This window comes from Streptomyces sp. NPDC088746, from assembly GCF_044751065.1.
GTDB lineage: Bacteria > Actinomycetota > Actinomycetes > Streptomycetales > Streptomycetaceae > Streptomyces.
Map to the genome: position 1 here is coordinate 785,050 of NZ_JBIVLA010000001.1, position 57,671 is coordinate 842,720.

Annotated in this window: 48 protein-coding genes, 3 tRNA genes and 2 pseudogenes (1 of these 53 running past the window's edge); 36 read left to right on the forward strand and 17 right to left on the reverse strand. The window is 70.4% G+C overall.

Annotated elements, in window-relative coordinates; genetic code table 11:
- The 5 genes from ACIP63_RS03835 to ACIP63_RS03855 all read left to right on the forward strand — a co-directional run.
- Nucleotides 1–471: the 3' portion of an ACP S-malonyltransferase gene (locus ACIP63_RS03835; protein ID WP_401511149.1), read on the forward strand. Its footprint begins 444 nt before the window's first position; 471 of the gene's 915 nt are visible here — the last part of the coding sequence; its start codon lies off the left edge, out of view; it ends in the stop codon at nt 469–471.
- Between the two features lie 13 nt (nt 472–484).
- The gene (locus tag ACIP63_RS03840) at nt 485–1,516 is read left to right on the forward strand and encodes a ketoacyl-ACP synthase III (RefSeq protein ID WP_401511150.1); all 1,032 of its coding nucleotides are present in this window, start codon (nt 485–487) and stop codon (nt 1,514–1,516) included.
- Nucleotides 1,517–1,579: 63 nt separating this feature from the next.
- Nucleotides 1,580–1,828, forward strand: coding sequence for an acyl carrier protein (locus ACIP63_RS03845; RefSeq protein ID WP_028439857.1), 249 nt, complete (start codon nt 1,580–1,582; stop codon nt 1,826–1,828).
- Nucleotides 1,829–1,902: 74 nt separating this feature from the next.
- Nucleotides 1,903–3,165, forward strand: coding sequence for a beta-ketoacyl-ACP synthase II (gene fabF, locus ACIP63_RS03850; RefSeq protein WP_401511153.1), 1,263 nt, complete (start codon nt 1,903–1,905; stop codon nt 3,163–3,165).
- A 119-nt stretch (nt 3,166–3,284) separates the two neighbouring features.
- A complete protein-coding gene (locus tag ACIP63_RS03855) occupies nt 3,285–3,896 on the forward strand; it encodes a hypothetical protein (RefSeq protein ID WP_401511155.1) in 612 nt (203 codons plus the stop codon).
- 85 nt (nt 3,897–3,981) lie between these two features.
- On the opposite strand, the gene ACIP63_RS03860 is transcribed toward ACIP63_RS03855, so the two are convergent.
- Nucleotides 3,982–4,476 (reverse strand): DUF3145 domain-containing protein, encoded by a 495-nt coding sequence (locus ACIP63_RS03860; protein WP_401511158.1) that lies wholly within the window; start codon nt 4,474–4,476, stop codon nt 3,982–3,984.
- A gap of 363 nt (nt 4,477–4,839) precedes the next feature.
- Here ACIP63_RS03860 and ACIP63_RS03865 point away from each other — a divergent pair, with 363 nt between their 5' ends.
- The 3 genes from ACIP63_RS03865 (at nt 4,840) to ACIP63_RS03875 (ending at nt 8,809) form a co-directional block, all read left to right on the forward strand.
- A complete protein-coding gene (locus ACIP63_RS03865; protein ID WP_401511160.1) occupies nt 4,840–5,745 on the forward strand; it encodes an SGNH/GDSL hydrolase family protein in 906 nt (301 codons plus the stop codon).
- 11 nt (nt 5,746–5,756) lie between these two features.
- The gene (locus ACIP63_RS03870) at nt 5,757–6,749 is read left to right on the forward strand and encodes an aldose epimerase family protein (RefSeq protein ID WP_401511162.1); all 993 of its coding nucleotides are present in this window, start codon (nt 5,757–5,759) and stop codon (nt 6,747–6,749) included.
- Between the two features lie 125 nt (nt 6,750–6,874).
- Entirely contained in the window at nt 6,875–8,809 is a 1,935-nt protein-coding gene (locus tag ACIP63_RS03875; protein WP_401511165.1) for a flavin monoamine oxidase family protein, read from the forward strand.
- Between the two features lie 40 nt (nt 8,810–8,849).
- Here the strand turns inward: ACIP63_RS03875 and ACIP63_RS03880 are convergent, their stop codons facing one another.
- On the reverse strand, nt 8,850–9,641 hold the full coding sequence (locus ACIP63_RS03880) for an EI24 domain-containing protein (RefSeq protein WP_401511167.1): 792 nt from the start codon (nt 9,639–9,641) through the stop codon (nt 8,850–8,852).
- Between the two features lie 111 nt (nt 9,642–9,752).
- Here ACIP63_RS03880 and ACIP63_RS03885 point away from each other — a divergent pair, with 111 nt between their 5' ends.
- From ACIP63_RS03885 to ACIP63_RS03915, 7 genes are all read left to right on the forward strand, one after another.
- The gene (locus tag ACIP63_RS03885; protein ID WP_401511169.1) at nt 9,753–10,907 is read left to right on the forward strand and encodes a mandelate racemase/muconate lactonizing enzyme family protein; all 1,155 of its coding nucleotides are present in this window, start codon (nt 9,753–9,755) and stop codon (nt 10,905–10,907) included.
- A complete protein-coding gene (locus tag ACIP63_RS03890; RefSeq protein WP_401511172.1) occupies nt 10,904–11,923 on the forward strand; it encodes a zinc-binding dehydrogenase in 1,020 nt (339 codons plus the stop codon). The genes ACIP63_RS03885 and ACIP63_RS03890 overlap by 4 nt, the downstream gene beginning before the upstream one ends.
- A gap of 111 nt (nt 11,924–12,034) precedes the next feature.
- On the forward strand, nt 12,035–13,018 hold the full coding sequence (locus ACIP63_RS03895) for a hypothetical protein (RefSeq protein WP_401511174.1): 984 nt from the start codon (nt 12,035–12,037) through the stop codon (nt 13,016–13,018).
- 130 nt (nt 13,019–13,148) lie between these two features.
- On the forward strand, nt 13,149–14,258 hold the full coding sequence (gene chvE / locus ACIP63_RS03900; RefSeq protein WP_401511176.1) for a multiple monosaccharide ABC transporter substrate-binding protein: 1,110 nt from the start codon (nt 13,149–13,151) through the stop codon (nt 14,256–14,258).
- A gap of 32 nt (nt 14,259–14,290) precedes the next feature.
- Nucleotides 14,291–15,841, forward strand: coding sequence for a multiple monosaccharide ABC transporter ATP-binding protein (gene mmsA, locus ACIP63_RS03905; protein ID WP_401511179.1), 1,551 nt, complete (start codon nt 14,291–14,293; stop codon nt 15,839–15,841).
- Nucleotides 15,838–17,082 carry a multiple monosaccharide ABC transporter permease gene (mmsB, locus tag ACIP63_RS03910; RefSeq protein ID WP_401511182.1) on the forward strand — a complete coding sequence of 415 codons (1,245 nt, stop codon included), beginning with the start codon at nt 15,838–15,840 and terminating at the stop codon, nt 17,080–17,082. The genes mmsA and mmsB overlap by 4 nt, the downstream gene beginning before the upstream one ends.
- 28 nt (nt 17,083–17,110) lie before the next feature.
- Nucleotides 17,111–18,277 (forward strand): aldose epimerase family protein, encoded by a 1,167-nt coding sequence (locus tag ACIP63_RS03915; protein ID WP_401511185.1) that lies wholly within the window; start codon nt 17,111–17,113, stop codon nt 18,275–18,277.
- 55 nt (nt 18,278–18,332) lie between these two features.
- Here the strand turns inward: ACIP63_RS03915 and ACIP63_RS03920 are convergent, their stop codons facing one another.
- Nucleotides 18,333–19,850: an alpha-N-arabinofuranosidase gene (locus ACIP63_RS03920; protein ID WP_401511187.1), complete on the reverse strand. Its 1,518-nt coding sequence runs from the start codon at nt 19,848–19,850 to the stop codon at nt 18,333–18,335.
- A 189-nt stretch (nt 19,851–20,039) separates the two neighbouring features.
- Nucleotides 20,040–20,468, reverse strand: coding sequence for an organic hydroperoxide resistance protein (locus tag ACIP63_RS03925; RefSeq protein ID WP_401511190.1), 429 nt, complete (start codon nt 20,466–20,468; stop codon nt 20,040–20,042).
- Nucleotides 20,469–20,594: 126 nt separating this feature from the next.
- Between ACIP63_RS03925 and ACIP63_RS03930 the strand changes: the two genes are divergently transcribed.
- Entirely contained in the window at nt 20,595–21,065 is a 471-nt protein-coding gene (locus ACIP63_RS03930) for an MSMEG_6728 family protein (protein WP_401511192.1), read from the forward strand.
- A gap of 51 nt (nt 21,066–21,116) precedes the next feature.
- Here ACIP63_RS03930 and ACIP63_RS03935 read toward each other — a convergent pair whose 3' ends face one another.
- Nucleotides 21,117–22,136 (reverse strand): NADP-dependent oxidoreductase, encoded by a 1,020-nt coding sequence (locus ACIP63_RS03935; RefSeq protein ID WP_401511195.1) that lies wholly within the window; start codon nt 22,134–22,136, stop codon nt 21,117–21,119.
- Between the two features lie 114 nt (nt 22,137–22,250).
- On the opposite strand from ACIP63_RS03935, the gene ACIP63_RS03940 reads away from it, so the two are divergent.
- A complete protein-coding gene (locus ACIP63_RS03940; RefSeq protein WP_401511198.1) occupies nt 22,251–22,688 on the forward strand; it encodes a MarR family winged helix-turn-helix transcriptional regulator in 438 nt (145 codons plus the stop codon).
- 14 nt (nt 22,689–22,702) lie between these two features.
- Here the strand turns inward: ACIP63_RS03940 and ACIP63_RS03945 are convergent, their stop codons facing one another.
- Nucleotides 22,703–23,425, reverse strand: a complete 723-nt coding sequence (locus ACIP63_RS03945; RefSeq protein WP_401511201.1) for a hypothetical protein — start codon at nt 23,423–23,425, stop codon at nt 22,703–22,705.
- 99 nt (nt 23,426–23,524) lie between these two features.
- Between ACIP63_RS03945 and ACIP63_RS03950 the strand changes: the two genes are divergently transcribed.
- The 3 genes from ACIP63_RS03950 to ACIP63_RS03960 all read left to right on the forward strand — a co-directional run bounded on the left by ACIP63_RS03950 (nt 23,525) and on the right by ACIP63_RS03960 (nt 26,797).
- Nucleotides 23,525–24,103 carry a hypothetical protein gene (locus ACIP63_RS03950; RefSeq protein ID WP_401511204.1) on the forward strand — a complete coding sequence of 193 codons (579 nt, stop codon included), beginning with the start codon at nt 23,525–23,527 and terminating at the stop codon, nt 24,101–24,103.
- Nucleotides 24,104–24,235: 132 nt separating this feature from the next.
- Entirely contained in the window at nt 24,236–25,273 is a 1,038-nt protein-coding gene (locus ACIP63_RS03955; RefSeq protein ID WP_401511207.1) for a rod shape-determining protein, read from the forward strand.
- An 18-nt stretch (nt 25,274–25,291) separates the two neighbouring features.
- On the forward strand, nt 25,292–26,797 hold the full coding sequence (locus tag ACIP63_RS03960; protein WP_401511209.1) for a GAF domain-containing protein: 1,506 nt from the start codon (nt 25,292–25,294) through the stop codon (nt 26,795–26,797).
- On the opposite strand, the gene ACIP63_RS03965 is transcribed toward ACIP63_RS03960, so the two are convergent.
- A complete protein-coding gene (locus ACIP63_RS03965; protein ID WP_401511212.1) occupies nt 26,775–27,206 on the reverse strand; it encodes an Lrp/AsnC family transcriptional regulator in 432 nt (143 codons plus the stop codon). The genes ACIP63_RS03960 and ACIP63_RS03965 overlap by 23 nt on opposite strands.
- A 161-nt stretch (nt 27,207–27,367) precedes the next feature.
- On the opposite strand from ACIP63_RS03965, the gene ACIP63_RS03970 reads away from it, so the two are divergent.
- Nucleotides 27,368–28,579, forward strand: coding sequence for a nitrate/nitrite transporter (locus tag ACIP63_RS03970; RefSeq protein ID WP_401511215.1), 1,212 nt, complete (start codon nt 27,368–27,370; stop codon nt 28,577–28,579).
- Between the two features lie 89 nt (nt 28,580–28,668).
- Here ACIP63_RS03970 and ACIP63_RS03975 read toward each other — a convergent pair whose 3' ends face one another.
- Nucleotides 28,669–29,439 (reverse strand): transposase, encoded by a 771-nt coding sequence (locus ACIP63_RS03975; protein WP_401511217.1) that lies wholly within the window; start codon nt 29,437–29,439, stop codon nt 28,669–28,671.
- A gap of 218 nt (nt 29,440–29,657) precedes the next feature.
- Between ACIP63_RS03975 and ACIP63_RS03980 the strand changes: the two genes are divergently transcribed.
- The 3 genes from ACIP63_RS03980 (at nt 29,658) to ACIP63_RS03990 (ending at nt 33,343) form a co-directional block, all read left to right on the forward strand.
- Nucleotides 29,658–31,115 carry an acyl-CoA synthetase gene (locus ACIP63_RS03980; protein WP_401511220.1) on the forward strand — a complete coding sequence of 486 codons (1,458 nt, stop codon included), beginning with the start codon at nt 29,658–29,660 and terminating at the stop codon, nt 31,113–31,115.
- Nucleotides 31,108–32,466: a carboxyl transferase domain-containing protein gene (locus tag ACIP63_RS03985; protein WP_401511223.1), complete on the forward strand. Its 1,359-nt coding sequence runs from the start codon at nt 31,108–31,110 to the stop codon at nt 32,464–32,466. The genes ACIP63_RS03980 and ACIP63_RS03985 overlap by 8 nt, the downstream gene beginning before the upstream one ends.
- Nucleotides 32,467–32,548: 82 nt before the next feature.
- On the forward strand, nt 32,549–33,343 hold the full coding sequence (locus ACIP63_RS03990) for a VOC family protein (RefSeq protein ID WP_401511225.1): 795 nt from the start codon (nt 32,549–32,551) through the stop codon (nt 33,341–33,343).
- A gap of 15 nt (nt 33,344–33,358) precedes the next feature.
- Here ACIP63_RS03990 and ACIP63_RS03995 read toward each other — a convergent pair whose 3' ends face one another.
- Nucleotides 33,359–34,627 carry an MFS transporter gene (locus ACIP63_RS03995; protein WP_401511227.1) on the reverse strand — a complete coding sequence of 423 codons (1,269 nt, stop codon included), beginning with the start codon at nt 34,625–34,627 and terminating at the stop codon, nt 33,359–33,361.
- A gap of 364 nt (nt 34,628–34,991) precedes the next feature.
- Between ACIP63_RS03995 and ACIP63_RS04000 the strand changes: the two genes are divergently transcribed.
- Both ACIP63_RS04000 and ACIP63_RS04005 read left to right on the forward strand, forming a co-directional pair.
- Nucleotides 34,992–37,355, forward strand: a complete 2,364-nt coding sequence (locus tag ACIP63_RS04000) for a GH92 family glycosyl hydrolase (protein ID WP_401511230.1) — start codon at nt 34,992–34,994, stop codon at nt 37,353–37,355.
- A 276-nt stretch (nt 37,356–37,631) separates the two neighbouring features.
- Nucleotides 37,632–39,164 (forward strand): PQQ-dependent sugar dehydrogenase, encoded by a 1,533-nt coding sequence (locus ACIP63_RS04005; RefSeq protein ID WP_401511233.1) that lies wholly within the window; start codon nt 37,632–37,634, stop codon nt 39,162–39,164.
- A gap of 87 nt (nt 39,165–39,251) precedes the next feature.
- Here ACIP63_RS04005 and ACIP63_RS04010 read toward each other — a convergent pair.
- Nucleotides 39,252–39,362, reverse strand: a pseudogene (locus ACIP63_RS04010) (TetR family transcriptional regulator); the annotation flags it as partial.
- A gap of 4 nt (nt 39,363–39,366) precedes the next feature.
- Between ACIP63_RS04010 and ACIP63_RS04015 the strand changes: the two are divergent.
- Nucleotides 39,367–39,789: pseudogene (locus tag ACIP63_RS04015) on the forward strand (MBL fold metallo-hydrolase); the annotation flags it as partial.
- A gap of 482 nt (nt 39,790–40,271) precedes the next feature.
- On the opposite strand, the gene ACIP63_RS04020 reads toward ACIP63_RS04015, so the two are convergent.
- Entirely contained in the window at nt 40,272–41,264 is a 993-nt protein-coding gene (locus tag ACIP63_RS04020; RefSeq protein WP_401511235.1) for a LacI family DNA-binding transcriptional regulator, read from the reverse strand.
- A 328-nt stretch (nt 41,265–41,592) separates the two neighbouring features.
- On the opposite strand from ACIP63_RS04020, the gene ACIP63_RS04025 reads away from it, so the two are divergent.
- Both ACIP63_RS04025 and ACIP63_RS04030 read left to right on the forward strand, forming a co-directional pair.
- Entirely contained in the window at nt 41,593–43,317 is a 1,725-nt protein-coding gene (locus tag ACIP63_RS04025; protein WP_401511238.1) for a discoidin domain-containing protein, read from the forward strand.
- A gap of 175 nt (nt 43,318–43,492) precedes the next feature.
- Entirely contained in the window at nt 43,493–44,863 is a 1,371-nt protein-coding gene (locus ACIP63_RS04030) for a DUF1996 domain-containing protein (protein ID WP_401511239.1), read from the forward strand.
- A gap of 253 nt (nt 44,864–45,116) precedes the next feature.
- Here ACIP63_RS04030 and ACIP63_RS04035 read toward each other — a convergent pair whose 3' ends face one another.
- Nucleotides 45,117–46,028, reverse strand: coding sequence for a LysR family transcriptional regulator (locus ACIP63_RS04035; RefSeq protein WP_401511242.1), 912 nt, complete (start codon nt 46,026–46,028; stop codon nt 45,117–45,119).
- Between the two features lie 290 nt (nt 46,029–46,318).
- Between ACIP63_RS04035 and ACIP63_RS04040 the strand changes: the two genes are divergently transcribed.
- From ACIP63_RS04040 to ACIP63_RS04050, 3 genes are all read left to right on the forward strand, one after another.
- Nucleotides 46,319–46,939, forward strand: a complete 621-nt coding sequence (locus tag ACIP63_RS04040; protein WP_401511245.1) for an NADPH-dependent F420 reductase — start codon at nt 46,319–46,321, stop codon at nt 46,937–46,939.
- 52 nt (nt 46,940–46,991) lie between these two features.
- Entirely contained in the window at nt 46,992–47,924 is a 933-nt protein-coding gene (locus ACIP63_RS04045; RefSeq protein ID WP_401511248.1) for an SDR family oxidoreductase, read from the forward strand.
- Between the two features lie 72 nt (nt 47,925–47,996).
- On the forward strand, nt 47,997–48,665 hold the full coding sequence (locus ACIP63_RS04050; protein ID WP_401511251.1) for an NADPH-dependent F420 reductase: 669 nt from the start codon (nt 47,997–47,999) through the stop codon (nt 48,663–48,665).
- 432 nt (nt 48,666–49,097) lie between these two features.
- Here the strand turns inward: ACIP63_RS04050 and ACIP63_RS04055 are convergent, their stop codons facing one another.
- From ACIP63_RS04055 to ACIP63_RS04070, 4 genes are all read right to left on the reverse strand, one after another.
- Nucleotides 49,098–49,910, reverse strand: a complete 813-nt coding sequence (locus tag ACIP63_RS04055) for a DUF1963 domain-containing protein (RefSeq protein WP_401511253.1) — start codon at nt 49,908–49,910, stop codon at nt 49,098–49,100.
- A 225-nt stretch (nt 49,911–50,135) separates the two neighbouring features.
- Nucleotides 50,136–50,209: transfer RNA gene (locus ACIP63_RS04060), tRNA-Ile, on the reverse strand.
- A 223-nt stretch (nt 50,210–50,432) separates the two neighbouring features.
- Nucleotides 50,433–50,505, reverse strand: a tRNA-Asn gene (locus ACIP63_RS04065).
- 5 nt (nt 50,506–50,510) lie between these two features.
- Nucleotides 50,511–50,583 (reverse strand) — tRNA-Asn (locus ACIP63_RS04070).
- Between the two features lie 171 nt (nt 50,584–50,754).
- Here ACIP63_RS04070 and ACIP63_RS04075 point away from each other — a divergent pair.
- From ACIP63_RS04075 to ACIP63_RS04090, 4 genes are all read left to right on the forward strand, one after another.
- A complete protein-coding gene (locus ACIP63_RS04075; RefSeq protein WP_362933124.1) occupies nt 50,755–51,066 on the forward strand; it encodes a YtxH domain-containing protein in 312 nt (103 codons plus the stop codon).
- Nucleotides 51,067–51,147: 81 nt separating this feature from the next.
- A complete protein-coding gene (locus ACIP63_RS04080) occupies nt 51,148–52,593 on the forward strand; it encodes an FGGY family carbohydrate kinase (protein ID WP_401511256.1) in 1,446 nt (481 codons plus the stop codon).
- 111 nt (nt 52,594–52,704) lie between these two features.
- Entirely contained in the window at nt 52,705–54,438 is a 1,734-nt protein-coding gene (locus ACIP63_RS04085; protein ID WP_401511259.1) for an ABC transporter ATP-binding protein, read from the forward strand.
- Nucleotides 54,438–56,360 (forward strand): ABC transporter ATP-binding protein, encoded by a 1,923-nt coding sequence (locus ACIP63_RS04090; protein WP_401511261.1) that lies wholly within the window; start codon nt 54,438–54,440, stop codon nt 56,358–56,360. The genes ACIP63_RS04085 and ACIP63_RS04090 overlap by 1 nt, the downstream gene beginning before the upstream one ends.
- A gap of 39 nt (nt 56,361–56,399) precedes the next feature.
- Here the strand turns inward: ACIP63_RS04090 and ACIP63_RS04095 are convergent, their stop codons facing one another.
- Nucleotides 56,400–57,476 carry an RNA polymerase sigma factor gene (locus ACIP63_RS04095; protein ID WP_401511264.1) on the reverse strand — a complete coding sequence of 359 codons (1,077 nt, stop codon included), beginning with the start codon at nt 57,474–57,476 and terminating at the stop codon, nt 56,400–56,402.
- Between the last annotated feature and the right edge of the window lie 195 nt (nt 57,477–57,671).

Sequence of the window (57,671 nt, forward strand, 5' to 3'; positions counted from 1 at the left end):
AACGTCAACGGCGGCGGGCAGATCGTCGCCGCCGGCACAGCGGCGCAGATCGCCGCGCTGGTCGAGGACAAGCCCGAGGGCGTGCGCCGCGTGGTGCCGCTCCAGGTGGCCGGCGCGTTCCACACGCACCACATGGCTCCGGCCGTGGACAAGCTGCGTGAGGCCGCCACCGCCCTGACGGTCACCGACCCGAAGATCACATACGTGTCGAACGCCGACGGGAGGACGGTCGCCGCCGGCGACGAGGTCATCTCGCGGCTCGTCGGCCAGGTCGCCAACCCGGTCCGCTGGGACCTGTGCATGGAGACCTTCGCCGAGCTCGGTGTCACCGCCCTCATCGAGGCAGCCCCGGGTGGGACCCTGGTCGGGCTCGCCAAGCGCGCTCTGCCCGGTGTGAAGACCCTCGCGCTCAAGACCCCCGACGACCTCGACGCGGCCCGCGCGCTCATCTCCGAGCACGCAGGCGCCTAAGGAGCCCGAGAGCATGTCGAAGATCAAGCCCAGCAAGGGCGCCCCGTACGCACGGATCATGGGTGTGGGCGGCTACCGCCCGACCCGTGTCGTGCCCAACGAGGTGATCCTCGAGACGATCGACTCGTCCGACGAGTGGATCCGCTCCCGCTCCGGTATCGCCACCCGGCACTGGGCCTCCGACGAGGAGACCGTGTCCATGATGTCCGTGGAGGCCTCCGGCAAGGCGATCGCGGACGCCGGCATCGATCCCGGGCAGATCGGCGGAGTCATCGTCTCCACCGTCTCGCACTTCAAGCAGACCCCCGCCGTCGCCACCGACATCGCGCACAAGATCGGCGCGGGCAAGCCCGCCGCGTTCGACATCTCGGCCGGCTGCGCGGGCTTCGGCTACGGCCTCACGCTCGCCAAGGGCATGATCGTCGAGGGCTCGGCGGAGTACGTACTCGTCATCGGCGTCGAGCGGCTCAGTGACCTCACCGACCTGGAGGACCGCGCGACGGCCTTCCTGTTCGGCGACGGCGCCGGCGCGGTCGTGGTCGGCCCCTCCCAGGAGCCGGCCATCGGCCCCACGGTCTGGGGTTCCGAGGGCGACAAGTCCGAGACGATCAAGCAGACGGTCTCGTGGAACGACCTCCACATCGGCGACGTCTCCAAGCTGCCGCTCGACAAGAACGGCGAGGTCAAGTTCCCGGCCATCACGCAGGAGGGCCAGGCGGTCTTCCGCTGGGCCGTCTTCGAGATGGCGAAGGTCGCCCAGCAGGCGCTGGAAGCCGCCGGGATCTCCCCGGAGGACCTGGATGTCTTCATTCCGCACCAGGCGAACATGCGGATCATCGACTCGATGGTGAAGACGCTCAAGCTGCCGGAGCACGTCACGGTCGCCCGTGACGTGGAAACCACCGGCAACACGTCGGCCGCCTCGATTCCGCTCGCAATGGAGCGGCTTCTGGCGACCGGTCAGGCCAAGAGCGGCGACACGGCGCTCATCATCGGCTTCGGGGCGGGTCTCGTCTACGCCGCGACGGTCGTTACCCTCCCCTAGGCACACCGGACCTTTCGGTCCGCACGCCCGAACCCTGCAGAAACACATCGAAGGAGCGCCAACATGGCCGCCACTCAGGAAGAGATCGTCACCGGTCTCGCCGAGATCGTCAACGAGATCGCCGGTATCCCGGTCGAGGACGTCCAGCTGGACAAGTCCTTCACCGACGACCTGGACGTCGACTCGCTGTCCATGGTCGAGGTCGTCGTCGCCGCCGAAGAGCGCTTCGACGTCAAGATCCCCGACGAGGACGTCAAGAACCTCAAGACGGTCGGCGACGCCGCCGAGTACATCCTGAAGCACCAGGGCTGATCCCAGCCCGTCCCGTGTGTCGCCACCCGGCGGTGGCGCCGCTGATTCCCTCTACACGTGGAGAAGATTTTCCAGTGAGCCCGACCAATCGCACCGTGGTCGTCACCGGTATCGGCGCAACCACTCCGCTGGGTGGCGACTCCGCATCGACCTGGGAAGGTCTGATGGCCGGCCGTTCCGGCGTCAAGCCTCTCGAGGGCGAACGTTTCGCCGAACTGCCCGTCCGGATCGCCGCCCTCGCGGCCGTCGATCCCGGCGAGGTACTGCCCCGACCGCTCGCCCGCAAGCTGGACCGCTCGGCGCAGTTCGCGCTGATCGCCGCCCGCGAGGCGTGGGCGGACGCCGGCTTCACCGGCAAGGCCGGTGAGGACGAGAAGATCCAGCCCGAGCGCCTGGGTTCGGTCATCGCCTCCGGCATCGGCGGCGTGATCACCCTGCTCGACCAGTACGACGTGCTCAAGGAGAAGGGCGTACGCCGCGTCTCCCCGCACACCGTTCCCATGCTCATGCCCAACGGCCCGGCCGCCAACGTCGGCCTGGAGGTCAACGCCCAGGCGGGTGTCCACACCCCGGTCTCCGCCTGCGCGTCGGGCGCCGAGGCCATCGGGTACGCCGTCGAGATGATCCGCACCGGCCGTGCCGACGTGGTCGTCGCCGGTGGCACCGAGGCGGCCATCCACCCGCTGCCGATCGCGGCCTTCGCCAACATGATGGCGATGTCCAAGAGCAACGACGAGCCGGAGAAGGCCTCGCGTCCGTACGACACGGCGCGTGACGGCTTCGTCCTCGGCGAGGGCGCCGGCGTCGTGATCCTGGAGTCCGCGGAGCACGCCGCCGCGCGTGGCGCCAAGGTCTACTGCGAGGTGCTCGGCCAGGGGCTGTCCGCGGACGCCCACCACATCGCGCAGCCCGAGCCCACCGGGCGCGGGATCGCCGCAGCGATGCAGAACCTGCTGGACTCGACGGACCTGAAGCCGTCGGAGGTCGTGCACCTGAACGCGCACGCCACGTCCACGCCGCAGGGCGACATCGCGGAGATCAAGGCGCTGCGTGCGGTGCTGGGCGACGAGCTGGACCATGTCGCGATCTCCGCCACGAAGTCCATGACGGGTCACCTGCTGGGTGGCGCGGGCGGCATCGAGACCGTGGCGACGGTCCTGGCGCTGCACCACCGGATGGCGCCGCCCACCATCAATGTCGACGACCTCGACGAGGCGGTCGACGCGGACGTCGTGCGCGGTGAGCCGCGTGCGCTGCCGGAGGGGTCGATCGCCGCGATCAACAACTCGTTCGGCTTCGGTGGCCACAACGTGGTGCTGGCGTTCCGTTCGGTCTGACCGGCTGATCCTGCCGCGAGGCCCGCTTCCCCCTCGGGAGGCGGGCCTCGCGCGTGTACGTACGTACGTGCGCCGTCGCGGGGCGGCGCCGTCGAACCGTCCGACCGGCGAGGGAAGAGATGCACACGACGATCGCCCCGTTCACGCTCGCGCACTTCAAGGAGAAGCAACCGGTCGGGCTCAGGAAGTTCGGCTGGCAGGGCACCTCCCCCGAGTTCGGCGACATCCGCGTGGTGTACCCGGCGGGGCGGGACATGCCTCACGCGATGGCCACGGAGGCGCGCGGTGGCCTGATACCGACGGCCGTGTTCGAGACGCGTGGTGTGCACGCGGAGGTCCTGTCGATGCCGACCCTCAACCGCTCGACGCTCCGCGTGGGGGACGGCCTCGTGCGGATGAGCCGGAACCGGTGGGCGCCCACACACCGGGGGCGCGCCCTGCACATGACGTACCTGGGTGACGTGTACGAGCTCAGAGCGATCAACCGCCGGGCGTACGAGCTGTCCCGGCGTGCCGATTCCGAGGACCCCGGCTGCGTCATCACCGTACGGCGGTCGGGCCTCGGAAGCGGCCGGAGGATGGCCGTGCGGGCGACCGGCCGCGTCCTGCCCGCCGACGTCACCCTCGCGGTCCTCTTCACCGGGGTCGACCGGTCCGTGCTCACCCGGCGCGGCGCCGTACGGGCAGGCTTCTCCAGGGCCTTGGGCTTCTGGGCGGAGTCCCAGGCCTGAGCCCGCGGCTCGGCGACGTCAGGGGCGCCCAGGGGTAACGTTTCTGCCCGGTCGGCGACCGGGACTCGGACAGAGGCAGGCCCCGTCACACCACCTGGTGCAGCCATCGCACCGGCGCGCCCTCACCGGCGTGGCGGAAGGACTCCAGTTCGTCGTCCCACGGCTTGCCCAGGAGCTTGGCGACCTCGGCCTCCAGGTCCGTCTCGCCGTTCAGGGACCGCGCCAGGGCGGCCCGCAGGCGGTCCTCCGGGACCAGGATGTCGCCGTGCATGCCGGTGACGGCGTGGAAGATGCCGAGACCCGGCGTGGAGCTGTAGCGCTCGCCCTCCGCCGTGGGGCACGGCTCCGCCGTCACCTCGAAGCGCAGCAGGTCCCAGCCGCGGAGGGCCGAGGCCAGCTCCGACGCCGTGCCCGCCCGGCCCTTCCAGGAGAATTCGGACCGCCAGGTGTTGGGCGCGGCCGGCTGTCTGGTCCAGTCCAGCTGGACCCTCACACCGAGTACGCCCGCCACCGCCCATTCGACATGCGGGCACAGCGCGCGCGGTGCGGAGTGAACGTAAAGGACTCCACGTGTCGTCACCGGGACCTCCAGTGTGGGACGAGGTTCGCCTTCCCCAACGGCCTCGCGCCCGTACGGTCTCTTCCCGGCCGGCTCCCGAGGTTGTCATCAGTAAACAGCATCGGGAGTGAATCTCCAGAAAAGGGACAGTATGTGACGTGAGATAACTTACCGGACCCGCCGATCTCGTCCGCGGGCCGGTCGGGCGCCACTGGTTCGACGGGGAAAAGCTACCGTGCGCCGGTGTCGGGTGTGTGACGTACCGTCGGTCCCGGGCCCATGATTCGCTCAGCATTCACCCGCGAGGGCGCGAGGGCCCGCCACCTGGGGCTGTCCGGGTGTGCCAGGGGCACAATCACCCGTGTGACCGAAGGGGAAACAGGGATGCCTGAGCGTTCGCCACGCCGCCGTGACCGCGGCGCCGCGGTCACTCTGGCGGCGGTCGCGCTCGTCGCCGCGGCCGCGCTCACGGGCTGCACCTCCGACGGGGACACGGAGTCGCGGAGCACCCCGGGCGCCCGGAGCCCCTCGCCCACGCCGGCGTGGGACGCGAGCCCCGCCTCCATCGCGGCCGTCGGGGACTCCATCACCCGGGGCTTCGACGCCTGCTCGGTGCTGGCCGACTGCCCCGAGGTGTCCTGGGCTACCGGGACCGACGGCGGGGTGCGCAGCCTCGCCGTACGCCTCCTGGGGGCGTCGAAGGCGGCCTCGCACAGCTGGAACCACGCCGTGTCGGGTGCCAGGATCGCGCAGCTGCCGGAGCAGATGGCGCTGGCCGCGAAGGACCGGCCGGGGCTGGTCACGGTGATGATCGGCGCGAACGACGCCTGCCGGGACTCGGTGCGGCTGATGACTCCGGTGGCCGACTTCCGGGCCTCCTTCGAGGCGTCGATGCGGCAGTTGCGGGCCTCGGCCCCGAAGGCGCAGGTGTACGTGTCGAGCGTGCCGGATCTCAAGCGGCTCTGGTCCACCGGGCGGGAGAACCCGCTGGGCAAGCAGATCTGGAAGCTGGGGATCTGCCGGTCGATGCTGGGCGACGCCGACGACATGGGGGCTGCGGCCGTCGCGCGGCGCGACGCGGTGCTGGCGCGGGTCGTCGCGTACAACGAGGCGCTGCGGGACGTCTGCGCGCGGGACGAGCTCTGCCGCTACGACGGCGGGGCGGTCTTCGACTACCGGTTCACGGGTGCGCAGCTCAGCGAGTGGGACTGGTTCCACCCGGGCCGCAACGGCCAGGCCAGGCTGGCAGAGATCGCTTACCGCGAGGTCACGGCGGCCGGCCGGCCTTAAGGTTGTCGATCATGACTACGGGTGCGGCGGTACACAGCGAAGACTTCTCCACGCTCGACGACGGGACACCCGTCCGGCGCTGGACCCTGGAACGCGGGGGCGCGCGGGTGCGGGTGCTGACGTACGGCGCCGTGGTGCAGTCCGTCGTGGTGCCCGGGCGGGACGGCGTCCGCGCCGAGGTGGCCCTGGGGCTGCCGGACGTCAAGGGGTACGAGACGCACACGGGCCCCTATTTCGGCGCCGTCGTCGGGCGGTACGCGAACCGGATCGCGGGCGGTTCCTTCGTCCTCGACGGGCGTACGCACCGGGTGACGCCGAACGAGGGCCGCAACACCCTGCACGGCGGCGAGCGCGGTTTCGACAAGCGGGTGTGGGACGCCGAGGAGGTGCCGGACGGTGTGCGGCTCTCCCTGGTCTCCGAGGACGGCGAGGAGGGCTTCCCGGGGCGGCTGGCGGTCTCGGTGACGTACACCCTGGACCAGGACGGCGCGCTGCGGATCGCCTACCGGGCGACGACGGACGCGCCCACCGTGGTGAACCTGACGAACCACACGTACTGGAACCTCGCCGGGGCGGACAGCGGGAGCGCGCTCGGGCACGAACTACGGCTCGCGGCAGGGCGGATCACGCCGGTGGACGAGGAGTCGATCCCCACGGGCGAGCTCCTGCCGGTGGACGGGACCCGGTTCGACTTCCGGGAGCCGAAGCCTGTGGGGCCCGGCTACGACACCAACTACGTGCTGGAGGAGACCGGCGGCGAACCGGTCGCCGAGCTGTACGACCCGGCGTCCGGACGCCTGCTGACGGTGCGTACGACGGAGCCGGGGCTCCAGCTGTACACCGCCGACCACATGGACGACGGTCCGTTCGGGGCGTGCGCGGGGATCGCGCTGGAGACGCAGCACTTCCCCGACTCGCCGAACCGCCCGGAGTTCCCGGGCACGGTGCTGCGGCCCGGTGAGGAGTTCGTCTCCACGACGGTGTACGGCTTCTCCGTGCGCTGAGCCTCAACTCCCGCTGGTCCGGCGCGTGTCAACACCGGTCGACCAAGATCACCACCGGGTGAATCAGAGCGCTGGGCGCGCGTCCGCGACGGTCCCGGGCGGTCGCGCACAGCAGGGTGATCAACATGACCTCACCCGTTGATGAATCGTCGTCCGCCCTGCCTTCCCGCCGTGCCGTGATCGCGGGCGCCACCGCCGGTGCCGCGGCCCTCGCCGTGACCGGCGCGGCCCCGTACGCGGGGGCCACGGCGCCCCGGGCGGCTGCCGCCGCGCCGGGAGCGGCGCCCGGGTCCGACCGGGACGCCGCTCTCCTCGTCGCCCGCGCCATCCTCGTGCGCGACGAGAACGACAAGGACCTGATCCCCGGTTACCGCGAGGTCCTGCTGGGCAAGGGCCTGCCCCGCACCCGCGCCGCTCGCAAGAAGGTGCTGGTCGTCGGCGCGGGACCGGCCGGACTCACGGCGGCGCGGCTGCTCCACGAGGCCGGTCACGACGTCACCGTGATCGAGGCCAACGGCAACCGCGTCGGCGGCCGCATCAAGACCTTCCGGGCCGGCGGCCACGAGCAGTCGGAGCCGCCCTTCGCCGATCCGAAGCAGTACGCGGAAGCCGGCGCCATGCGCATCCCGGACAGCCACCCGCTGGTCACCGGACTGATGGCCCATCTCGGGCTGAAGACCCGGCGCTTCCACCTGACCGACGTGGACACCGAGGGGCGTCCCGCCAACCGCACCTGGATCCATGTCAACGGCGTCCGCGTCCGCCGCGCCGACTACGCCGCGAAGCCGCAGGCGGTCAACCGCTCCTTCGGCGTCCCCGCGGCCTACGAGAACACCCCCGCCTCGCAGATCGTGCGGGACGCGTTCGCTCCCGTACGCGCGGAGATCGAGGGCAAGGAGGGCAGCGCCCTGGTCCAGGGCTGGGCGACCGTCCTCCAGCGTTACGGGCACTGGTCGATGTACCGGTACATGACCGAGGTGGCCAAGCTCGACGAGCGCACCATCGACCTCATCGGCACCGTCGAGAACATGACCTCGCGGCTCCATCTCGCCTTCCTGCACAGCTTCATCGGCGCTTCGCTGATCAGCCCCGCGACCTCCTTCTTCGAGCTGCCCGACGGCACGGCGACCCTGGCCGACGCGATGTACGCGCAGGTGAAGGACCTGGTGCACCTGGACCGCCGGGCCACCCGGATCAGCCACTCCGAGGACGGGGTGAGCGTGGAGACGGTCTCCGAGGGCCGGGGCGGCCCCGTCGTCCGGGAGACCTTCACCGGCGACCGGGCCATCGTCACGGTGCCCTTCTCAGGGTTGCGGCACATCCCGGTGGCACCCGCGCTCTCGTACGGCAAGCGGCGCGCGATCACCGAGGTCCACTACGACGCGGCGACCAAGGTGCTGCTCGAATTCAGCCGCCGCTGGTGGGAGTTCGACGAGGCGGACTGGAAGCGCGAGCTGGGAGCGGTGCGGCCGGGGCTGTACGAGGAGTACCGGGCGGGGAAGGCCCCTGCCGACGGTTCGCTGCTGGGGGCGCACCCCTCCGTGCCGCGCGGTCACATCCCGCCCAACCAGCGGGTGCACTACGCGGCGTGCCGGTCCACCGCCCGTGACCAGCCCGAGGCGGCCCACGTCATCGGCGGCGGCTCGGTGACCGACAACGCCAACCGGTTCATGTACCAGCCCTCGCACCGGGTCGAGGGCAGCGAGGGCGGGGTCCTGCTCGCCTCCTACAGCTGGGCCGACGACGCCCTGAAGTGGGACTCGCTGGAGGACGACGAGCGCTATCCGCACACCCTGGGCGGCGTCCAGGACGTGTACGGGCAGCGGATCGAGGTGTTCTACACGGGCGTCGGCCGCACCCAGTCCTGGATGCGTGACCCGTACGCGTACGGCGAGGCGTCCGTGCTGCTGCCCGGGCAGCACACCGAGCTGTTCCCGGATGTGCGGACGCCCGAGGGCCCGCTGCACTTCGCCGGCTGCCACACGTCCATCAAGCCGGCCTGGATCGAGGGCGCCCTGGAGTCCGCGGTCCGGACGGCGCTGGAGGTCCACGGCGCCTGACCCGGAGCGGGCCCCCGGACCGGCCGGTCCGGGGGCCTCCTCAGTCCTTGCGGAGGGTGTACGGCGACGAGGGGACCGGCTCCGGAGCGGGCGAGGGCGGCGCCGTGAGCTCGCGGGCCAGCAGCGTGGCTCCGGCGACGGCGCCCGGCATGAGGAGCACGGCCACGAAGGGGACGAGGAAGGCGAGCACGAGCGGGACCCCGAAGCCCAGGACCATCATGCGGCGGCCCCGCAGCAGCGCGAGCCGGTCCTTCAGGACCATGCCGCGGCGCTGGAGGGCGACGCCGGTGAGCTCCTCGGACAGGAAGTAGCCGGAGACGCAGAAGCCGAGGACGGGGATCACGGTCTGTCCGACGACGGGGATGAACCCGAGGGCGAAGAGCAGCACCCCGTAGAACGCGACGCGCAGCAGGATGCGGACGGAGTCACGGGCGGAGATCCACAGCTCGCGCCAGAGCGGCAGACCCGACTCGGGCACCTCGCCGCCCTCGCTGCGGTCGACCTCCTCGGAGAGCGACTCGTAGAACGGCTGGCCGACCAGCAGGGTCACCGCGGTGAAGGTGATGACCGCGAGGAAGGCCCCGAAGACGAAGACCAGGACGACCAGGGTGTTGCGCAGGAGCCCCAGCCAGGGCGAGGACCAGTCGTCGGCGAACGGTGTGGCCCAGGCGACGAAGTCGTCGGCGCCGTAACCGAGTCCGACCAGCGCGCCCACGTAGACGACGAGGGTGACCAGCGCGGGCAGCAGGCCGAAGCCGAACCACTTGCCGTGTCCGAGGACCCAGCGCTGGCCCTTGATCAAGTACCCGAAACCCGCCCCGAGATCACTCATGGCGCCAGCCTACGTGTGCAAACCATTGACACGTGCCCTGGCCCGTCATTACCGTCACGCCAGCATTTCGAACGAGTGACGAAATACCGAACACGTTGAGAGGCATTCCTCGTGCGCATCACCGGAATCAGTACGCATGTCGTCGGCACGCCGTGGCGCAACCTCACCTACGTCCAGGTGCACACCGACGAGGGTCTCACCGGGGTCGGCGAGACCCGGATGCTGGGCCGCACCGACGCACTGCTCGGCTATCTGCGCGAGGCCTCGGCCAACCACATCGTCGGGAGTGACCCGTTCGCGGTCGAGGACCTCGTCAAGCGCATGAAGTACGGCGACTACGGGCGCGCCGGGGAGATCGTGATGTCCGGCATCGCGGTCATCGAGATGGCCTGCTGGGACATCAAGGGCAAGGCGCTCGGCGTCCCCGTGTGGCAGCTGCTCGGCGGGAAGTTCACCGACCGGGTCAAGGCGTACGCCAACGGCTGGTACACCACCGAGCGCACCCCGGAGGCGTACCACAAGGCCGCGCAGGGAGTCGTCGAGCGCGGTTACCGGGCGCTGAAGATCGACCCCTTCGGGACGGGACACTTCGAGCTCGGCCAGGAGGAGACGCGTTACGCCGTGTCCCTCATCGAGGCCGTGCGGGACGCCATCGGGCCCGACACCGAGCTGATGCTGGAGATGCACGGGCGGTTCAGCCCGTCGACGGCGGTGCGGATCGCCCGCGAGATGGCGCCGTTCACCCCGGCCTGGCTGGAGGAGCCGGTGCCGCCGGAGAACCTCAAGGCGCTGAGCAAGGTCGCGGACAAGGTCGACATGCCGATCGCGACCGGGGAACGCATCCACGACCGGATCGAGTTCCGCGAGCTCTTCGAGTCGGGGGCCGTCGACATCATCCAGCCGGACGTCGGCCACATCGGCGGCATCCTGGAGACCCGCAAGCTCGCGGCGACGGCGGAGACCCACTACACGCTGATCGCCCCGCACAACGTGGGCGGTTCGGTACTGACCGCGGCGAGCCTCCAGGTGGCCGGCTGCACCCCCAACTTCAAGATCCTCGAACACTTCAACGACTTCGCGGACGCCGACATCAAGAAGGTCGTCAAGGGCGCCCCGACCGTCGACCCGGCCACCGGCTGCTTCGAGCTCTCCCACGCGCCCGGCCTCGGCGTGGAGCTGGACGTGGACGCGGCGGCGGAATTCCCGCAGCAGCAGGCGCGGTTCGACCTGTGGGCGGACGGCTGGGAGAAGAGGCAGCCCAAGTGACGTCCCTCTCCCGCTCGTTGACCGTCGAGCGGCCCGGCAGCCACACGCTGGCCGAGGGGCCGATCCCGGAACCGGGCCCCGGTGAGGTCAGGGTGCGGGTCGCGGCGGCCGGGATCTGCATGAGCGACCGCGAGGTGTACGACGGCCACCGCGACCCCGCCTATGTGCGCTACCCGGTGGTGCCGGGACACGAGTGGTCGGGCACCGTCGACGCGGTGGGCGAGGGCGTCGATCCCGCGCTGACCGGACGGCGCACGGTCGCCGAGGGCTTCCGGGCCTGCGGGCGCTGCGAGCGGTGCCGTTACGGGGAGACCTCCCTGTGCACGGCGGGGTACGACGAGACGGGGTTCACCCGGCCCGGTGCGTTCGCCGACCACCTGGTGGTCCCGGCGCGGCTGCTGCACCCGCTGGCCGACGACGCCGATCTGCGCGCGGCGGCGCTGCTGGAGCCCGCCGCGGTGATCGCGGCGGCGGTACGCGCCGGGGCGCCGGAGCCGGGCGAGCGGATCGCCGTCCTGGGCGCGGGCACGCTCGGCCTGCTCGCGGTGCAGCTGCTGGCGGCGGTCTCGCCCGCGGAGCTCACGGTGATCGACCCGAGAGAGGGACGGGCCGCGCAGGCCCTGGACTTCGGGGCGAGCGAGGCCCGGGTCCCCAAGGAGGCCGAGGAGGTGCGGGGCCGCTACGACCTGGTCGTGGAGACGGCCGGAGCGCCGTCCACCGCGGCCGACGCGTGCCTGCTGGCGCGGCGCGGCGGGCGGGTGGTGCTGACCGGGATGTTCACCCCGGGCGCCGTGGGCATCGACCCGGTGCACCTGTCGCTGAGCCAGCTCACCGTGCGCAGCGTCTTCGGCGCGCCCTCGGCGGCCTGGTCCTACGCGGTGCGGGCGTTCACGGCCGGGCTGCTCGATCCGGCGCCGCTGATCACCCACGAGTTCCCGCTGGAGCGGTTCGCCGAGGCGGTCGCGCTGGTGGGGTCCGGGGATCCGGAGACCGGGAAGGTGCTGCTGCGGCCGTGACGGGCCCGCCCTGATCCGTGCGCCGGTACGGCGGCGACCTGACCGCCTCCGTACCGGCGCACTCCCAAAGATCCGAATGTCGTCCGAAATACCGAACATGAAGGACCAGTCGTGAACGACGCCCCTGTCTCTTCCCCCGGTGCCGCCGGCGCCCGCCGTCCCGGTGACGCCGCGCTCACCGCGCTCGGTCTCGGCCCGGCGCCGCTGTCCCCGGCCGACGCCTCCCCGCACTCCTTCCCCGACGGCGGGAGCTGGCGCACCGAGGTGCCGTCCGTGGAGGGCCCGGAGGCCCTCGGCGTCGTACTCAAGGAGTCCGCGAGGCTCGACGTCCCGGTCCACCGCATCAGCCAGGGCAGCGGGATCTGGATGCTGACCGACGCGGAGATCACCGAGATGGTGGAGGGCTGCGCCGAACGGGACATCGAGCTCTGCCTGTTCACCGGCCCGCGCGGCACCTGGGACACCGGCGCGTCCGTCCGTACGGACTCCGGCGGCGCCGGGCTGCGGTCCCGGGGGCACGACGCCCTGGCGGGCTGCGTGGAGGACGCCCTGCGGGCCACCGGGCTGGGCGTGAAGTGCCTGCTCGTGGCCGACGAGGGCGTGCTGTGGACCCTCCACCGGCTGCGTGAGCGGGGCGCCCTGCCCGCCGACACCACCTTCAAGGTGTCGGCGCTCATCGGGCCGGTGAACCCGGCCTCGTACGCCGTGTTCGAGCAGCTCGGCGCGGACTCCATCAACATCCCCTCGGACCTGACTCTGGCCCAGTTCACGGAGATCCGCCGGGTCTCCCGGGCCCCGATGGACCTCTACATCGAGGCTCCGGACGACCTGGGCGGTTATGTACGGATGTACGAGGTCGCCGAACTGATCCGGCGCGGCGCGCCGCTCTACCTGAAGTTCGGCCTCTCCAAGGCCCCCGGGATCTACCCGTACGGCCAGCACCTGCGGGAGCTGGCGCTGGCCACCGCGAAGGAGCGGGTGCGGCGCGGCCGGCTCGCGCTGGACCTGCTGGCGCGGCACGGGGCGGACGGGGACATGGCCGCGCTCGGCAGCCGGCTGCCGGGTCCGCTCAACCGCTTCGAGATCTCGTCATAACGCTTCGGAAACACCCTCCCCAAAAAAAGACACAGCCGCGCACAATCCCACAACACCTGTTCTCGGTCGATCGCCCCCAGCCTTCCGGCACCACCGGACCGAGTCCTGACCCACATCAAGGATGATGACTATGCGCAACCGCAGAGCCGCACTTGCCGCCATAGCCTCCGCCGCCTCCCTCGCGCTCACTCTGACCGCCTGCGGCCAGAGTGGTGAGGGCGGCAGCGAGGAGAAGAAGGGCGGGGCCGACGGCGCCACCATCGGCATCGCGATGCCGACCAAGTCCTCCGAGCGCTGGATCTCCGACGGCGCCAACGTCGAGAAGGAACTGAAGGGCAAGGGCTACAAGACCAAGCTCGTCTACGGCGAGGACGACCCGGACCAGCAGGTCTCACAGATCGAGAACATGATCACGCAGGGTGTGGACGCCCTGATCGTCGCCGCGATCGACAACAAGTCCCTCAACAACGTGCTGCAGCAGGCCAAGGACGCCGACATCCCGGTGATCTCCTACGACCGGCTGATCCTCGGCACGGAGAACGTCGACTACTACGCCTCGTTCGACAACGAGAAGGTCGGCGAGCTTCAGGGCACGTACATCGTGGACAAGCTCGGCCTGGAGGACGGCAAGAAGGGCCCCTTCAACATCGAGCTGTTCGCCGGTTCCAACGACGACAACAACACCAAGTACTTCTTCCAGGGCGCGATGAACGTCCTCAAGCCGTACGTGGACAAGGGCGAGCTCGTCGTCAGGTCGAAGCAGACCGCGCTCAACCAGGTCACCACCCTCCGCTGGGACGGCGGCACCGCGCAGAAGCGCATGGACGACCTGCTGACGTCCAGCTACCGCTCCACCCGGGTCGACGCCGTGCTCTCGCCGTACGACGGCATCTCCATCGGCATCCTCTCCGCCCTGAAGTCGGACGGCTACGGCTCCAAGGCCAAGCCGATGCCGGTCGTCACGGGTCAGGACGCGGAGCTCGCCTCCGTGAAGTCGATCATCGCGGGTGAGCAGACCCAGACCGTCTACAAGGACCTGCGCAAGCTCGCCAAGGTCGCCTCGAGCATGGTCGACGCCGCGCTGAACGACAAGAAGCCCGAGACCAACGACACCAAGTCGTACGACAACGGCGTCAAGGTCGTGCCCGCCTACCTGCTGCAGCCGGTCAGCGTCGACAAGGCCAACTACAAGGAAGCCCTCATCGACGACGGCTACTACAGCGAGAACGACCTCAAGTAACCGGGCCCCCTCAAGGATTGGAAGGCAAGACCATGGCGGGACCCGTCCTGGAAATGCGCTCGATCGTCAAGACCTTTCCCGGTGTCAAAGCGCTTTCGGACGTCACACTGACCGTCCGTCAGGGCGAGGTCCACGCCATCTGCGGTGAGAACGGCGCCGGCAAGTCGACCCTGATGAAGGTGCTCTCAGGAGTCCATCCGCACGGCAGCTACGAGGGGGACATCCTCTTCGACGGTGAGGCCTGCCGGTTCAAGGACATCCGGGCGAGCGGAGAGCACGGCATCGTGATCATCCACCAGGAGCTGGCGCTGGTGCCGTACCTCTCCATCGCTGAGAACATCTTCCTCGGCAACGAGCACGCCAAGCGCGGACTGATCAACTGGAACGACACCCTCAGGCACGCCGGCGAACTCCTGCGCCGGGTCGGCCTCGACGAGCACCCCGAGACCCGCGTCGCCGACATCGGCGTGGGCAAGCAGCAGCTGGTGGAGATCGCCAAGGCGCTGTCGAAGAAGGTGAAGCTGCTCATCCTCGACGAGCCGACGGCGGCGCTCAACGACGAGGACAGCGGCAAGCTCCTCGGCCTGATCCTCTCGCTGAAGGAACAGGGCATGACCTCGATCATCATCTCGCACAAGCTGAACGAGATCCGCCGGGTCGCCGACTCGGTCACGATCATCCGCGACGGGCGCTCCATCGAGACGCTCGACGTGAAGGCGGCGGAGACGACCGAGGACCGGATCATCAGCGGGATGGTCGGCCGCGACCTGGAGAACCGCTTCCCTGAGCGCACCCCGCACCACCCGGAGGAGGGGAGCGCTCCCGCCCTGGAGATCCGCAACTGGACCGTGCACCACCCCATCGACCAGCAGCGCAAGGTCGTCGACGACGTCTCGATCGAGGTGCGGCGCGGCGAGATCGTCGGTATCGCCGGGCTCATGGGCGCCGGCCGCACCGAGCTGGCGATGAGCGTCTTCGGCCGCTCCTACGGCCGGTACGCGGGCGGAACCGTCCTCAGGGACGGCACCGAGATCCGTACGAAGACCGTCCCGGAGGCGGTCGGGCACGGCATCGCGTACGCCACCGAGGACCGCAAGCACTACGGCCTCAACCTCATCGACACCATCAACCGGAACATCTCGCTGACCGCGCTGGGCAAGGTCGCGAAGCGGGGTGTGGTCGACGAGCACGCGGAGCGCCAGGTCGCCGAGGACTTCCGCACGTCCATGAACATCAAGGCACCGACCGTCTTCGAGCCGGTGGGCAAGCTCTCCGGCGGCAACCAGCAGAAGGTCGTCCTCAGCAAGTGGATCTTCGCGGGTCCCGAGGTGCTGATCCTGGACGAGCCCACGCGCGGCATCGACGTGGGCGCCAAGTACGAGATCTACACGGTCATCGACCAGCTGGCCGCCCAGGGCAAGGCGGTCGTCTTCATTTCCTCCGAACTGCCGGAGCTGCTCGGCATGTGCGACCGCATCTACACGATGGCCGCGGGACGGCTGACGGGTGAGTTCTCGCGGGCCGAGGCCTCGCAGGAAGCGCTGATGCGTCAGATGACGAAGGACAAAGAGGTAACGCGATGAGCACGGACCTGACCGCCAAGACCCCGGCCCCCGGGCCGTCCGGCGGAGGCGGCTCGGCCTCCGGCCAGGGCCTGCTGCAGCTGATGATCGGCGGCATGCGCCGCAACATGCGCCAGTACGGCATGCTGATGGCCCTCGGCCTGATCGTGGTGCTGTTCGCGGTGTGGTCGGGCGGCGACCTGCTGCTGCCGCGCAACGTCTCCAACCTGGTGCTGCAGAACAGCTACATCCTGATCCTCGCGATCGGCATGATGCTCGTCATCATCGCGGGCCACATCGACCTCTCGGTCGGCTCACTCACCGCGTTCATCGGCGCGATGTCCGCCGTGCTGATGGTCGAGAACGATCTCGCCTGGCCGCTGGCGGTGGTGCTCTGCCTGGCCATCGGCGCGGTCGCCGGATCGGTCCAGGGGTTCTTCATCGCCTATCTCGGCATACCGTCGTTCATCGTGACCCTCGCGGGCATGCTGCTCTTCCGCGGTCTGACGGAGATCTTCCTGAAGGGCCAGACGCTCGGCCCCTTCCCGAAGGACCTGCAGAAGATAGCCAACGGCTTCCTGCCGGAGGTCGGCCCCGACACCAACTACCACAACCTCACCCTGCTCCTGGGCTTCGCCCTGATCGCCTTCGTGGTCTTCCAGGAGGTCCGCGACCGCAAGCGGCAGCAGGAGTTCGCCCTCGACGTGCCGCCGGTCAAGCTGTTCCTGCTGAAGCTGGTCGCCCTGGTCGCCGCCGTCCTGGTCGTCACGCTGCTGCTCGCCAGCTACAAGGGCGCCCCGGTCGTGCTGCTCATCCTGGGCGTGCTGGTCGTCGGGTTCGGCTACCTGATGCGCAACGCGATCATCGGCCGCCACATCTACGCGATCGGCGGCAACCTGCCCGCGGCGAAGCTGTCGGGCGTGAAGGACAAGAAGGTCACCTTCCTGGTCTTCCTGAACATGGGCATGCTCGCTGCCCTGGCGGGCCTGGTCTTCGCCGCCCGCTTCAACGCGGCCTCGCCCAAGGCCGGCCTCAACTTCGAACTGGAGGCCATCGCCGCCTCGTTCATCGGCGGCGCGTCGATGAGCGGCGGCGTCGGCACGGTCCTCGGCGCGATCATCGGTGGTCTGGTCCTGGGCGTGCTGAACAACGGCATGAACCTCGTCGGCATCGGCACCGACTGGCAGCAGGTGATCAAGGGCGCGGTGCTGCTGGCCGCCGTCGGCTTCGACGTCTGGAACAAGCGCAAGGTCGGCTCGTAACACACCTTCCTACAAGAGGAGTTGTTTCATGACCTTCAGTACCGGAACCAGCAGACGCACCGTCCTGGCGGCCACGGCCGCCGCCGGGGTGGCCGTGGCGGCGGGCGCCCCGTCGGCGCACGCCGCGGCCTCGGGCCGCACCCCGTCCAGGGAGCTCTTCGGCACGCTCGCCGACGGGACCGAGGTGCACCGCTGGACCCTCGCCAACGGCGGGACCCGGCTGAAGGTCCTGTCCTGGGGCGGTGTCGTCCACTCCCTGGAGACCCCCGACCGCAGGGGCCGCACGGAGAACGTCGCCCTCGGCTTCGGCGGCCTTCCGGACTACGTGGCGAAGTCCCCGTACTTCGGCGGGCTGATCGGACGGTACGGCAACCGCATCGCCGAGGGGCGTTTCACCCTCGACGGTGTCACGCACCAACTGCCCGTCAACGACGGCCCCAACAGCCTCCACGGGGGCGACCAGGGCTTCGACAAGCGGGTCTGGGACGTGGAGCCGTTCACCGGACGCGGTGACGTGGGGCTGGTCCTGACCCGGACCAGCCCGGACGGCGAGGCCGGCTACCCGGGCACGCTCGCCGTCCGTGTCGTCTACACCCTCACCTCCCGGGGCGAGTGGCGGATCGACTACACGGCGACGACGGACCGCGCCACGGTCCTCAACCTGACCAGCCACACGTACTTCAACCTGGCGGGCGAGGGCAGCGGCAGCGTCGACGGGCATCTGCTGGAGCTGGCGGCGGCACGCTACACGCCGGTCGGGTCCACGCTGATCCCGACGGGCGAGCTCGCGCCGGTGGCGCGTACGCCGTTCGACTTCCGGCGGTCCCGGGCCGTCGGGGAGGCCGTCCGCACCCCGCACGAGCAGATCGGCTACGGCCAGGGGATCGACCACAACTACGTGCTGGACAAGGGGATCACGGCCCGCCCGGAGTACGCGCTGACCGTGACGGACCCCGGCTCCGGCCGGGTGATGAAGATGTACACGACGGAGCCCGGCATGCAGGTCTACACGGGCAACTTCCTCGACGGCACGCTGACGGGCACCTCGGGGCGGGTCTACCGCCAGGGCGACGCGTTCTGCCTGGAGTCCCAGCACTTCCCGGACTCCCCCAACCAGCCGTCGTTCCCCTCGACGGTGCTGCGGCCCGGCGAGACGTACCGCTCGACGACGGTGCACGCCTTCTCGGCCCGCTGACCCGGTCACGCGTACGGCGCCCTCCCCCGAGCGGGGAGGGCGCCGTACGGCGTTGTCACACCAGCCGGATCATGTTCCAGGAGAGCGGCTCCAGCACGGCCTTCAGCGTGCCGCCGGCCAGCTCGGTGCCCTCGGCGGCGTGCGGGACGACCCGCTCGGGCTCGGCGAGCGTGTTCCGGGCCTCCGGGTCGGCGTCCGCGACGACCTGGTGCTCGGCGACCTCGGCCAGATCCAGTCCCGCCAGGGCGACTTCGAGCGGCAGCGCGGCGTCCTGGCTGCGGTTGACGGCGAACACCGTGACGGCGCCCGTCTCCGGGTCGCGTACGGCGGTGGCGTGCAGCAGGTCCGTCTCGCCGTACTTCGCCGTCCCGTACGTGGGCGAGTCCACCCGTACGTCCAGGACCTGGCCCCGTCCGTACCGCGCGGCCTGGGCGAAGGGGAAGAAGGTGGTCTGCCGCCAGGCCGGCCCGCCGGGCTCGGTCATGATCGGCGCGATCACGTTGACCAGCTGGGCGAGACAGGCGACGGTCACCCGGTCCGCGTGGCGCAGCAGCGCGATGAGCAGGCTGCCGAAGACGACGGCGTCGGTGACGCTGTAGTTGTCCTCCAGCAGCCGCGGCGCCTCGGGCCAGTCGAGGGGGTTCTCCTCGGTCTCCTGCTGGAAGCGCTTCTGGTACCAGACGTTCCACTCGTCGAAGGAGAGGTTGATCTTCTTCGTGGACTTCAGGCGCGCCCCCACGTGGTCGCAGGTCGCGACGACGTCCTCGATGAAGGACTCCATGTCGACGGCCGAGGCGAGGAAGGAGTCACGGTCGCCGTCGGTCTCCTCGTAGTAGGCGTGCAGCGAGACGTAGTCGACGAGGTCGTAGGTCTCGGCGAGCACCGTCGCCTCCCAGGCCGCGAACGTCGGCATGGCGCGGCTGGAGGACCCGCAGGCGACGAGCTGGACGGAGGGGTCGATCTGGCGCATCGCGCGTGCCGTCTCGGCCGCGAGCCGCCCGTACTCCTCGGCGGTCTTGTGGCCGGTCTGCCACGGGCCGTCCATCTCGTTGCCCAGACACCACAGCTTGATGCCGAAGGGGTCCTTGTCGCCGTGGGCGGCACGGCGGTCGGAGAGCTCCGTGCCGGACGGGTGGTTGGCGTACTCCTGGAGCTGGACGGCTTCCTGGACACCCCGGGTGCCGAGGTTGACCGCGAGCATCGGCTCGGCCTGCGGGCCGACCTTCCTGAGGAAGCCGATGTACTCGGAGAGGCCGAAGCGGTTCGTCTCGGTGGAGCGCCAGGCGAGGTCGAGTCGGCGGGGGCGCTCGTCGGCGGGGCCGACGCTGTCCTCCCAGCGGTAGCCGGAGACGAAGTTGCCGCCGGGGTAGCGGATGGCGGTGACGCCGAGTTCGCGGACGAGATCCAGGACGTCGGTGCGCAGTCCGGCCTCGTCCGCCGACGGATGGCCGGGCTCGAATATGCCGTCGTAGACACAGCGGCCGAGGTGCTCGACGAAGGAACCGAAGAGCCGGGGGTCGACGGCGCCGACGGTGAAGGCCGGGTCGAGGGTGAAGCGCGCGGTGCGGGTCATGGCTTCCTTACTCGTTCGATATTTCGGATGCTGCTCGTAACCTCGAACGGGACCGTAGAGTTCAACCTCACCGGCCGTCAATGCCTCTGCGCGCTTTTACAGATACGGACGGCGGATACGGACGGCCGCACACGGCCGAGGGCCGCACCCCTGTGACGGGATGCGGCCCTCGGACGTACGCGGTCGGACTCAGCCGGCGGACAGCTCGACCTTGATGTTGCCCCGGGTGGCGTTCGAGTACGGGCACACCTGGTGCGCCTTCTCGACGAGCGCCTGCGCGGTTGCGGTGTCGACGTTCGGGATGGAGGCGCTGATGGCGACCTCCAGGCCGAAGCCGCCCGCCTCCGTCTTGCCGATGGAGACCGAGGCGGTCACCGTCGAACCGGAGATGTCGGCCTTCTCCTGACGGGCGACCACACCGAGCGCGCCCTGGAAGCAGGCGCTGTAGCCGGCCGCGAAGAGCTGCTCGGGGTTGGTCCCCGCGCCGCTGCCGCCCATCTCCTTCGGCGGGTTGACGACGACGTCGAGCTTGCCGTCGTCGGTGGAGACGCGGCCGTCGCGGCCGTTCTCGGCGGTGGCGACGGCGGTGTAGGCCACGTCTATGTGCTGGATGGTCATACGGTGATTTCCTCCTGCTGATACGCCGCGACTCGCGCCCACGACCGCGACGGCCTGAGCGGAGCCTAGCGGGTGACGGTGCGCGGGCGGGAGATCCGCCGGGCACACACGGGGCAGTCATGGATCATGCAGACATTCCTGCCGTACGCCGATTTCTCCCGGAGTGCCCTCACGCTGGACCCCCGGCGGCTGGGCAAGCAGCGGGTCGAGGCGATCCAGGTCCTGCGCGGGCTCACCGTCCCCGGCTACGGCTGGCGGCACCACCCCGCGGTCCGCATGTGGACCGGCTACGAGGAGGCACTCGTGCGCTACGGCCTGGACATGTGCGCCGCGTGGACCGCAGAGGGCCGCGCCGACACCTGCGCGGCGACCCTGCGCAAGGACCTCGCCGCATCGCTCCGGCGCACCACCGTCCGGTCGGCCGAAGAGCTGACCGCGGCGGGCGAACTGCCCCCGTGGCTGGGCGACGAGCCACTGCACGAGAGCCACCGCTCCGCGCTGGTGCGCAAGGACCCGGCGTACTACCGCCCGCTGTTTCCGGACGTGCCGCCCGATCTGCCGTACGTGTGGCCGTCCTCGGACCGCGAGGGGCGGTGAGGGGCGGGGCGCGTACGGCTTCACGGGCGGCCTCACGGGTGCCGGGGCCGGTCAGGCGTCCAGCGAGACGATCATCTTGCCGGTGTTCTCGCCGCGCAGCAGGCCGACGAAGGCTTCGTAGCCGTTCTCGATGCCCTCGACCTTCGTCTCGCGGTACTTGAGCTCACCGGAGGCCAGCCAGCCGGCCACGTCCTCGACGAACTGCGGCTGGAGGTCGGAGTGGTCGCCGACGAGCATGCCCTGAAGGCGCAGCCGCTTGCCGATGACGAGCGCCAGGTTGCGCGGGGCCGGGGTGGGCTCCGTGGCGTTGTACTGGGCGATCATCCCGCAGATGGTGGCGCGGCCGTGGACGTTGAACGAGGAGATCGCGGCCTCCAGGTGCTCACCGCCGACGTTGTCGAAGTAGACGTCGATGCCGTCGGGGGCGGCCTCGGCGAGCTGGTTCCGGACGGGGCCGTTCTTGTAGTTGAAGGCCGCGTCGAAGCCGTACTCCTCGGTGAGGAGCTTGACCTTCTCGTCGGAGCCGGCCGAGCCGATGACCCGGGAGGCGCCCTTGATCTTCGCCATCTGGCCGACCTGGCTGCCGACCGCACCGGCGGCGCCGGAGACGAAGACGGCGTCGCCCTCCTTGAAGGAGGCGACGTCGAACAGGCCGGCGTAGGCGGTGAGCCCGGTCATCCCGAGCACACCGAGGTAGGCGGAGAGCGGGGCGAGCGAGGCGTCGACCTTCACCGCGTGCTTGGCGGGGACGTCGGCGTACTCGCGCCAGCCGAGGCCGTGCAGGACGTGGTCGCCGACGGCGAAGCCCTCGGCGTTCGACGCGACGATCTCTCCGACCGCGCCGCCTTCCATGGGGTGGTCGAGCTTGAAGGGCGGGGTGTACGACTTCACGTCGTTCATCCGGCCGCGCATGTAGGGGTCGACCGAGAAGTGCAGGTTACGGACGAGGACGCGGCCCTCACCGGGGGCGGCCACCGGCGCCTCGCGCAGCGCGAAATCCGAGGCCTCGGGCCATCCGTGCGGACGGGCGACGAGGTGCCATTCGCGGCTGGACGTGGGAAGTGCGGACATGGGCTCGGTTCTCCTCGATGTCGTGCGGGGCGGGAAGCCGAAAAGCTTCAGGACATGAAACAACCATGCGTCCAGATATTTCACCTTGTCAAGTAATTCGGTACCCTGGGTGTCATGGCCACCTCGCGCACGGATCCGCTCACCCTCGACGTCATCCAGCTCATCGGCGGAGTCGTGGCGCGCTACCACGAGGAGTACGAGCGGGCCGCGGCCACCCACGCGCTGACCGGCGCACAGGCCAGGGTGCTCGGACTGCTCTCCCTGGAACCGATGCCCATGCGCAAGGTTGCCCGGAAACTGAAGTGCGAACCGTCCAACATCACCGGCATAGTCGACCGGCTGGAGCTCCGGGGCCTGGTGGAACGCCGCCCCGACCCGGCCGACCGGCGGGTGAAGCTCGCCGCCCCGACCGAGGAGGGCGTCCGGACGGCCCGGCAGCTGCGGGACGCGCTGGACTTCGCCCGGGAGCCGCTCGCGGAGCTGTCGGAGTCGGAGCGGACGGTGCTCCGTGACCTGCTGCGCAGGATGCTCGGCGAGGACGCCGACGCCTAGAGACCGCTACCGCGTCAGAAGCAGAAGATGATCCAGTGACAGGTCTCCGTCGGCGACGGGGTGGGTGTCGGCTCGTCCGACGGCTCCGGCGGCGTCGGGTCCGCGGTCGGCTCCCCGGAGCCCGACGGCCCGTCCGGCGCCTCCGTCTCCTCCGGGTCCGCGGACCCGGAGGCGGAGGCGGACGGCGAGGTGTCCTCGGGGGCGGAGGGCGACGGGGGCACCCCGGGCGCCGTGGTGCGGGCCGGGCGGCCCGTCGCGGTCGCGGAGCGGGAGTCGGTGACCGGCACGACGGTGGGAGCCTCCACCGGGCCGGGATCGTCGGGCTCCGTGCTCGACGACGCCGACGGGGCGGGCTCCGTGGCGGCGGTCGTGGCCTCGCTCACGTACTCCGAGGCACCGCTGTCGCCCTCGGGCTCCATGGCCAGCTCGGCGAGGCTCAGCGCGCCCAGCGCCAGCACGACGCCCGCGGCCGTCAGCAGCAGCGCGCGGCCACGCCGCCGGTGCCCCCTGCGGCGCCGTGGCCGCGCGCCGCCCCGGGCACGGCGGCGGTGGCCGGCGGCACCGGACGCCTCCAGGGTCTCGCCGGGCGGCTCCGGGTCACCGCCGGAGGAGCCCATGACGGCATAGGGGACCAGCGCGTCGGCGGGGGTCCCGCAACCGGCACAGGCCAGCGCCCCGTTGAGGTGCCGTTGGCACGGGTGGCAGTAATCCATGGCGCCCGCAGAGTAGACGTGCACGGAACAACGCAGGAAGCCGCACAGGTGAAAATCCTGTGTGGAATCCAGGAAACCGGAGTCCGCCGCCCGATACGTTCGGCAATCGGCAGGATGGGGCCCATGACCGCTCCCGCCCCGTTCGGGCCGCTCCAGTTCCAGCTCGTCCTGCTGCGCCGGATGGCCGACCACCAGCCGGACCTCGTCGAGGAGGCCCGTCATGAACTGAGCGCCTCCCTCGCCGAGATGCGGGAGGCGAACCGCCGCTGGCAGGCGATGCTGCGCGCCCCGCGCGGCCGGGGCGCGCTGCGCCGCTACCGCTCGGTCCTGGGCGAGCCCGAGTCGTCCGTACGCCGCAAGGTCGGCGACCTGGAGTGCGACGCCCTGCTCTGGCCGCTGCCGCTCTGGCCGGACCTGCGGTTCGAGGTGATGGCGGGCCCGGGCGGAGCCGTGTGGAACGAGTGGCTGGTCCGCGCCCCGGGCGCCGCGGGCCCCGAGCTGCGTACGGCCGCCGACCTGCTCCCCTGGTCCTGCACCGTCGACGAGGTGGCCCGGGCGTTCGCCCCGGCGCGCCCCATGGAGGGCAGCGCGCCGACCCGCTGGGCGCTGGCCTTCACCGATCCGGCCACGCCCGGCGGCCGGACCCGCGTCGCCGAGTTCACCTGGGGACTGTTCCAGCGGCTGCTGCCTGACGGCCCCTGAGATCTGTCGCGTCGTCAGCTCGGTTCCCCCCTACGGCTCACCCAGCGCGCGCCGCCCCGGCCACGGCGCGACGATGCCAGGACAGCCGGCTGCCGCCGGTGCCCCCCGTCAGCGCTCTCGGGAGAACCTGCCGTGACCGTCAGTCTCGAACAGTTGCGCCGTTGCCATGTCGCCGTCGATCTCGGGGCCGCGAGGACCCGTGTGTACATCAAGGGAGTGGGGCTCGTCGTGGACGAGCCCAGTGTCGCCGCCGTGAACACGCGCACCGGCTCGCTCATCGCCGTCGGCGCGCTCGCCGAGCAGATGACGGGCCGTACGCCCGCGTACATCCGGGTGGCCCGCCCGGTCTCCGGCGGAACCGTCGTCGACATCGACATGGCGCAGCGGATGCTGCGCCACCTGCTCGGTGAGAAGCTCCGCCGCCAGCTGCGCCGCAAGCCGCGGCTGCGGGCCGCCGCCTGTGTCCCGCACGACGCCGATCCGCTGGCCCAGCGGGCGGCCGTCGAGACCCTCGTGGGGCTCGGCGCGCGGCGGGTGGAGCTGGTCGACACCCTGATCGCCGCGGCCATCGGCTGCGGGCTGCCGGTCGAGCAGCCGACCGCCACCATGATCATGGTCTGCGGGGCCGCCACCACCCAGATCGCCGTGCTCTCGCTCGGCTCGATCGTCACGGCCGTACGCATCCCGATCGGCGGTGAGGCCATCGACCACGCGGTCATCCAGCATCTGCGCCAGCACCACGAGCTGATGCTGCCCAGCCACTCCGTGCGCCCCCTGCAGCTGGCGCTCCGGGGCAACGGCCTCACGCTCGCCGGCCCCGCGATGACGGAGATCCACGGCCGTGACGTGGCGACCGGTCTGGCCCGTTCGGTCCAGGTCGACACCGCCGCCGTACGCCAGGCGATCCACGCCCCGCTGACCGCGGTGCTCGACGGGCTGGGGAAGGTGCTGCGTGACTGCCCGCCCGACCTGGTGGCCGACATCGCGGAGTCCGGGATCATGATGGTCGGCGGCAGCGCCCTGCTGCCGGGGCTCGACCAGATGCTGCGCGACGCCACGGGCGTGCCGGTGACCATCGCCGAGCGTCCCGACGTGTGCTCGGTGCTGGGGCTCGGCGCGATGCTGGACGGCACGGTCCAGCCGCTCGTCCTCGCCCCGCTCGCCGGCTGAGCGCCGGCGGGCTCGCCGGTGGACGGGACGGATCTCGACCTGCGGACCACCCTCCAGCACATCGTGGACACCGCGACGGCGCTGGCCGGGGCGCGCTACGGCGCCCTGGCCCTCCTCCACGGGGAGGACCGCCATGTCACCGACCTGTTCACCACCGGCCTGAGCGAGGGTGAACGCCGCGCCGCGAGCCCGCTCCTGGACGCGCGTACGGGGATCCTCGGGGCCCTCGTGGACGAGGCGCAGGCCGTACGCGTCGACGATCTGACGGCCGGCCCGCACCCCCGCGTCCTTCCGGAGCCGCTCCTCCCGATGCGCTCCTTCCTCGGGGCGCCCGTCCGGGTGCACACCGAGGTGCTCGGCAGCCTCTGCCTCACCGCGGCGGAGCCGGGCCGCTTCACGGACACCGAGTCGGCACTGCTGCGGCTGCTCGCCTCCCAGGCCGCCGCGGCGATCAGCGGCGCCCATCTGTACGAGGCGGCACGGCAGCGGGAGCACTGGATCGAGGGGGCGGCGGCCGTCACCCGGGCACTGCTGACCGGAGCGGGTACGACGGACGCCCTGACGACCGTCGCCGAGCGGGCCAGGGTGCTGGCCGACGCGGCGGCCGGGGTGATCCTCCAGCCGACCCCGGGCGGCGGGATGGAGATCGTCGCCGCCTCCACGCTGGACGATCCGGCCGGACTCGTCGGCACCGCCATCGAGCCGGGCTCCCCCGTCCTCGTGCAGCTGCTGGGCGGGGAGGAGGTCTTCATCGAGGACTCTGCGACGGACGACCGGATGACGACGCCCGTGCGGTCCCGGTTCGGCCCCAGCATGATGCTGCCCCTGGAGAACGAGGGCAGGCTCATCGGCACGCTCGCCCTCCCCCGGCGGCGTGGCGAGGCCCCGTACACGGCGATGGACCGGCAGCTCGCCTCCCAGTTCGCCTCCCAGGCGGCGCTGGCCCTGGTGATGGCCGACGCGCAGCACTACAGGGAGCAGCTGGCGGTCTACGAGGACCGCGACCGCATCGCCCGTGACCTGCACGACCTCGTCGTACAGCGGCTGTTCGCGACGGAGATGATGCTGGAGTCGACCCGCCGCAAGGACCTGGCGGGCGACACCGGGACCGCCGAGCTGCTCGGACACGCTGTCGACGAGCTGGACTCCACGATCCAGGAGGTCAGGACCGCGATCTTCGCGCTCCAGCAGCCGCCGGCCGAGGCCCCCACGGCCTTCCGCGGCCGGGTCCTGCGCGAGACGGGCGGAGCGGCGGCGGTGCTCGGCTTCCAGCCGTCCGTCCAGTTCACCGGGGCGGTGGACGCCCTGGTGAGGGAGCCGGTGGACGGGGAACTGCTCGACGTGCTGCGCGGCGCCCTGGCAGCCGCGCACCGGCGGGCGGGGGTGACGGCCGTCGAGGTGGAGGTGGACGCGACGGCGCGGCTGCCCGACGGGCGTGCGGGGGTGCGGCTGGTGGTCGCGGACAACGGGCGCGCCGAGGACGGCGAACGGTCGCCCACCGTCACCTGGCTGGCGCCGCTCTGAGGGCGATCCGGGTGGTGGAGTGGGCGACGCCCGCGTCCTTCTTCAGCCGTCGCAGCAGGGTGTCCAGGGATCCGGGGTCGGCCGCCGTGGCGCGTACGAGGTAGTCGTGGGGGCCCGTCACGTGCACCACCTCGGTGATGCCGGGGAGGGTCAGCACCGAGCGTTCGAACTCCTCGTTCGTCGTGTCGAGACGCAGCGACACGTCGATGAAGACGACGAGGCCCGAACGGGTGTCGGCGGCCGGGTCGACGATGACCGTGAAGCCGCGGATCACCCCGTCGCGGCGCATCCGGCGCACGCGGTCGCCCGCCGCGTTGGCACTGAGCCCCACGCGCACGCCCAGATCGCGGTACGAGATCCGGGCGTCCTCCTGGAGAATGCCGAGGATCTCTCTGTCCAACCGGTCCATACCGGTGATTCTCGCAGCCCGGGGCGGGAAACGGCGGGCGAGAGGCCCGTCCCGGGGCCGCCGGGAGGCCCTCCGCCCATGGGGCGTCTGACGTGCGAGGGCCTTACCCGGATGGCGCAGCCCACCGTGCCGCGCCCTCCCCTCCCCCCTTGACTTGCGGTGTGGAGACAACCGCCGAGCAGGCCCCCGCCCCGGACCGGAGACAATCCGCCGCCGCCTACCGGAATCTGATCATGGCCACGATCGGGTTCACGCTCACCTTCTGGGCGTGGAACCTGATTTCCCCGCTGTCCGGTGACTTCAAGGAGCGGCTCGGTCTGAGCTCCTTCCAGCAGTCGCTGCTCGTGGCGGTGCCCGTGCTCGTCGGCTCGCTCGGCCGGATCCCGGCGGGCGCGCTGACCGACAGGTTCGGCGCCAAGCTGATGTTCCCGGTCGTCTCGGCGCTGACGATCGTCCCGGTGCTGCTGCTCATCCCCGCGAAGGACTCCTACGGGGCGATGCTGGCCGTCGGCTTCCTGCTCGGGCTCGGCGGCACCACGTTCGCGATCGGCATCCCCCTGGTCAACTCGTGGTTCCCGCCCGCGAAACGGGGTCTCGCGCTCGGCGTGTTCGGCATGGGCATGGGTGGCGTCGCGCTGTCCGGCTACTTCACCCCGAGGATCGCCAAGCACAGCGAGAACCTGCCGTTCTGGATCGTCGCCGGGGCGCTCCTCGTCTACTCGCTGCTCGCGGCGGTCCTCATCAGCGACCACCCGGAGCGCAAGATCCCGTCGGATTCGCTGGCCCACCGGCTGGGCGAGGCGAGCCGGCTGCGGGTGACCTGGGAGCTGTCCGCGCTGTACGCGATCGGCTTCGGCGGCATCGTCGCGTTCGGGGTGTATCTGCCGACGTATCTGAAGACCTGGTACGAGATGTCACCGACGGAGGCGGGCACCAAGGCGGCGGGGTTCGCGCTGGTCACCGTCATCTTCCGGCCGATCGGCGGCTGGCTGTCGGACCGGATCCACCCCGCCCTGGTCACGGCCGGGGCTCTGCTGCTGGCCGCGCTGATGGCCATCGTCCAGGCCTTCGACCCCCCGCTGAATCCGCTCGGCACGATCGCGCTGCTCTGCATGGCGGCCGGGCTCGGCACCGCGAGCGGAAGCGTTTTCGCCCTGGTCTCGCAGGTGACCCCGCAGGCCAAGGTGGGCAGCGTGACGGGCATCGTCGGCGCGATGGGCGGGCTGGGCGGCTTCGTACCGCCGCTGGTCATGGGGGCGATCTACAGCGCGAAGGACTCGTACTCGATCGGCTTCATGCTGCTCTCCGACCTGGCGCTGGCGGGTGCCGTCTACGCCTACGGCCGGATGCGGACCGTCCGGCGCGACGGCTGACGGCCTCTTCGGGACTTCGCGGATACGGCCTAAAGGTTGTTGCAGAAGGGTGGGGGTGGGCAGGCCGGGGTGGTGTTTGACCTGGTGGTTCAGCCTGTCATGGCGAGGTTGTGCATGGTGGCGACGGCTTGGACGGCGTGGTGGAGTCCGTCTCCCTTCTGGCGGCAGTCGCGGAGGATTTTCCAGTTCTTCATGCGGGCGAAGGTGTGCTCGACGCGGGCGCGGACGCGTCGGTGTTCGGCGTTGTCCTCCTCCTGGCCACGCAGGAGTGGGCGTCCGGCTCTTCTGCGGTGCGGGACGATCAGTCCGGTGCCCAGGTAGGCGCCATCCGCGATGACCGTTCTCCCGGCCGCGATGGCGGGCAGGTCCGATTCTCGCCAGGCGTGGGCATCGGCCTTGTTCCCGGGGACAGGGCGGGCCGAGGCGATCACCAGGCGGCTGTCCGCGTCGATGATGACCTGCACGTTCGCCGAGAACCGGTAGTTGCGGGAGGACGCGGCGACCGTACGGTCGCGGACCGGGACGAGGGTTCCGTCCACGATCCACAACCGTTCGACATCCGCGAGAGGCCGCGGAGCCGGCTCCAGTGCGAGGAGCGGCCGCAGGCGATGGATGACCCGGCAGACGGTGGCTGGGGAGATGCCGAATAGCGGGGCGAGCTGGCGCATCGTGAGGTTAGTCCGGTAGTAGACGGCCACCAGGAGGACACGGTCCGCCAGCGGCAGGCACCACGGGCGCCCTCCACCGGGCCCGTTGCCTCCCCTCTCCCGTACTGCCTTCACCAACTTCCCGAAGCGGCCCATTCGCAAGCCGGTGAACGTCTCCACCCACAACGGCTCAGCCCGCAACACCCCACCCATACAAGAGGAATGCCCTATCCCAGACGTTCTGCAACAACCTTTAAGGGCTGTCCCGTAATCCCTGGTGGATCAGCGCACGGCGTCAGATGCGGTGCATCGCAAGGCGGAGGGGCGTTCGCATACTGGATGTATTCGGGCGTTCCGACAACGCAGCGAGGTGCCGTAGCTGTCGTCGTGCGCCCGCCAGGAATTACGGGCCAGCCCTTAGGCTTCGCCGCGTGACCTCTCTTCTGCCCGCGCTGCGCGGAGCGTCCGGCCGGACGGACTCCCCCGAGGCTGTCCGGTTCGGCGAACACGTCCTGACCTACGCACAGTTGGCCGATGCGACCGCCTCCCTCGCCGCCCGGATCGCGGGGGCGGGGCGTGTCGCCGTCTGGGCCACGTCCACCCCGGAGACGGTGGTCGCCGTCGTGGCGGCGCTACGGGCGGGGGTGCCCGCCGTGCCGCTCAACCCGAAGACCGGCGAGCGGGAACTCACGCACATCGTCGCCGACAGCGCGCCCTCGGTGGTGCTGGCCGGGGCGGACGACGTACTGCCGGCCGCGCTGGGCGGCCTGGAGCGGCTGGATGTCGACACGGCCGCCCGCCCGGCGGAGGCCGCCCTCCCCGAGCCCTCCGCGGACTCCCCCGCGCTGGTCGTCTACACCTCCGGCACGACGGGCCCGCCCAAGGGCGCCGTCCTGCCCCGCCGGGCGATCGCCGCGACGCTGGACGCGCTGGAGGACGCCTGGCAGTGGACCGGCGAGGACGTCCTGGTCCACGCCCTGCCGCTGTTCCATGTGCACGGGCTGATCCTGGGCGTCCTCGGCCCGCTGCGCAGGGGCGGTTCCGTGCGTCACCTCGGCCGGTTCTCGGCGGAGGGAGTGGCCCGGGAGCTGCGCTCCGGGGGGACGATGCTGTTCGGGGTGCCCACGATGTACCACCGGCTGGCAGGCGCGCTGGACGGTCCTGCCGGGTCCGGCGACCTCGCGAAGGCCCTGGCGGGCGCCCGGCTGCTGGTCTCGGGCTCGGCGGCGCTGCCGGTCCAGGACCACGAACGGATCGCCGCGGCCACGGGCCGGAGGGTCATCGAGCGGTACGGGATGACGGAGACCCTGATGAACACGGGCGTACGGGCCGACGGCGCACCGCGCGCCGGGACGGTCGGGCCCCCGCTGCCGGGTGTGGAGCTCAGGCTCGTCGAGGAGGACGGCACCGTGCTCCGGGACACCGCGTCCATCGGCGAGATCCAGGTGCGCGGCCCGAACCTCTTCACCGGCTATCTGAACCGGCCGGACGCCACGGCCGCCGCGTTCACCGAGGACGGCTTCTTCCGTACGGGCGACATGGCCACGGTCGACCCCGACGGCTATGTGCGGATCGTCGGGCGCAAGGCCACCGACCTCATCAAGAGCGGCGGCTACAAGATCGGTGCCGGTGAGATCGAGAACGCCCTGCTCGACCACCCCGGCGTGCGGGAGGCCGCCGTCACCGGTGAGCCGAACGCGGACCTCGGCGAGCGGATCGTCGCCTGGGTGGTGCCCGCCGACCCCGGATCACCTCCCGGGGAACGGGAGTTGGCGGACCATGTGGCCCACCTGCTGGCACCGCACAAGCGCCCGCGCGTGGTCCGCTACCTCGACGTACTGCCCCGGAACGAGCTGGGCAAGATCATGAAGAGGTCGCTCGGTGTCTGACCTCACGTGCGCCCGCCTGTCGGCGCGGGAAGCGATCGCCGCCGTCACCGGGAGCTTCACGGAGCACCGTCCGGCCGAGCGGCCGGTCCCGCCGGACGGCCCGCTCGGCTGGAGCGGTTACGCGGAGTCCAGGGCGCGCGCCTCGGCACGGACCGGCGAGGAGGAGTCCGTCCTGTACGGGACCGCCGTCGTCGGCGGCCGGGAGTGCGTCCTCGTCTCGTTCGAATTCGGCTTCCTGGGCGGCTCGCTGGGCGGGCACACCGGGGACCGCCTGGAGGCCGCGTACACGCTGGCGGGTGAGTTGAGGCTGCCGCTCGTCTCGCTCGTCGCCACCGGGGGCAGCCGGATGCAGGAGGGCATGATCGCGCTGATACAGCTCCAGCGGGTGGCCCGCGCGTCCACACGGCTGAGGACCGAGGGGCTGGCGCAGATCGCGGTGCTGCGTGATCCGACGACCGGCGGCGGCTGGGCCACCGTGGGGGCGGGCTCCGACGTGGTGCTGGCGCTGCCCGGTGCGCAGATCGGCTTCGCGGGTTCCCGGGTGCGGCCCGCCGACGCGGATCCGTACGCGTACACCGCCGAGGGGCAGCTCGCGGCCGGCCAGATCGACGCGGTCGTCACGCCGGAGGAGCTGCCGGGGACACTGGGCCGCTGGCTGGCCGCGCTGACGGCCGAGGAGCCGGTCCGGGCCGCCCCGGTGCCGGGCGCGCTGTCGGCCACGGGGCTGCCGGCGACCGGCTGGGACGCGGTGGAGCAGGCCAGGGCCGCGGCACGGCCACGGGCCGAGGCCTATCTGGACGCGTACTTCGAGGACCGGCTGCCTTTGAGCGGCGACCGGTGCGGCGGCAGGGACCCGGGGCTGCTCTGCGGCGTCGGCCTGCACGCCGGGCGCCCGGTGGCGTACGCCGCCCAGTGCGGCACCGCGACCCGCCCATCGGGCTACCGCACGGCCGCCCGGGTGATCCGGCTGGCTGACCGGCTCGGCCTCCCCGTGCTGACCCTGATCGACACCCCTGGCGCGGCCAACGACGCGGAGGCGGAACGGGCGGGCGCGGGCGCCGCCATCGCCGACGCCTTCGCGGCGGTCGCCGGGGCCCGGGTCCCGGTGACGACGCTCGTGATCGGCGAGGGCGGCTCCGGCGGTGCGCTGGCGCTGGCGGCGCCGGACAACACCCATGTCACGGCCGACAGTTACTTCTCGGTGATCGCGCCCGAACTGGCGGCGGCCATCCTGAAGCGCGGCCCGGACGAGGTGCGGTCCACCGCCGACCAGCTCCGGCTGCGCCCCCAGGACCTGGTGAAGCTCGGAGTGGCCCGTTCAGTGGTCGGCCCCGCCGGGCCGGAGGACTGAGACGTACTCGGCGCGCCTCTCGGACGACGGTTGGCTAGCGTGACAAGAAGGACCGATCGTCGAGTGAAGAGAGGGCCGAGTCATGGCCGCAGTATCCGAAGGCACTCCGTGCTGGGCCGACGGCACGTTCGGTGACCTCGAAGGGGCGAAACGTTTCTACGGGGAGCTCCTGGGCTGGACGTACACCGCCTCGATGCCGGAGTACGGCGGCTACACCCAGGCCCATGTGGACGGCAGGGCGGTCGCCGCGCTGTCGCCTCCCGTGCCCGGCCAGGAGGCACCGAACGCCTGGTGTCTGTACCTCGCGTCCCCGGACGCCGCCGCCACCACCGCGAAGATCCGCGAGCACGGGGGCCAGGTGCTGGTGGAGCCGATGCAGGTCGGCGACTTCGGGACGATGGTGCTGGCCACCGACCCCGGCGGGGCCGCGTTCGGGGTGTGGCAGGCCGGCACCCACGAAGGGTTCCAGGCCCGGGTGGTACCCGGCGCCTTCGCGTGGGCCGAGATCTACACCCGGGAGCCGGCGAAGGCGGACTCGTTCTTCCGGTCCGTCTTCGGATACGGCGTGAAGCACCTGGACGACGACGCGATCGACTTCGCGCTCTACGACCTGGGCGCCGACCCCGTGCTCGGACGGATGAAGATGGGTGAGGAGTTCCCGCCCCAGGTCCCGGCCCATCTGAACGTCTACTTCGGTGTGGCCGACTGCGACGCGGCGGTGGAGAAGGCCAAGTCCCTCGGGGCTGAGCTCCGCCTCGGCCCGATGACCATCCCGTTCGGCCGGTTCGCGTCCCTGACGGACCCGCAGGGCGCGGTGTTCTCGCTGTTCGACCCCACGACGACCGGGGGCGAGATGCCGGGCGTCACGGACGCCTGACCGGTCCCCCGGCCCCTACGGCTGCGGATCGCGTGCGTCGTACCGGGCGAAGCCGCGCCGGCGAAGCCCCAGCAGGCACACCACCAGCACGCACGCGATACCGCCGCCGGTCACCGCCACGGCCGGTGAGGCCAGGTCGGCCACGGAGCCGGCCACGAGATCGCCGAGCCGTGGGCCGCCCGCCACGACGACGATGAACACGCCCTGCAGCCGGCCGCGCATCTCGTCGGGCACGGCCGCCTGGAGCATGGTGTTGCGGAAGACCATCGAGACGGAGTCCGCGGCCCCGGCCAGCGCGAGCAGGACCAGCCCGGGCCAGAGCTGCCGGGTGAGCCCGAACGCGGCGACGGCTCCACCCCAGCAGGCCACGGCGATCAGCACCGCGAGCCCGTGCCGGTGGACGCGGCCCAGCCACCCGGAGAAGACATTGCCGAGCAGCGCCCCCAGCGCGGGGGCGGCGACCAGGAGTCCGGTGGTCTTCGCGTCGCCGCCGAACCAGACCACGGCGACCACGGGGAAGAGGGCGCGGGGGTGAGCGAGCACCATGGCGCTCAGGTCGGTGAAGAAGGTCATCCGGAGATTGGGCCTGGTGCCGAGGAAGCGCAGGCCGTCCATGACGGACGCCCGCCGGGCACCCTTCTCCCCAGCGCCCCGGTCGGGCAGCATCGGGGGCAGCCGCCACATCGCGTACAGCGAGGCCGTGAAGGTGACGGCGTCGACGGTGTACGCCGCCCGGTAGCCCCACCAGCCGACGATGAGGCCGCCGAGCATCGGGCCTGCCAGGCCGCCGGTGGTGGACGTCATCGCGTTGAGCGCGTTGGCGGCGGGCAGCTGTTCGGCCGGGAGCAGCCGGGCGATCATCGAGCTCCGGGCCGGGGAGTTGAGCGCGAAGCACACGGCCTGGAGGGCGACGACCGCGTAGAGCAGCCCCACGTGTTCCACCCCGGCGAAGGTCACCGCGGCCAGCACGAGGGAGAGAAGGAACGACCCGGTGGCGCTGAACAGCCCCAGTCCGCGCCGGTCGACGGTGTCGGCGACGGCTCCGCTGTACAGACCGAGGAGCACCAGCGGGACGAGCGAGCAGAGGCCGATCAGCCCGACGGAGAACGCGGACCCGGTGATGTCGTAGACCTGGAGGGAGACGGCCAGCGCCGTCATGCCCTGCCCGATCCAGGAAACGGTGTTCCCGAACCAGAGCCGCCGGTAGTCGGGTGAGAAACGCAGCGGCGTGAGGTCGGCGAGTATGCGGGTGCGGGATACACCTTGTTTGGCTGTTTCGGTCACAGGGGATGGTAACGGCCCCGGTAACGGGCCCCCCGCGGAGCCAGGGCGGCGAGCGGGACGAGTTCGGGGCGCGCGGCCTTGCGGAGGGGGCGCGGGCACGACGCCCCTCCCCGACCGCCTTCCGTGACCGCTTCAGGAAGACGACCGGCGTCAGCCCGCAGAGCTACCGGCGCGCCTTCAGCTGGCCCGTTCCCGCGGGCAGGCGCCCCGAGCAGGCGCTGCGGCCGCGCGCCGAGATCACCGCCACCGAACCTCCACACCACGGGTGACCGGACGTGAGCAACGGTGGGTTGACGAACGGGCATCGCGAGGGAAAGGATCACCGGGCTCGAATATGACAACGTTGTCGCACGAGAGGACCGGGATGAGAGTGCTGAAGCGCGCCTTCACCGCCTTGTTGATCACCACAACCATGGCCACGGTTTCCGTCACCTCGGGCGTCGCCGACGCCAGGGAGCAGGGACCGAAGTTCGCCACCGACCCCACCACGCTCGTCGACACCTCGATCGGCAACAACGGCGACGGAACCACCTTCCCGGGCGCGGCCGCCCCGTTCGGCATGGTGCAGCTGAGCCCTGACACGCAGCTGAACAAGTACGCGTCCTACGACTACGCGCAGGACACCATCCTCGGCTTCAGCCACACCCACCTCTCGGGCGTCGGCTGTCAGACGATGGGCAACTTCCGGTTCATGCCGACCACCGGTGCGGTCACCTCGTCCGACCCCGCGCAGTACGGTGCGAAGTTCAGCCATGACAACGAGACCCGCGCACCCGGCTCCTACGGCGTGAAGTTCGACAACGGCATCCAGGCCGAACTCGCCGCGACGGAGCGTACCGGCCAGCACCGCTACACCTTCCCCGCCGGATCAGGGCAGGAGAACGTCCTCATCGAGACCGGCGAGAGCAACGGCAGCACCTATGCCGGGGACATCGAGGTGGTCGGCCAGGACACCGTGGAAGGCTGGCTCCAGGGCGGAAACTTCTGCGGTGAGACCGGCAAGGAGCGCTACCGGATCTTCTTCAGCGCCAAGTTCGACCGGAAGTTCTCGAAGTTCGGCACCTGGTCCGACGGCACGCTCACCCCGAACCAGCGCAAGGCGTCGCGCGGCACCGAGCGCGCCGGCGCCTGGCTGACCTTCGACCCGGCCGGGGGCGATCAGGTCGGTACATCGGTGGGCCTGTCCTACACCTCGGTCGACGGCGCGCGCCTCAACCGCCGGGCCGAGCAGCCGAGGTCGTTCGACAAGGCCCGGACCGGCGCGCACGACGCCTGGCAGGACGAGCTGAACCGCATGCGCGTGGCAGGCGGCAGCACCGCCGACCAGCGCACCTACTACAGCGCGCTCTACCGCTCGCTGCTGCACCCGTCGATCGGGTCCGACGTCGACAACCGTTACCGCGGCTTCGACGACAAGGTCCACCGCTCGGATGCCACGTACTACCAGATGTTCTCGCTCTGGGACACCTACCGCTCGCAGAACCAGCTGGTGGCCCTGCTGCACCCGGACAAGGCCGCGGACATGGCCAGGTCCGTGCTGCACATCTACCAGGACGGCGGCTGGCTCCCGCGTTGGGGGCTCGGCAACGGCGAGACCAATGTGATGAGCGGCGATCCCGTCACCCCGTGGATCGTCGACATCCACAACCGCGGCCTGCTCGACGACCGCACCTCGCGTCAGCTGTTCGACGCACTCTGGAAGAACGTCAACGAACTCCCCTCGGATCAGTCGGCCTTCCGCGGCCGTGACGGCAACCCGACGTATGTGAAGAACGGCTGGGTCGGTTACCGGAACCTGCCCGGCTACACGTACGGCGACAGCCGCCAGGCGGGATCGGCCACGCTCGAGTACTCGCTCGCCGACTGCGCGCTGGCCACGATGGCCGACGACCTCGGCTACGAGCAGAAGGCCGCGGCGCTCGCCCCGCGCTGCGAGAACTTCACCAAGCTCTGGGACACCGGCGTCACGTCGCAGGGCTTCTCAGGGTTCCCCGTCACGAGGAACGCGGACGGCACCGTCGCCGGTGACCCCGACCCCACCCAGCCCGGTGCGTTCCACGAGGGCACCGCATGGCAGTACCAGTGGCTCGCCCAGCAGGACCCCCAGACCCTTTTCGGTCTCATGGGCGGTCAGGCCGAGGCCGAGCAGCGGCTCGACACGTTCTTCGACATGCCGACCGTGCTCACCGACCCGGCGAAGGCCGCTTCGGAGTCGTGGGTGACCGGCGCATACGACTACCACAACAACTTCGCCTTCAATCCCAACAACGAGCCCGACTTCCACGCGCCGTGGATGTACTCCTGGACCGGCGCACCGTGGAAGACCTCGGCCGTGCTGCGGGCGATGCGGACGCTCTTCACCGACAACGCCTACGGCATGCCCGGCAACGACGACCTCGGCTCCACCTCGTCGCTGCTCGTCTTCGCCATGGCCGGCGTCTTCGAGGCCCAGCCGGGTTCCGCCAACTACATCATCAGCGCACCTATGTTCGAGAAGGTCGAGATCCGGCCCGAGCACGGGCGCAGGATCAGCATCGAAGCCCCGGGTGCGAGCGCTTCGAAGCTTCAGTACGTGTCCTCCGTGGCGACGAAGGAGGGCGAGCTGCGCCGGAGCTGGCTCTCCCACAAGGACCTGCTCCGCTCCGGCTCGATCAAGATCGAGCTCTCCGACCGGCCGACGAGCTGGGGCGTGGACGCCGCTCCTCCGGCCATGGCCCCCCAGGACTGACGCTTCGGGGTGCGGCCCTCTCCCCCGGGAGGGGGCCGTGCCCCTGGGCGGGGTCCCGCACGGTCGGCGTCGCTTTCGCGCCACCCGGTGTGAACGTGGCGCAATCACGCGTTGCCGCTCCGTTCCGCGACGCGCAGCCTGGTGCGGGAGCGCTCCCATGCCGCCGCTACAGCGGTCCGGCCGCGCTCGCTCTCCATGGAACCGCCACCGCGTGCAAGCACCACCGATGTGCGAAGACCACCGCTGCGCAAGCGTCCCCCACTCTGGAGCCGACACATGTCAAGACGCCGCTGGGCAGGGCCAGTTCTGCTGGCCCTCCTGCTGACCGCTCCCCTCTCGCTCCCCGCCACCGCCGCCGATGCCGTACCGCCCCGGGCGGGAGCGGCCGAAGCCGCGCCGCTCGTCCCCCTCCCCTCGCTCAGCGCGACCACCACCCAGGTCGCCTCCGGACTGAAACGGCCCACCGCGCTCGTCGCCCCCGACGACGGCACGGACCGGCTGTTCATCACGGAGAAGTCCGGCACCGTCCGCGTCTACCGGCCGGACACCGGCCTGGCCGCCACTCCGATCGTCGACATCAAGTCGGCCGTGGATGAGTCCGGCAACGAGCGCGGCCTCCTCGGCATCGCCGTCCCGCCCGACTTCGCCGACAGCCAGGACCTGTACCTGGCGTACACGGCGCGGCCCGACGGCGCGGTCACCCTCGCCCGCTACCGGCTCGACGAGTCCCGCCTGGAGGTCCTGCTCTCGCAGGAGCACGCCGAGAACAGCAATCACAACGGCGGCCAGCTCGCGTTCGGCCCGGACGGCGATCTGTACTGGAGCATCGGCGACGGCGGCGGCTCCGCGGACCCCCTCCGCGCCGCGCAGCGGCTGGACACCCTGCTCGGCAAGATCATGCGTATCGACGTGAGCCGGAGCTGCGGCGAGCTCGCCTACTGCGTTCCCGGCGACAACCCCTTCGTGGGCACCCCGGGCACCCGCGAGGAGATCTGGCTGTACGGGCTGCGCAACCCGTGGCGGTTCTCCTTCGACGACGCCGACGGTTCGCTGTGGATCGGTGACGTCGGCCAGGGGCGATGGGAGGAGGTCGACCACCTCGCGCCCGGACGGGGAGGGCTGAACCTCGGCTGGTCCTGCTACGAGGGCCTGGAGAAGTTCGAGGGCGGCGACTGCGTGCCCGGCGAGACGTACACCGAGCCGGTCTTCACGTACTCGCCGTACACCGGCGGCTGCTCGGTCATCGGCGGCCGCGTCTACCGGGGCCAGGAGTACGCCGGCCTGGTCGGCGGCACGTACATCGCCACCGACTACTGCTCGTCCACGGTCTGGGCCCTGCGCCCCGACGGCGCGGGCGGTTACGAGCAGGCGGAGATCGGGGAGATGCCCACCCAGGTGACGTCGATCGGGGCGACCGCCGACGGGGAGTTCTACGTGGTCAACGACCTGCCCGGCGGACTGCACCGGGTGTCGTTCGCGCGGGAGGAGCCCACCTGCCGGGTGGACCGCACCGTGAAGGCCTGGGGTACGGGCACGACGGTCGACCTGACCGTCACCAACACGGGCACGACACCCGTGAACGGCTGGACGCTCGAATTCCCGCTGGCTCTCGGGCAGACCGTCATCTCCGACTGGAACACGGACCTGACCCAGGGGAGCAACACGATCGAGGCGGTCAACGCCGCGCACAACGCCACGATCGCCCCGGGCGCGAGTATCACCCTCGGCTATCTCGTCGAGCACACCGGTGACGCGTCGTCACCACCGCGGTTCATGCTCAACGGGGACGCCTGCGCCGTCGGCGGCTGAGCGGCCGACGGGAAGCAAGGTCCCTCTCCGGAGTGCGCGGGTCAGGCGTCCCCCGACCGACCCCCAGGACGGGGGCCAGGCGCGACGTCAGGGACGGTGCAGAGCGTTGGCCACGAGTTCGCGCGCGTAGCCGGCGCCCTGCCCGACGGGGCGGAAGAGAATCCGGTACATGATCGGCGCCACGACGCGGTCGATCACCAGTGTGGAGGAAGCCCGGCAGCAGATGTTCCGGGACTCGGTCCACCCCGTCCGGGACGCCGGCCTGCTCGACCTCGTCGACATCGCGGTCGAGGGAACGGACATCGCACCGGGCCTGCGCCTGCTGCCCGCTCCCGGCCACACCCCCGGGCAGATCGCGGTGCGGCTGAGCAGCGGGGGCGAGGACGCGCTGATCACCGGCGACAGCATCCACCACCCGGTCCAGCTGTCACACCCTCGGCTCTGCAGCTGCGTGGACATCGCACCCGAACTCGCCGCCAGGACACGGCGCCAGATGCTGGACTCACTCGCGGGCACGTCCACGCTCCTGCTCGGCAGCCACTTCCCGCCGCCCACCGCCGGACACGTACGCCGCGAGGGGGACGCGTACCGGCTGACACCCCCGGCGGCACCCGTCCACGACTGAGCGGACATCGAGCGCCTGCGCGAGGCGCTTCCCCCGCCCGCTCCCGCGACTCCCACGGCACTCCGGGCGAGCACCGGGCGGTGAAACCTTTCGGCTCTGCGGTGGGGCGGGTGGATCTCCCGCCCAGCAGCCCATCACAGTACGCACGGGGTACACGCCGCTCACTCGGTCGCCGCCACCTCCCCTCAGCCGTGGCAGTCGCACTCCGTCTCGACCAGACGCCCGTAGGCCGCGCATCGGAAGCGCGTCCTGAACCGTCATTGATGTCGGCGGGGTCGGTGGGAAGTGCCAGGGATCGGCGTGGTCACCGAAACGGGGCGCCTACTCCACCGGCCGACGAACCGGAGCGAAGTGTCGGGGCGGCCACTCTCCGCTTCTGACGCCCCGTCAAGAACGCGCCGGGCGTGTGAGTAACTCCGGCGCGAGCGGAGCGCCGTCGGCGCCGGCGCTCCGCTCGCGGGGTGAGGCGTACTGCCGGAGGGTCAGGTCGACTCGCGCACGACGAGTTCGTTCGGCATGATCACCGGCCCTGTGGGGCCGCCGTCGATCAGGCCGAGGAGCAGGTGGACGGCGGCGGTCGCCTGGTCGGCCATCGGGCTGCGTACCGAGGTGAGCGCGGGACTGGTGTAGGACGCGGCTTCTATGTCGTCGAAGCCGATGACCGCCACGTCTTCGGGGACGCGTCGGCCCGCTTGATGGAGGGTGCGCAGGGCCCCGATCGCCATCAGGTCGTTGGCCGCGAACACCGCATCGAGGTCGGGGTCGTCCTCCAGGAGCTGCCTCATGGCTTCGGCGCCGGAGGCTCTGGTGAAGTCGCCCAGTGCCACGATGGAGCGACGGCCGGTGTCACGCAGCGTCTGGCGGTAGCCCTCGAGGCGCTCACGCGACTCGTACAGTTCGAGCGGCCCGGTGATGGTGGCGATCCGGCGCCGGCCGCGCTCCAGGAGATGACGCACGGCCAGGGCCGCTCCGCCGGCGTTGTCCAGCGCGACGTACGGGACGTCCTGTGCGGAGGTGCGGTTGAAGGACACGACAGGCAGGCCCTGCCGGGCCAGTGCGGCCGGCAGCGGATCCGTACCGTGCAAGGCGACCAGGAGCACGCCGTCCACATGCCCGCCGGCGATGTACTGCACGACTCTGGTCCGGCTCCGGTCCGATTCCGCGAGCATGAGCACGAGCCGTTTGCCCGCCGTCTCCAGCTCTCTGCTGACGGCGCGGACCACGGCGGAGAAGAGGGGGTCGTCGGAGACGACTCCTTGAGGCGGGTCGGATACCACCACGGCGAGGGTGTCTGTGCGGCGGGTGACGAGATTGCGTGCCGCGCCGTTGGGCACGTAGCCCAGTTCGTTCACGGCGCGCATGACGACGTCTCGGATCTGCGGGGCGACCGTCGTCTCACCGTTGATGACCCGGGAGACGCTCGATTTGGACACGCCCGCTCGGGCGGCCACCACATCGAGAGTGGGGCGTTTCATACCTGTCCGTCCCCTGTGCCGCCGCCCGGGTTCGTGCGCGGGGCGGGTTTTCTCATCAGGGCGACCTCCGGCTCTGCGTCGTGGCGATGCGAGCAGCGTATCCGCAGGCCGGGGCGACATGAGCGTACTCGGAACGGCGTCTCCTCCGGCGCCGCCCCCGTGACTCTCGGCGCGCCGTGTAGCCCATGAGAGACCGCTCCCTCCGTGCGTCGTAGGTGTTACGTCGCTGTTTTTTCGAGGTGAAAGAGGCCTTGACAGCCATTACCAGTCCCTCCATCCTCCCTTCCAGGGAGCGCTCCCTGACCTCCCCCCACTTGAGGAGTCGCCCATGCAAACACCGCTGCGTCGCTTCAGCTTATTTTTGGCCCTCGCGGCCGCACTGCTCGCTTTCATAGCTCTCCCCACCCCTCCCGCGCAGGCGGCGGAGGTGCTGCTCTCTCAGGGAAAGCCCGCCACCTCCTCAGGTACCGAGGGAAACTTCAGCGCTCATAACGCCGTCGACGGCGACCCCGGGACGCGCTGGTCCAGCGCCTTCGCCGACCCGCAGTGGATTCAGATCGACCTCGGGGCCGATGCCGGGATCAGCCGGGTCGTCCTCAACTGGGAAGCCGCGTACGGCACGGCGTTCAGGATCGAGGTATCGAGCGACGCGGAGAGGTGGACCGTCGTCCACCAGACGGCCACGGGCACGGGTGGCACCCAGAACCTGACTGTTTCCGGCACCGGCCGCTACGTGCGCATGTACGGGACGCAGCGTGCCACCGGTTACGGCTACTCGCTGTGGGAGTTCCAGGTGTACGGCACTGCTGGTGCCGGCGGCCCTGGCGGTGACGCCGGCCAACTGCTCTCCTACGGCAGGCCGGGCGCGGCTTCCTCTTCCCAGAGTGACCAGAACTGCTGGGAGTGCACGCCGGCCAGGGCCTTCGACCGGGATCCGGCCTCCCGCTGGTCCACAAGCTCCACCACGGGATGGACCGATCCAGGCTGGATCTCCGTCGATCTCGGAGCGACGGCGCAGATCGACAAGGTCGTCCTGCAGTGGGATCCCGCCTACGCCAAGTCCTTCCAGATCCAGGTCTCGTCGAACGGAGCCGACTGGACACCGATCTATTCGACGACGTCCGGCACGGGCTTCAAGCAGACGCTGGCCGTCTCCGGCACCGGCCGCTATGTGCGCATGTACGGGACGCAGCGTGCCACCCCTTACGGCTACTCGCTGTGGGAGTTCCAGGTGTACGGCACCGGCGGCGATCCGATACAGGCTCCGCCCCTGCCGAGTGACCCCGCGAACCCGCCACGGCTGGTGTGGAGCGACGATTTCGACGGCGCCGCAGGCGGCAGGCCCGACTCCTCGAAGTGGAGGGCCGATCCGGGCACCGGGCCGAACAACGAGCTGGAGTACTACACCGACCACCGCAACGCCGCACTGGACGGGGCGGGACACCTGGTGATGGAGGCACGCAAGGAGGCCACCGCAGGATCGTCGTGCCCGCCTGACCCGCTGAGCGGCAGCACCACCTGTCAGTACACCTCGGCGCGGATGAACACCGGCGCGACGTTCCAGTTCACCTACGGGCGCGTCGAAGCACGCATCAAGGTGCCCAAGGGCAACGGTCTGTGGCCCGCGTTCTGGATGATGGGCGGCGACTTCCTGACGGGCCGGCCGTGGCCGTACAACGGCGAGATCGACATCATGGAGATCCTCGGCAAGGACGTGAAGACCGCCTACTCGACCGTCCACGCGCCCGCCTACAACGGCGGGGGTGGAATCGGCGCGCCGTACACACTGCCCGGGAACGCCGACTTCTCCGACGACTTCCACACCTGGGTCGCCGACTGGAACAGCAAGGGCATCACCTACAGCCTGGACGGCCGGACCGTTCTGACTCTCGACAAGGAGCAGGTGGAGCAGACTCGCGGGCCGTGGATCTTCGACCACCCTCACTACCTGATCCTCAACCTGGCGGTCGGAGGTGACTGGCCGGGCCCGACAGACGCCGGCACCCCCTTCCCCGCCAAAATGCTCGTCGACCACGTGCGGGTCTATCAGTAACCCCTGGCCGCCCGGTGACCGCGAGGGTCCCGGGCGGCTCCGCCCGCCCCCTGTGGGCGGCGCTCCGAGACACTCGGCTCCCCTTGCGGGCAAACGCCACTGTCCGCCTCCCGCTCTCCCGTCGCCGCACTTCGGCGAGCAGACCCGTCACCCCTGATGCCCGTAAGGAAGTGAGATGCGCAGATACCCCGTCCATCTGTACACACTGTTGGTGAGCACTCTGGCGCTCGTGCTGGCCGCCGCCCTGAGCTTGACCGTATCGACCCAGCAGGCCCAGGCCGCGACGGTCACCGTCCAGGCCGAGTCCTACGCAGCCCAGTCGGGTGTCGCGTCGGAGGCGACCGGGGACATCGGGGGCGGGCAGAACGCCGCGTTCCTCGCCGACGGTGACTGGATGCGCTTCGACAACGTCGACCTCGGCGCGGCCGGCCGGCTGACGGTGTCGGCCCGGATCGCGTCCGCCGTCGGCTCGGGCACGGTGGAATTCCGGACCGGCAGCCTGACCGGACCACTGCTCGCCGTCATACCGGTCTCCCCGACCGGCGGCTGGCAGACCTGGACGACCCAGGCCACCGACGTCACCACCCATCCCACCGGTTCACAGACGGTGTTCGCCGTGCTGCGCAGCACGGCTGCCGGTGACTTCGTCAACATCAACTGGTTCTCCTTCGTCGGCGCGGGCGACAGCCCGGCGGCCGGATGGGTCCCCGTCGACCAGGCCAAGTGGGACGCCCAGTTGGCGCAGTTCCGTGCGATGACGCCCGCCGCCGTGCCCGCCGGTATCGTCCGGGTCCCGGAGTTCAACGCCACCTGCTCCTACAGCCACTCCAAGCCGGACGACCCCATCGTCCTGCCGGGGCTGCCCGGTGCGTCCCACATGCACAGCTTCTTCGGCAACAGGAGCACCGACGCGTTCTCCACGACCCAGTCGCTGCTGACCAACACACCCACCAGTTGCACCCCTGCCAACGACCTCTCGGCGTACTGGATCCCGACCCTGTACGAAGGCGACAAGGCCGTCGAAGCCGAGAGCATGATCGTGTACTACGGTTCCCGGCTCACCGACCCCTCGGCGACCGTGCCCTTCCCGCAGGGGTTCCGCATGATCGCGGGCAACGCCAAGACCCAGACGCCCACCCCGGCGGGCTCGCCGGGCCAGTACTGGTGCGCCGGCGAGGGCGGTGAGATCGGCCGCAGCGCCGACGGCAACTGGCCGCGCTGCGCCCCCAAGGCCCATCTCACCCACCAACTCGTCTTCCCCGACTGCTGGGACGGCAAGAACCTCGACAGTCCCGACCACAAGTCGCACGTGGCGACCACCTACGACGGCAAGTGCAGCGGCGCCTACCCTGTCGCCATCCCCAACCTCTCCTTCGTCGTCAGCTATCCGACCAGCGGCAGCACCGCGGGCTTCCGGCTGGCCTCGGGCATGGCATCGTCCATCCACGGCGACTTCTTCAACGCCTGGGACAACGCCGGTCTCGGGCACCGCGTGAAGGACTGCATCACCCAGAAGGCCAAGTGCAACTCCGCCGGCACGTTCTGACCCTCGCCCTGTGGCCGGCATGCGCCATGGTGGTGGCGCTGCCGGCCGTCGGGTGCACGACCACGTGGGACACGGTCTTACGAGTGTGATCCTGGTCGGAGCCGTTGTTCCGCCCGGCCTGTGTCCGGCCGGGCGGATTCCGTGCGAGCGGTTGCCGAGGAAGACCCACTGTGCGCCGACATCGCCTCCGCCCGTGAGCTCAACGCCTTCGCCGTGTGCTCCCTGTTGGCGGTGCTGTTGTCAGCCGAAATGCTCAGCCTTGCTTCGAAGCGGCATCGCCTCCACGCTGCCACATTTCATAGTTCCCGCATTCTGCCGTGATCTCGGCCGTCGCCTGAGCCGCGGTGAAGAAGTCATCGACCACCGGCGAGGTGCGCGTTGCCGCCACCGCGAGGCACACCTGGTCGGGCGCCAGATCCGGGATGGGCACGTAGCTGATGTCCGGATGTGAGTAGAACACGGTCGCCGAACGGGCCAGGAACGAGATGCCGCGGCCGGCCGCGACATGCTCGAGCGTCTCGTCCACCCCGCGCACCAGGTACCCGGCGTCAGGGTGCGGCCGCCTGGTGGGCTGCGTGCTCGGGTCGGCATGCCAGACCAGCGGTTCGCCGGCCAGGTCGGCCTCGGTGACCTCCTCCTTGCCGGCCAACCGGTGGCCGGCGGGCAGCACCGCCACCCGCGGCTCGGTGTACAGCGGGACGACGCGAAGGCCTGCCTCGTCGATGGGCAGCCGCACATAAGCGACGTCGATGCGGCCGTCGAGCAGCATCGCGGCCTGGTCGTCCCATTCGATCCGCTTCACGTCCACGGCCACGTCCGGGTGCCGGGCCTCGAATGCCCGCGTCGCCGGGATGACCGCGATGCCTGCCCGGAAGCCGACCGTGAGCCGTTGGCTGCCGCGCGCGGCCACAGTCACCCGGCGGCGGACCGCGTGCGCGGAGGCAAGCAGCGGACCGGCGTCGGCCAGCAGTTGTCGGCCCGCGTCGGTCAGCGCTACGCCGTGGCGGTTCCTGCTGAACAGCAAGGCGCCGAGATCCTGCTCGAGCGCGCGGATCTGCCGGCTGAGCACCGGCTGCGCGATATGGAGCTCCTCGGCGGCGCGGCTGAAGTGCAACTGGTCGGCCACGGTGACGAAGTAACGCAGTTTGCGCAGGTCCAGATCCATGGGCGCCTCCCGGTCCGGTAATGCCTTGAGGGTATCACCACGGCTTCGAAAGGTCTTGGACACCAACTCATGCCAATGGCAACCTAAATGAGTACCGAACGGTGCCGAAGTGAATTCGAAATGGAGATTCGGCATCGGGATGTGACAACAGGGCGCAGGCCTGGAGTGAACACATCCGGAATTGGGCGCCGTCCGTCGCATTGTTCGGCGGAGTCGACGACACGACGCGACCGTCAACAACGACGGGTTAGGCATGGCGTCATATCCAGCTCAAGAAGGCAGGCACACCAATGAGTAGCATCAGCATTATCGGTCTGGGGAACATGGCCGGCGCCCTGGCGGGCCGGGCGCTCGCCGGCGGCAACGCCGTCGAGATCATCGGCCGCGACCCGGCCAAGGCCAAGGAATTGGCCGCTGCGCTCGTCGGAGCCACTGTCGGGACGGCCGGCGCCGTCCCGGCCGGGGACATCGTTGTCCTCGCTGTGCCGTACGCCGGCGCGGCGGCTGTGGTGAGCGAGTACGGGGACGCACTGCACGGCAAGGTCATCATCGACGTCACCAACCCGGTCTCCCCCGACTCCCAGGGCCTTGTGACCCCCGACGGCAGTTCCGGTGCGCAGGAGATCGCCAAGGTCGCCCCTGCCGGCGCGCACGTCGTGAAGGCGTTCAACACCGTTTTCGGTCACATGCTGGCGCAGGGCAACCCGCTGGACGTGCTCATCGCCGGCGATGACACCGAGGCCAAGGCGACTGTGTCGGCGTTCATCGAAAGCCTCGGGCTGCGGCCGATGGACACCGGCTCCCTGGCAATGGCGCGCTGGCTGGAGGGAACGGGCCTGGTGATGATCGGCCTGGGCCGCTTCGGCGCGGGGAGCTTCGACTTCACCCTCGGCGTCAACACATCTGCCTGAGCGCGCCGGCACGACCACTTCTCGCGCCACATCAATCACAAGGACCAGTAGCATGCGCGTTTTCGTCACTGGCGGGACCGGCCATTCCGGTTCGTACATCATCCCCGAGCTCATCGCCGCCGGGCACGAGGTCACCGGCCTGGCCCGTTCGGACACGGCCGCGGCGGCGCTGTCCACGCGCGGCGCGAAGGTGCGCCGGGGCGTCCTCGAGGACCTCGACGGGCTCAAGAAGGCGGCTGCGGATTTCGACGGCGTCATCCACGTCGCGCACAGGCAGGACCTGCTTCCGTCCGGCGGGATGGACGCCGTGGCCGCCGCGGAGCTCCCGATCATGCTCGCGTACGGCGAGGCGCTCGCGGGAACCGGAAAGCCGCTGGTCGCGGCGGGGAGCATAGGGTCGCCCGGACAGCTGGGCCGGCCGGCCACCGAGGAGGACCCGGCCCTTTCCGTCGGTGATGAGCACAAGGGCACTCTCCGGGTTCGCAATGTCGTGGAAGCCGCCGTCATCGGTCTCGCCGAACGGGGAGTGCGGTCTTCGGTCGTGCGGATTGCCAACATCATGCACAGCACGACCGATGCCGGCTTCCTCCCCATGCTGATCGCGCTCGCGAAGGAGAAGGGCTTCGCCGGCTACCCCGCAGACGGCGAGAACCTGTGGAACGCCGTGCACGTCCGCGATGTCGCCTCGTTGTTCCGCTTGGCGTTGGAAAAGGGTCCGGCCGGCACGTACTGGCACGCGGTCGAGGACGAGGGCATCCCGTTCCGCGAGATCGCCGAGGCCATCGGCAGCCGCCTGGGCCTGCCCGCGGTAAGCATTCCCGCGGACGAACTGATGGTGCCGGGATACTTCGGGTTCCTCGCGAACATAGTCACGCAGAACTACCCGGCGTCCAACCTCATCACCCGCCGGACCCTCGGCTGGGAGCCCGCTCGACCCGGCCTGCTCGCCGATTTGGACAACGGCCACTACTTCTCCGCCGACTGACGGCAGGGACCCGAATCGCAACGAGCCCGGTAAATGACACGGGTTCGGCTCTTCTGAAGGGACACCGAGAATATGGCGACTGTGGGATTCATCGGAAGCGGATACATCGGCAGCACCGTCGCGCGGCTGGCCGTCGAGGCCGGGCACCAGGTCGTGCTCAGCAACTCGCGCGGTCCCGAAACGCTCGCGGACACAGCCGAGGAGTTGGGGCCGCGGGCGTACGCGGCAACGAGCGGGGAGGCCGCGGCGGCCGGTGACATCGTCGTGGTCACGGTGCCGGTCAAGGCGTTCCCCAGCTTGCCCGCCGTGCCACTGGCCGGGAAGACGGTCATCGACACATGCAACTACGGCCCCGAGCGTGACGGGCACATCCCCGAGCTCGACAGTGGGTCACTCACCTCGAGCGAGCTGCTGCTGCGGTACATCCCGGAGGCCATGCTCGTGAAAGCGTTCAACAACATCTTCTTCAAGCACCTGCTGTCACTCGCGCGCCCGGCGGGGGCGACCGACCGTTCCTACCTGCCGATCGCCGGGGACTCCGCACGGGCGAAGGCGGTGGTGGACGAGTTCATCGAATCCATCGGGTACAGCGTGGTGGACGCGGGACCGCTGGCCGACAGCTGGCGGCAGGCGACGGACACGCCGGTGTGGGGGACCCCGTACGGGCCGGCCTCGAACGAGAAGGGCCAGCCGGCCGGCGAGGACGCCATCCGCGTGGCACTGGCCGCCGCAACGCGGTAACCGTAAGTCGGCCCGGGCGTCGGTGAAGTCCGGCGTTTCCTGTGGGCAGGCTCCTCGCCGGGCTGGTCGTGCGCGGCGGGCGGTGCTGCGGAGCCGAACGCGAGAGCCGCCGGCGAGGAACTGGCCAGGTGGCGGACTCTCCGTCGCGAGAGGAGCTCCTGGCCGGAGCCTCGGCAGCATCGCCGGGCATCTCTCCGGGTCGCGGAGTGCGGCGTGCCTCAGGCAGCCTCCCTGAACGGCCGTGGGATCACGCCACGACGCTCTCTCAGACAACCGCGACAAAAGGCCAGGTCAGGCGCGCCTTAAGTGCGCTGGCACGCTGCGACAACGGGTCAGTACCGCACGGAACACAGCCACGAATAGGGCAGAAAGCAGTACCCGAGCCGCGACCTTCATCCCCGCCACAAGCATCAGCCAGAATCGGACATCAACTCACGGGCCTGCGAAGCACGCCAGGACGGTCGCCTGATCGAAGCACCGTGCCTTCACGTCCTTCCTCGCGATCGTCCAGAAGACGTCACCGCCGATTCGGAGGTTACCGAGGTCCAAGACGCCGCCATACCATTGAGCGAGAAGCGCCCAGTCGTCGGAACTAGGCCGTGCCCATGGGCTGGCCCGCCTGCCCTCTGGCTTCCCTGACCTCTCTGCCGCCATGGCGGCGGACGCGGTGATGGGGTCGTCCTCGCCGTAGGAGTCCCTGGAGTATCCGTCGATCTGCAGGTGAGTCTCGTCGCGATGGTGCCTGTCCTCGTACAGTACGTCTGACCAGGCCTGGCGCAGTTCCTTGGCGTGCGGGTGCTCGACGGGGTCGATAAGCACCGTGTTGTCCGGCAGGGAGAAGTCGTACTTCAGCCGTAGCTCTGCGCGGTCATAGCCGTCGTCCCCAGGACGTTCCTCGAGGGGCGTGCCGGCGGGGACGTACATCACACGGCCGGAAGCGTCGAGGTCGTCGGGATGGAGCTGGGCGAAGAAGAGGAGCCGGCCGTCGGGGGGCAGTGCCAGAGCCGTTGTGTCGTCGGGCAGCGCGGCGAGGTCCAGCATCGCGATCAGCTTCAGCCCTGCCGGGAGTTGGGGAGCGTCGGCGGGAAGCAGGTTGGGCCCGCCGAAGTGGCCCACGACCGGCCCGTCCACGGTGGACGCCAGGGTGGCACAGGGCCGGGCGGCCTCGAGCCACCTCTCCACCTCGGCGGAGGGGACGCCGCCCGCGAGCGCCTTCTCACGAAACCGGTTCGTCTTGCCGAGCATCTCGGGTTTCATACGGTGAACATAGTGGCGGGCACTGACACATGGGCCGGTGCATGACGTACACCGGGCAATGCGACAAAAGACCAGCTCACAGCCATGCGAGATCAGCCTTGAAGAACTGAAGCCTCACGTTCGCTGCACCTACGTGCGGCCAACGCTGCACGCAAAAACGCCCCGGAAAACGCGTTTCCCCAGGTCAGATCGTTTCTGCCTGGGGATGCTGGGTGGGGCGGGTGGGACTCGAACCCACGGCCGACGGATTATGAGTCCGCTGCTCTAACCGGCTGAGCTACCGCCCCGTCACGGCGTGGCGCGTACAAGTGTGCGCGCCTTCTGCCGCAGCATAGCCGGTCATACGATCTCCTGCTGCGGATGGTCGGCTTCGCATGACCATGAAGACCGCGCTGCGTGCTGCCCGGTTCCGGGCGGTGCGGAATCACCCCGAAAGAGTCACCGACGCCCTGCTCGGGCACACGGAACGGGCACACGAAAAAGGGCCCCGAGGGGCCCTTCTCCGTATCGCTCCCCCGACTGGACTCGAACCAGTAACCCTCCGGTTAACAGCCGAATGCTCTGCCAATTGAGCTACAGGGGATCGCGCTCCCCCGACTGGACTCGAACCAGTAACCTGCCGGTTAACAGCCGGCTGCTCTGCCAATTGAGCTACAGGGGATTGCTGCGTTGCCTCGAATCGTACCTGCCTGGCGGCTGCCGAGCGGCGCGCGTTCGCTGCGACACATACATTAGCGCAACCAGGGGGGTGCTCCGCCAATCGGTATCTCCCGGGGTGATCTCGGTGTGTGCGGGTAGGCGGGCAGCACACGTCGCACGGAGCGAAGGAAGGGTGGCAGCCATGCGGTACCGGCTCACGTTCATCGCCGGAGTGGCGCTCGGTTACGTGCTCGGCACGCGAGCCGGGCGCGAGCGCTACGAGCAGCTCAAGAAGGCCGCGCAGACGCTGGCCGAGAATCCCGCCGTACGGAACGCGGCGGAGTCCGCCGCGCACGGTGGCCGGGACTTCGCCGGCAAGGCGTACCACTCGGTGAGCGAGAAGGTCGGGGACAAGGTCCCCGTGTCCGTCTCCGAACGGGTGCGCTCGCTGCGGGAGCGCAACGGCCACAGCGGCAGCGACGACTGGGGTACGACGAACACCTGAGGCGCGTTCCGTACCGGGCACACGCCCGGTACGGAACGGTCCGCGTACGGAACGGTCTCCGGGTGCGGCAGAATCGTGTCCATGGGCATAGTGGCCGGCTTGGACAGTTCATCCGCCTTCACGCACATCGTCGTCTGCGACACGGACACCGGTGCGGTGCTGCGGCAGGGGTACGCCGCGCATCCCATCGAGGCCAAGGCCTCGGAGGTGGATCCGCAGGCGTGGCTGCTCTCACTCGGTGAGGCGGCCTCAGGAGGGCTGCTCGAAGGCGTGCAGGCCATCGGTGTGTCCGCGCAGCAGCACGGGCTGGTTCCGCTGGACCACCAGGGCAATCTCGTACGGCCGGCGCTGCTCGGCAACGACCGCCGGGCGCAGGCCGCCGCGGCGGATCTGATCGACGGGCTCGGCGGGCGGCAGCCCTGGGCCGAGGCCGTGGGAGCCGTGCCGCAGGCCGCGCAGCCCGTGGCGAAGCTCCGCTGGCTGGTGCGGTCGGAGCCGGAGAACGCCCAGCGCGTCGCCGCCGTCCTGCAGCCGCACGACTGGCTGGTGTGGCAGCTCCTCGGCCGGCCCGCCCGGCGTACGACCGACCGCGGTGGCGCGTCCGGCACCGGTTACTGGTCGGCGGGGACCGGGTCCTACCGGCCCGATCTCGTGGAACTCGCGCTCGGCCATCAGGCCGCGCTGCCCGAGGTCCTCGGCCCGGCCGACGCCGCGGGGACGACCCCGGAAGGTCTGCTGATCTCGGCGGGCACCGGTGAGACGATGGCCGCCGCCTTCGGGCTGGGCGTCGCGGTAGGGGACGCCGTGGTGTCGCTGGGCGCCTCGGGTTCGGTGATGGCCGTGCACCACGAGGCGCTGGCCGACCCGACGGGGATGATCACCTCCTTCGCCGACGCGACCGGGATGCATCTGCCGGTGGTCCACACGTCGAACGCGGTACGCGCACTGCGCGGCACGGCCGAGATGCTGGGCCTGGAGGGCCTCGACGAACTGTCCGCGCTGGCGCTGAAGTCGACCCCGGGTTCCTCGGGACTCGTCCTGCTCCCCTATCTGGAAGGCGAGCGCACCCCGCACCTGCCGCACACCGCGGGAACGCTGAGCGGGCTGCGGCGCGAGTCGATGAAGCCCGAGCACCTGGCGCGGGCCTCCTTCGAGGGGATGCTGTGCTCGCTGGCCGACGCCCTGGACGTGCTGCGGGACCGGGGTGTGGAGGTGCGGCGGGTGTTCCTGCTGGGCGCCGCCGCCGAACTGCCCGCCGTGCAGGCGCTGGCGCCCGCGTTGTTCGGGACCCAGGTCGTGGTGCCGCAGCCCGCGGAGTACGCGGCACTGGGCGCGGCCCGGCAGGCGGCGTGGGCCCTCGGGGTCTCGGAGGGGAAGCTCGACCCGCGTACTCCCCCGGCCTGGCAGGGCGCGGCGGCGCAGGTGCTGGAGCCGGGTGAGGAGCTCGCCGTGGGCCGCGCGGTCCGCCAGCAGTACGGGGCGACAAGGGACCAGATCCACCCCGGGGCGTTCGGCGGGACCGCCTGAGCGACGCGGTCCCGGAATTTGACCGGGACTTGGACAAAAGCGTTGGCAGTCGGGGTGGGGGGTGCCGGAGTATGGACCGGCCTCTGCCCTCGCCGACTCCGAGAGACTCGCGTGCTCATAAAACTTCTGCGGACCTATCTGGGTCCGTACAGACGTCCCATCGTGCTGCTGGTGTTCCTCCAGCTGCTGCAGACCTGTGCGAGCCTCTATCTGCCCAGCCTCAACGCGGACATCATCGACAACGGTGTCGTTCGGGGTGACACGGGTTACATCCTGGAATTCGGCGGCGTGATGATCGCCGTCAGCGTCGTCCAGATCGTCTGCAACATCGGGGCGGTCTACTACGGCGCCCGGACGGCGTCCGCCCTGGGACGCGACGTGCGGGCGTCGATCTTCGGCCGGGTGCAGTCGTTCTCCGCACGCGAGGTGGGACGGTTCGGGGCTCCCTCGCTGATCACCCGTACGACCAATGACGTGCAGCAGGTCCAGATGCTCGTCCTGATGGCGTTCACCCTGATGGTGTCGGCGCCCATCATGTGTGTCGGCGGCGTCGTCATGGCGCTCGGCCAGGACGTCCCGCTGTCGGCGGTGCTGCTGGCCGTGCTGCCCGTGCTCGGTGTCTCGGTGAGCCTCATCGTGCGGCGGATGCGGCCGCTGTTCCGCACGATGCAGGAGCGGCTGGACACGGTGAACCGTGTGCTGCGCGAGCAGATCACCGGCAACCGCGTCATCCGCGCCTTCATCCGTGACGGCTACGAGGAGGAACGCTTCCGCGGCGCCAACACGGAGCTCACGGACGTCGCGGTGTCGACGGGTCGGCTGATGGCCCTGATGTTCCCGACGGTGATGACGGTCGTGAACCTGTCGTCCATCGCCGTGGTCTGGTTCGGGGCGCACCGCATCGACAGCGGCGGGATGCAGATCGGGGCGCTGACCGCGTTCCTCGCGTATCTGATGCAGATCGTCATGTCGGTGATGATGGCCACCTTCATGTTCATCATGGTGCCGCGTGCCGAGGTCTGCGCCGAGCGCATCCAGGAGGTCCTGGAGACCGAGTCGAGCGTGGTTCCGCCCACCGCTCCGGTCACGAAGCTGCTCAAGCACGGCCATCTGGAGATACGGGGCGCGGAGTTCCGCTTCCCGGGTGCCGAGGAGCCGGTGCTGCGCTCGGTCGATCTCGTGGCCCGGCCCGGGGAGACGACCGCGATCATCGGGTCGACGGGCAGCGGGAAGTCGACGCTGCTCGGGCTCGTGCCGCGGCTGTTCGACGCGACGGACGGCGATGTGCTCGTCGACGGTACGGACGTGCGGACGCTGGATCCGGTCCTGCTGGCGAAGACCGTGAGCCTGGTTCCGCAGAAGCCGTACCTCTTCTCGGGGACGGTCGCGACGAATCTCCGCTACGGCAATCCGGACGCGACCGACGAGGAGCTGTGGCACGCGCTGGAGGTGGCGCAGGCGAAGGACTTCGTGGAGCGGCTGGAACACGGGCTCGACGCGCCGATCGCCCAGGGCGGCACCAATGTCTCCGGTGGCCAGCGGCAGCGGCTCGCGATCGCGCGGACGCTGGTGCAGCAGCCGGAGATCTACCTCTTCGACGACTCGTTCTCCGCCCTGGACTACGCGACGGACGCCGCGCTGCGCGGTGCGCTGTCCCGGGAGACGGCGGGGGCGACCGTCGTGATCGTGGCGCAGCGGGTCTCCACGATCCGTGACGCCGACCGGATCCTGGTGCTGGACGAGGGCCGGGTCGTCGGGACGGGCAGCCATCACGAGCTGATGGACGGCAACGAAACCTACCGGGAGATCGTGCTCTCCCAGCTGACGGAAGCGGAGGCCGCCTGATGGCCGGGCCGGGCGGACGGATGATGGCGGGGCCCACCGAGCGGTCCATGGACTTCAAGGGGTCCGGGAAACGGCTCCTGAGACGGTTCAGCAAGGAGAAGTCCTCCCTGTATCTGATGCTGGGCGCGGGAACGCTGAGCGTGGCGCTCTCCGTGGTGGGGCCCAAGATCCTCGGCGGGGCCACCGACCTGATCTTCGCGGGTGTCGTCGGACGGCAGATGCCGGACGGCACGACGAAGGAGCAGGCCATCGACGGCCTGCGCGAGCGGGGCGACGGCGGGCTCGCCGACATGCTGACCGGGGTGGACTTCACCCCCGGTGACGGCATCGACTTCGGTGCGGTGGGCCAGGTCCTGCTGGCGGCGCTGGTGGTGTACGTCGGCGCGGGGCTGCTGATGCTGGTGTCGACCCGGCTGTCGATCCGGGTGATCAACCGGGTCGTCTTCCAGCTGCGCGAGGACCTGCAGACCAAGCTGGCGCGGCTCCCGCTGTCCTACTTCGACCGGCAGCAGCGCGGTGAGGTGCTGAGCCGGGCGACGAACGACATCGACAACATCTCGCAGACGATGCAGCAGACGATGGGCCAGCTCATCAACTCGGTGCTGACCATCGTCGGCGTGCTGATCATGATGTTCTGGATCTCGCCGCTGCTCGCTCTGGTCGCGCTGGTGACGATCCCGCTGTCCGTGTTCGTCGCGGCGCGGGTCGGCAAGCGGTCGCAGCCGCACTTCGTGGCGCAGTGGAAGGTGACGGGCAAGCTCAACGCCCACATCGAGGAGATGTACACCGGCCATGCCCTGGTGAAGGTGTTCGGGCGGCAGGAGGAGTCCGCGAAGGACTTCGCCGAGCAGAACGACGCGCTGTACGAGGCGGGGTTCAAGGCCCAGTTCAACAGCGGGATCATGCAGCCGCTGATGATGTTCGTGTCGAATCTGAACTACGTGCTGGTCGCGGTCGTCGGCGGTCTGCGGGTGGCGTCGGGTGCGCTGTCGATCGGTGACGTGCAGGCGTTCATCCAGTACTCACGGCAGTTCTCGATGCCGCTGACGCAGGTCGCCTCGATGGCGAACCTGGTGCAGTCGGGCATCGCGTCCGCCGAGCGGGTCTTCGGCCTGCTGGACGCCGAGGAGCAGGAGCCCGACCCGGAGCCGGCGGAGCGGCCGGCGGAGCGGCGCGGCAGCGTCTCGCTGGAGCACGTGTCCTTCCGGTACGACCCGGAGAAGCCGCTCATCGAGGATCTCTCGCTGAGCGTGGAGCCCGGCCACACGGTCGCGATCGTCGGCCCGACCGGCGCCGGCAAGACCACGCTGGTCAACCTGCTGATGCGGTTCTACGAGGTGACGGGCGGCCGGATCACCCTCGACGGGGTCGACGCGGCGAAGATGTCCCGTGACGAACTCCGTTCGGGCATAGGCATGGTGCTCCAGGACACCTGGCTGTTCGGCGGCACGATCGCGGAGAACATCGCCTACGGCGCCTCGCGCGAGGTCACCCGGGAGGAGATCGAGGAGGCGGCGCGGGCGGCCCACGCCGACCGCTTCGTCCGTACCCTGCCCGACGGTTACGACACGGTCATCGACGACGACGGGGCCGGGGTCAGCGCGGGCGAGAAGCAGCTGATCACCATCGCGCGGGCGTTCCTGTCCGACCCGGTGATCCTGGTGCTCGACGAGGCCACCAGCTCGGTGGACACCCGGACCGAGGTCCTGATCCAGAAGGCGATGGCGCGGCTGGCCCACGGCCGTACGAGCTTCGTGATCGCGCACCGGCTCTCCACCATCCGGGACGCGGACGTGATCCTGGTGATGGAGAACGGTTCGATCGTCGAACAGGGCACGCACGAGGGGCTGCTGGCAGCCGAGGGGGCCTACGCTCGCCTGTACGCCGCGCAGTTCGCGGAGGCACTGGCCGAGGTCGACTGACCGGGGCGGGCCCGGCCCGGGTGGGCGGAGCCGGCCCCCTCAGTCGAGGTAGCCGCGCAGCTGGTCGGCGAAGGCGTGGTCCCGCAGCTTGTCGAGCGTCTTGGACTCGATCTGGCGGATGCGTTCGCGTGTCACGCCGAAGATCCGTCCGATCTCCTCGAGCGTGCGGGGCCGCCCGTCGTCGAGCCCGTAGCGGAGCTGGACGACCTTCCTCTCCCGCTCCCCGAGGGTGGAGAGCACCGCCTCCAGGTGTTCGCGCAGCAGGAGGAAGGCCGCGGTCTCCACGGGCGAGGCGGCGTCGCCGTCCTCGATGAGGTCGCCGAAGGCGACGTCGTCCTCCTCGCCGACGGGGGCGTGCAGGGACACGGGTTCCTGGGCGAGGCGCCGGACCTCGACGACGCGTTCGGGGGTCAGGTCGAGCTGGGCCGCGACCTCTTCGGCGGTGGGCTCGTAGCCGCGTTCCTGGAGCAGACGGCGCTGGACGCGCACGACCCGGTTGATCAGCTCGACGACATGCACCGGGACCCTTATGGTCCTGGCCTGGTCGGCCAGCGCGCGGGACATGGCCTGGCGGATCCACCAGGTCGCGTACGTGGAGAACTTGTAGCCCCGGGCGTAGTCGAACTTCTCGACCGCCCTGATCAGTCCGAGGTTCCCCTCCTGGACCAGGTCGAGCATGGTCAGGCCCCGGCCCACGTAGCGCTTGGCCACGGAGACCACGAGGCGGAGGTTGGCCTCGATGAGCCGGCGCTTCGCCATCCGTCCCATGACCACGAGCCGGTCCAGGTCGAAGGCGAGCCGGGAGTCGGGGTCGGGGGTGGAGGCGAGCCGTTCCTCGGCGAAGAGTCCCGCCTCGACACGGCGGGCGAGGTCGACCTCCTCGGCGGCGCTGAGCAGCGGTATCCGCCCGATCTCCCGTAAGTACTGGCGGAAGAGGTCGGAGGTCGGGCCGCCCGCTTCCGGGCGGCTCCGCGGTTCGGAGGCCTCCGGGGGCTCCACCGGTTCCTCCAGCACCGTCTGGGGCGTGCCCGGCGTCTCCGGGTGACGTGTGCCCCGGTTCTGCGCGGGAATCGCCGGGACATGCTCGGTCGTGGTCGGCACGGTCCGGGTCTGCACGGGGGCGACCTCCAGGTGATCGCTGGCGGACCGCGGGGATGGAGGTCCGCCCCGGGCGGACCGGCCGCGCTCCGACGACTCAGGAACCGTCACCCAGTGTGGGGTACGACACATCGCCGCCACGAGGGGCGTGCGGTGACTTTTTGCGTCCGGAGCGTAACGGCGTGCTGATAGGGCCTGTGTGGAGTTGTCCCG

Coding starts and splice junctions, on each gene's coding strand:
- ACIP63_RS03840 (WP_401511150.1), top strand. CDS start 485: ATGTCGAAGATCAAGCCCAGCAAGGGCGCCCCGTACGCACGGATCATG.
- ACIP63_RS03845 (WP_028439857.1), top strand. CDS start 1,580: ATGGCCGCCACTCAGGAAGAGATCGTCACCGGTCTCGCCGAGATCGTC.
- ACIP63_RS03855 (WP_401511155.1), top strand. CDS start 3,285: ATGCACACGACGATCGCCCCGTTCACGCTCGCGCACTTCAAGGAGAAG.
- ACIP63_RS03865 (WP_401511160.1), top strand. CDS start 4,840: ATGCCTGAGCGTTCGCCACGCCGCCGTGACCGCGGCGCCGCGGTCACT.
- ACIP63_RS03870 (WP_401511162.1), top strand. CDS start 5,757: ATGACTACGGGTGCGGCGGTACACAGCGAAGACTTCTCCACGCTCGAC.
- ACIP63_RS03875 (WP_401511165.1), top strand. CDS start 6,875: ATGACCTCACCCGTTGATGAATCGTCGTCCGCCCTGCCTTCCCGCCGT.
- ACIP63_RS03880 (WP_401511167.1), bottom strand. CDS start 9,641: ATGAGTGATCTCGGGGCGGGTTTCGGGTACTTGATCAAGGGCCAGCGC.
- chvE (WP_401511176.1), top strand. CDS start 13,149: ATGCGCAACCGCAGAGCCGCACTTGCCGCCATAGCCTCCGCCGCCTCC.
- mmsA (WP_401511179.1), top strand. CDS start 14,291: ATGGCGGGACCCGTCCTGGAAATGCGCTCGATCGTCAAGACCTTTCCC.
- mmsB (WP_401511182.1), top strand. CDS start 15,838: ATGAGCACGGACCTGACCGCCAAGACCCCGGCCCCCGGGCCGTCCGGC.
- ACIP63_RS03915 (WP_401511185.1), top strand. CDS start 17,111: ATGACCTTCAGTACCGGAACCAGCAGACGCACCGTCCTGGCGGCCACG.
- ACIP63_RS03920 (WP_401511187.1), bottom strand. CDS start 19,850: ATGACCCGCACCGCGCGCTTCACCCTCGACCCGGCCTTCACCGTCGGC.
- ACIP63_RS03925 (WP_401511190.1), bottom strand. CDS start 20,468: ATGACCATCCAGCACATAGACGTGGCCTACACCGCCGTCGCCACCGCC.
- ACIP63_RS03930 (WP_401511192.1), top strand. CDS start 20,595: ATGCAGACATTCCTGCCGTACGCCGATTTCTCCCGGAGTGCCCTCACG.
- ACIP63_RS03935 (WP_401511195.1), bottom strand. CDS start 22,136: ATGTCCGCACTTCCCACGTCCAGCCGCGAATGGCACCTCGTCGCCCGT.
- ACIP63_RS03940 (WP_401511198.1), top strand. CDS start 22,251: ATGGCCACCTCGCGCACGGATCCGCTCACCCTCGACGTCATCCAGCTC.
- ACIP63_RS03950 (WP_401511204.1), top strand. CDS start 23,525: ATGACCGCTCCCGCCCCGTTCGGGCCGCTCCAGTTCCAGCTCGTCCTG.
- ACIP63_RS03965 (WP_401511212.1), bottom strand. CDS start 27,206: ATGGACCGGTTGGACAGAGAGATCCTCGGCATTCTCCAGGAGGACGCC.
- ACIP63_RS03975 (WP_401511217.1), bottom strand. CDS start 29,439: ATGGGTGGGGTGTTGCGGGCTGAGCCGTTGTGGGTGGAGACGTTCACC.
- ACIP63_RS03990 (WP_401511225.1), top strand. CDS start 32,549: ATGGCCGCAGTATCCGAAGGCACTCCGTGCTGGGCCGACGGCACGTTC.
- ACIP63_RS04000 (WP_401511230.1), top strand. CDS start 34,992: ATGAGAGTGCTGAAGCGCGCCTTCACCGCCTTGTTGATCACCACAACC.
- ACIP63_RS04005 (WP_401511233.1), top strand. CDS start 37,632: ATGTCAAGACGCCGCTGGGCAGGGCCAGTTCTGCTGGCCCTCCTGCTG.
- ACIP63_RS04020 (WP_401511235.1), bottom strand. CDS start 41,264: ATGAAACGCCCCACTCTCGATGTGGTGGCCGCCCGAGCGGGCGTGTCC.
- ACIP63_RS04025 (WP_401511238.1), top strand. CDS start 41,593: ATGCAAACACCGCTGCGTCGCTTCAGCTTATTTTTGGCCCTCGCGGCC.
- ACIP63_RS04030 (WP_401511239.1), top strand. CDS start 43,493: ATGCGCAGATACCCCGTCCATCTGTACACACTGTTGGTGAGCACTCTG.
- ACIP63_RS04035 (WP_401511242.1), bottom strand. CDS start 46,028: ATGGATCTGGACCTGCGCAAACTGCGTTACTTCGTCACCGTGGCCGAC.
- ACIP63_RS04040 (WP_401511245.1), top strand. CDS start 46,319: ATGAGTAGCATCAGCATTATCGGTCTGGGGAACATGGCCGGCGCCCTG.
- ACIP63_RS04045 (WP_401511248.1), top strand. CDS start 46,992: ATGCGCGTTTTCGTCACTGGCGGGACCGGCCATTCCGGTTCGTACATC.
- ACIP63_RS04050 (WP_401511251.1), top strand. CDS start 47,997: ATGGCGACTGTGGGATTCATCGGAAGCGGATACATCGGCAGCACCGTC.
- ACIP63_RS04055 (WP_401511253.1), bottom strand. CDS start 49,910: ATGCTCGGCAAGACGAACCGGTTTCGTGAGAAGGCGCTCGCGGGCGGC.
- ACIP63_RS04080 (WP_401511256.1), top strand. CDS start 51,148: ATGGGCATAGTGGCCGGCTTGGACAGTTCATCCGCCTTCACGCACATC.
- ACIP63_RS04090 (WP_401511261.1), top strand. CDS start 54,438: ATGGCCGGGCCGGGCGGACGGATGATGGCGGGGCCCACCGAGCGGTCC.